General features: G+C 63.5%; 52 protein-coding genes, 2 tRNA genes and 3 pseudogenes (1 of these 57 cut by a window edge). 35 read left to right on the top strand and 22 right to left on the bottom strand.

The genetic code is table 11. The features are described 5' to 3' along the window. Positions 1–822, bottom strand: the 5' portion of a protein-coding gene (gene pncB, locus PQR54_RS31385) for a nicotinate phosphoribosyltransferase (RefSeq protein ID WP_408252583.1). It extends 375 nt beyond the left edge of the window; only the first 822 of its 1,197 coding nucleotides appear in the window; the start codon lies at positions 820–822; its stop codon lies beyond the left edge, outside the window. A 301-nt stretch (positions 823–1,123) separates the two neighbouring features. On the opposite strand from pncB, the gene fdxA reads away from it, so the two are divergent. From fdxA to PQR54_RS31345, 8 genes are all read left to right on the top strand, one after another. Next, positions 1,124–1,447 carry a ferredoxin FdxA gene (gene fdxA / locus PQR54_RS31380; RefSeq protein ID WP_064268471.1) on the top strand — a complete coding sequence of 108 codons (324 nt, stop codon included), beginning with the start codon at positions 1,124–1,126 and terminating at the stop codon, positions 1,445–1,447. Positions 1,448–1,564: 117 nt separating this feature from the next. Beyond that, positions 1,565–1,640, top strand: a tRNA-Asn gene (locus tag PQR54_RS31375). 62 nt (positions 1,641–1,702) lie between these two features. Continuing rightward, positions 1,703–1,778 (top strand) — tRNA-Asn (locus PQR54_RS31370). Between the two features lie 222 nt (positions 1,779–2,000). Continuing rightward, positions 2,001–2,477, top strand: a complete 477-nt coding sequence (locus PQR54_RS31365; RefSeq protein ID WP_168795850.1) for a CreA family protein — start codon at positions 2,001–2,003, stop codon at positions 2,475–2,477. Positions 2,478–2,574: 97 nt separating this feature from the next. Then, positions 2,575–3,405 (top strand): AraC family transcriptional regulator, encoded by an 831-nt coding sequence (locus tag PQR54_RS31360; RefSeq protein ID WP_408252581.1) that lies wholly within the window; start codon positions 2,575–2,577, stop codon positions 3,403–3,405. Between the two features lie 497 nt (positions 3,406–3,902). Beyond that, positions 3,903–4,664 (top strand): AzlC family ABC transporter permease, encoded by a 762-nt coding sequence (locus PQR54_RS31355; RefSeq protein WP_408252786.1) that lies wholly within the window; start codon positions 3,903–3,905, stop codon positions 4,662–4,664. Continuing rightward, positions 4,661–4,984: an AzlD domain-containing protein gene (locus PQR54_RS31350; RefSeq protein WP_408252580.1), complete on the top strand. Its 324-nt coding sequence runs from the start codon at positions 4,661–4,663 to the stop codon at positions 4,982–4,984. The genes PQR54_RS31355 and PQR54_RS31350 overlap by 4 nt, the downstream gene beginning before the upstream one ends. A 284-nt stretch (positions 4,985–5,268) precedes the next feature. Continuing rightward, complete coding sequence (locus PQR54_RS31345) at positions 5,269–6,045, top strand: DUF4088 family protein (protein ID WP_408252578.1); 777 nt, start codon at positions 5,269–5,271, stop codon at positions 6,043–6,045. A 251-nt stretch (positions 6,046–6,296) separates the two neighbouring features. On the opposite strand, the gene PQR54_RS31340 is transcribed toward PQR54_RS31345, so the two are convergent. From PQR54_RS31340 to PQR54_RS31330, 3 genes are all read right to left on the bottom strand, one after another. After that, positions 6,297–8,459 carry an ATP-dependent helicase gene (locus PQR54_RS31340; RefSeq protein ID WP_408252576.1) on the bottom strand — a complete coding sequence of 721 codons (2,163 nt, stop codon included), beginning with the start codon at positions 8,457–8,459 and terminating at the stop codon, positions 6,297–6,299. Between the two features lie 237 nt (positions 8,460–8,696). Beyond that, complete coding sequence (locus tag PQR54_RS31335; protein WP_408252574.1) at positions 8,697–8,960, bottom strand: hypothetical protein; 264 nt, start codon at positions 8,958–8,960, stop codon at positions 8,697–8,699. Between the two features lie 102 nt (positions 8,961–9,062). Then, positions 9,063–9,500, bottom strand: coding sequence for a hypothetical protein (locus PQR54_RS31330; protein ID WP_408252572.1), 438 nt, complete (start codon positions 9,498–9,500; stop codon positions 9,063–9,065). A gap of 301 nt (positions 9,501–9,801) precedes the next feature. On the opposite strand from PQR54_RS31330, the gene PQR54_RS31325 reads away from it, so the two are divergent. From PQR54_RS31325 to fumC, 5 genes and pseudogenes are all read left to right on the top strand, one after another. Further along, positions 9,802–10,020, top strand: a complete 219-nt coding sequence (locus PQR54_RS31325) for an RNA-binding S4 domain-containing protein (protein ID WP_011489423.1) — start codon at positions 9,802–9,804, stop codon at positions 10,018–10,020. A gap of 274 nt (positions 10,021–10,294) precedes the next feature. Further along, positions 10,295–11,677, top strand: a pseudogene (locus PQR54_RS31320) (MATE family efflux transporter); the annotation flags it as partial. A 308-nt stretch (positions 11,678–11,985) separates the two neighbouring features. Then, on the top strand, positions 11,986–12,945 hold the full coding sequence (panS, locus tag PQR54_RS31315) for a ketopantoate/pantoate/pantothenate transporter PanS (protein WP_408252570.1): 960 nt from the start codon (positions 11,986–11,988) through the stop codon (positions 12,943–12,945). A gap of 308 nt (positions 12,946–13,253) precedes the next feature. After that, positions 13,254–14,888 carry a phospholipase D family protein gene (locus tag PQR54_RS31310; RefSeq protein ID WP_408252784.1) on the top strand — a complete coding sequence of 545 codons (1,635 nt, stop codon included), beginning with the start codon at positions 13,254–13,256 and terminating at the stop codon, positions 14,886–14,888. A gap of 14 nt (positions 14,889–14,902) precedes the next feature. Next, positions 14,903–16,303 carry a class II fumarate hydratase gene (gene fumC, locus PQR54_RS31305; protein ID WP_408252568.1) on the top strand — a complete coding sequence of 467 codons (1,401 nt, stop codon included), beginning with the start codon at positions 14,903–14,905 and terminating at the stop codon, positions 16,301–16,303. Between the two features lie 147 nt (positions 16,304–16,450). On the opposite strand, the gene PQR54_RS31300 is transcribed toward fumC, so the two are convergent. From PQR54_RS31300 to PQR54_RS31285, 4 genes are all read right to left on the bottom strand, one after another. Beyond that, a complete protein-coding gene (locus tag PQR54_RS31300) occupies positions 16,451–16,957 on the bottom strand; it encodes an acyl-CoA thioesterase (protein WP_408252566.1) in 507 nt (168 codons plus the stop codon). Between the two features lie 145 nt (positions 16,958–17,102). Then, entirely contained in the window at positions 17,103–18,350 is a 1,248-nt protein-coding gene (locus PQR54_RS31295) for a GlxA family transcriptional regulator (protein ID WP_408252564.1), read from the bottom strand. Further along, on the bottom strand, positions 18,350–19,606 hold the full coding sequence (locus PQR54_RS31290; protein WP_408252562.1) for an MFS transporter: 1,257 nt from the start codon (positions 19,604–19,606) through the stop codon (positions 18,350–18,352). Before PQR54_RS31290 ends, PQR54_RS31295 begins: the two co-directional genes overlap by 1 nt. A 116-nt stretch (positions 19,607–19,722) precedes the next feature. Next, positions 19,723–19,866 carry a hypothetical protein gene (locus tag PQR54_RS31285; protein ID WP_012433925.1) on the bottom strand — a complete coding sequence of 48 codons (144 nt, stop codon included), beginning with the start codon at positions 19,864–19,866 and terminating at the stop codon, positions 19,723–19,725. Between the two features lie 306 nt (positions 19,867–20,172). On the opposite strand from PQR54_RS31285, the gene PQR54_RS31280 reads away from it, so the two are divergent. Continuing rightward, complete coding sequence (locus tag PQR54_RS31280) at positions 20,173–20,886, top strand: ArsR/SmtB family transcription factor (RefSeq protein WP_408252561.1); 714 nt, start codon at positions 20,173–20,175, stop codon at positions 20,884–20,886. 185 nt (positions 20,887–21,071) lie between these two features. Next, positions 21,072–23,735, top strand: coding sequence for a DUF6600 domain-containing protein (locus PQR54_RS31275; protein ID WP_408252559.1), 2,664 nt, complete (start codon positions 21,072–21,074; stop codon positions 23,733–23,735). Positions 23,736–23,854: 119 nt separating this feature from the next. Here the strand turns inward: PQR54_RS31275 and PQR54_RS31270 are convergent, their stop codons facing one another. Together PQR54_RS31270 and PQR54_RS31265 are read right to left on the bottom strand one after the other, a co-directional pair. Further along, complete coding sequence (locus PQR54_RS31270; RefSeq protein WP_408252557.1) at positions 23,855–24,826, bottom strand: thymidylate synthase; 972 nt, start codon at positions 24,824–24,826, stop codon at positions 23,855–23,857. A 261-nt stretch (positions 24,827–25,087) separates the two neighbouring features. Next, entirely contained in the window at positions 25,088–26,482 is a 1,395-nt protein-coding gene (locus tag PQR54_RS31265) for a sigma-54 dependent transcriptional regulator (RefSeq protein ID WP_106283797.1), read from the bottom strand. Positions 26,483–27,017: 535 nt separating this feature from the next. Here PQR54_RS31265 and PQR54_RS31260 point away from each other — a divergent pair. From PQR54_RS31260 to PQR54_RS31220, 9 genes are all read left to right on the top strand, one after another. Beyond that, positions 27,018–27,515, top strand: coding sequence for a hypothetical protein (locus tag PQR54_RS31260; RefSeq protein ID WP_408252555.1), 498 nt, complete (start codon positions 27,018–27,020; stop codon positions 27,513–27,515). Positions 27,516–27,616: 101 nt separating this feature from the next. Next, a complete protein-coding gene (locus tag PQR54_RS31255; RefSeq protein WP_408252554.1) occupies positions 27,617–28,144 on the top strand; it encodes a FapA family amyloid fibril periplasmic chaperone in 528 nt (175 codons plus the stop codon). Next, on the top strand, positions 28,141–28,776 hold the full coding sequence (locus PQR54_RS31250; RefSeq protein ID WP_408252552.1) for a FapB/FapC family functional amyloid domain-containing protein: 636 nt from the start codon (positions 28,141–28,143) through the stop codon (positions 28,774–28,776). Before PQR54_RS31255 ends, PQR54_RS31250 begins: the two co-directional genes overlap by 4 nt. Positions 28,777–28,802: 26 nt before the next feature. After that, positions 28,803–30,194: a FapB/FapC family functional amyloid domain-containing protein gene (locus PQR54_RS31245; RefSeq protein WP_408252550.1), complete on the top strand. Its 1,392-nt coding sequence runs from the start codon at positions 28,803–28,805 to the stop codon at positions 30,192–30,194. Between the two features lie 96 nt (positions 30,195–30,290). Beyond that, complete coding sequence (locus PQR54_RS31240) at positions 30,291–31,004, top strand: C39 family peptidase (protein WP_408252548.1); 714 nt, start codon at positions 30,291–30,293, stop codon at positions 31,002–31,004. A 7-nt stretch (positions 31,005–31,011) separates the two neighbouring features. Then, positions 31,012–31,839 (top strand): peptidase C39, encoded by an 828-nt coding sequence (locus tag PQR54_RS31235; protein WP_408252546.1) that lies wholly within the window; start codon positions 31,012–31,014, stop codon positions 31,837–31,839. A gap of 101 nt (positions 31,840–31,940) precedes the next feature. Beyond that, the gene (locus PQR54_RS31230; RefSeq protein ID WP_408252544.1) at positions 31,941–33,377 is read left to right on the top strand and encodes a hypothetical protein; all 1,437 of its coding nucleotides are present in this window, start codon (positions 31,941–31,943) and stop codon (positions 33,375–33,377) included. Between the two features lie 24 nt (positions 33,378–33,401). Next, positions 33,402–34,970: a sigma-54 dependent transcriptional regulator gene (locus tag PQR54_RS31225; protein ID WP_408252542.1), complete on the top strand. Its 1,569-nt coding sequence runs from the start codon at positions 33,402–33,404 to the stop codon at positions 34,968–34,970. 234 nt (positions 34,971–35,204) lie between these two features. Next, the gene (locus PQR54_RS31220; RefSeq protein WP_106309958.1) at positions 35,205–35,705 is read left to right on the top strand and encodes a dihydrofolate reductase; all 501 of its coding nucleotides are present in this window, start codon (positions 35,205–35,207) and stop codon (positions 35,703–35,705) included. Between the two features lie 155 nt (positions 35,706–35,860). Here PQR54_RS31220 and pmbA read toward each other — a convergent pair whose 3' ends face one another. Further along, positions 35,861–37,231 carry a metalloprotease PmbA gene (pmbA, locus tag PQR54_RS31215; protein ID WP_408252540.1) on the bottom strand — a complete coding sequence of 457 codons (1,371 nt, stop codon included), beginning with the start codon at positions 37,229–37,231 and terminating at the stop codon, positions 35,861–35,863. Positions 37,232–37,553: 322 nt separating this feature from the next. On the opposite strand from pmbA, the gene yjgA reads away from it, so the two are divergent. Beyond that, entirely contained in the window at positions 37,554–38,168 is a 615-nt protein-coding gene (yjgA, locus tag PQR54_RS31210) for a ribosome biogenesis factor YjgA (protein WP_408252538.1), read from the top strand. Continuing rightward, a complete protein-coding gene (gene mog / locus PQR54_RS31205; RefSeq protein WP_408252536.1) occupies positions 38,149–38,793 on the top strand; it encodes a molybdopterin adenylyltransferase in 645 nt (214 codons plus the stop codon). Before yjgA ends, mog begins: the two co-directional genes overlap by 20 nt. 19 nt (positions 38,794–38,812) lie before the next feature. On the opposite strand, the gene orn is transcribed toward mog, so the two are convergent. Beyond that, positions 38,813–39,424: an oligoribonuclease gene (gene orn, locus PQR54_RS31200; RefSeq protein ID WP_408252534.1), complete on the bottom strand. Its 612-nt coding sequence runs from the start codon at positions 39,422–39,424 to the stop codon at positions 38,813–38,815. A 145-nt stretch (positions 39,425–39,569) separates the two neighbouring features. Between orn and PQR54_RS31195 the strand changes: the two genes are divergently transcribed. The 3 genes from PQR54_RS31195 to PQR54_RS31185 are packed head-to-tail and all read left to right on the top strand — an operon-like array spanning position 39,570 to position 42,098. Beyond that, positions 39,570–40,829, top strand: coding sequence for a M48 family metallopeptidase (locus PQR54_RS31195; RefSeq protein ID WP_408252532.1), 1,260 nt, complete (start codon positions 39,570–39,572; stop codon positions 40,827–40,829). Further along, on the top strand, positions 40,826–41,776 hold the full coding sequence (rsgA, locus tag PQR54_RS31190) for a ribosome small subunit-dependent GTPase A (RefSeq protein ID WP_408252531.1): 951 nt from the start codon (positions 40,826–40,828) through the stop codon (positions 41,774–41,776). The genes PQR54_RS31195 and rsgA overlap by 4 nt, the downstream gene beginning before the upstream one ends. 1 nt (position 41,777) lies before the next feature. Continuing rightward, positions 41,778–42,098: a putative signal transducing protein gene (locus PQR54_RS31185; RefSeq protein WP_408252529.1), complete on the top strand. Its 321-nt coding sequence runs from the start codon at positions 41,778–41,780 to the stop codon at positions 42,096–42,098. 197 nt (positions 42,099–42,295) lie between these two features. On the opposite strand, the gene PQR54_RS31180 is transcribed toward PQR54_RS31185, so the two are convergent. The 6 genes from PQR54_RS31180 to rpsP form a co-directional block, all read right to left on the bottom strand. Continuing rightward, on the bottom strand, positions 42,296–43,234 hold the full coding sequence (locus tag PQR54_RS31180; protein ID WP_408252527.1) for a CobD/CbiB family protein: 939 nt from the start codon (positions 43,232–43,234) through the stop codon (positions 42,296–42,298). Between the two features lie 113 nt (positions 43,235–43,347). After that, positions 43,348–44,076 carry a CoA pyrophosphatase gene (locus PQR54_RS31175; protein ID WP_408252525.1) on the bottom strand — a complete coding sequence of 243 codons (729 nt, stop codon included), beginning with the start codon at positions 44,074–44,076 and terminating at the stop codon, positions 43,348–43,350. 93 nt (positions 44,077–44,169) lie between these two features. Further along, a complete protein-coding gene (gene rplS, locus PQR54_RS31170) occupies positions 44,170–44,559 on the bottom strand; it encodes a 50S ribosomal protein L19 (protein WP_012433948.1) in 390 nt (129 codons plus the stop codon). 145 nt (positions 44,560–44,704) lie between these two features. Continuing rightward, complete coding sequence (gene trmD / locus PQR54_RS31165) at positions 44,705–45,472, bottom strand: tRNA (guanosine(37)-N1)-methyltransferase TrmD (RefSeq protein WP_408252523.1); 768 nt, start codon at positions 45,470–45,472, stop codon at positions 44,705–44,707. A gap of 25 nt (positions 45,473–45,497) precedes the next feature. After that, positions 45,498–46,235, bottom strand: a complete 738-nt coding sequence (gene rimM, locus PQR54_RS31160; RefSeq protein WP_408252521.1) for a ribosome maturation factor RimM — start codon at positions 46,233–46,235, stop codon at positions 45,498–45,500. 132 nt (positions 46,236–46,367) lie between these two features. Beyond that, positions 46,368–46,622 carry a 30S ribosomal protein S16 gene (gene rpsP, locus PQR54_RS31155; RefSeq protein WP_007180912.1) on the bottom strand — a complete coding sequence of 85 codons (255 nt, stop codon included), beginning with the start codon at positions 46,620–46,622 and terminating at the stop codon, positions 46,368–46,370. Between the two features lie 172 nt (positions 46,623–46,794). Here rpsP and PQR54_RS31150 point away from each other — a divergent pair, with 172 nt between their 5' ends. After that, a complete protein-coding gene (locus tag PQR54_RS31150; protein ID WP_408252519.1) occupies positions 46,795–47,979 on the top strand; it encodes a PQQ-dependent sugar dehydrogenase in 1,185 nt (394 codons plus the stop codon). A gap of 308 nt (positions 47,980–48,287) precedes the next feature. Beyond that, positions 48,288–48,755 (top strand): NINE protein, encoded by a 468-nt coding sequence (locus tag PQR54_RS31145; protein ID WP_408252517.1) that lies wholly within the window; start codon positions 48,288–48,290, stop codon positions 48,753–48,755. Between the two features lie 16 nt (positions 48,756–48,771). Here the strand turns inward: PQR54_RS31145 and PQR54_RS31140 are convergent. Next, a pseudogene (locus PQR54_RS31140) lies at positions 48,772–49,638 on the bottom strand (PA0069 family radical SAM protein); the annotation flags it as partial. Positions 49,639–49,750: 112 nt separating this feature from the next. Between PQR54_RS31140 and PQR54_RS31135 the strand changes: the two are divergent. From PQR54_RS31135 to PQR54_RS31125, 3 genes are all read left to right on the top strand, one after another. After that, positions 49,751–50,833 (top strand): PA0069 family radical SAM protein, encoded by a 1,083-nt coding sequence (locus PQR54_RS31135; RefSeq protein ID WP_408252515.1) that lies wholly within the window; start codon positions 49,751–49,753, stop codon positions 50,831–50,833. A 293-nt stretch (positions 50,834–51,126) separates the two neighbouring features. After that, positions 51,127–52,989 carry a hypothetical protein gene (locus PQR54_RS31130; protein ID WP_408252513.1) on the top strand — a complete coding sequence of 621 codons (1,863 nt, stop codon included), beginning with the start codon at positions 51,127–51,129 and terminating at the stop codon, positions 52,987–52,989. Continuing rightward, positions 52,986–53,735, top strand: coding sequence for a hypothetical protein (locus PQR54_RS31125; protein WP_408252511.1), 750 nt, complete (start codon positions 52,986–52,988; stop codon positions 53,733–53,735). Before PQR54_RS31130 ends, PQR54_RS31125 begins: the two co-directional genes overlap by 4 nt. 111 nt (positions 53,736–53,846) lie before the next feature. On the opposite strand, the pseudogene PQR54_RS31120 reads toward PQR54_RS31125, so the two are convergent. After that, positions 53,847–54,197 (bottom strand): annotated as a pseudogene (locus tag PQR54_RS31120) (PA0069 family radical SAM protein); the annotation flags it as partial. A gap of 98 nt (positions 54,198–54,295) precedes the next feature. Then, a complete protein-coding gene (locus PQR54_RS31115; RefSeq protein ID WP_408252509.1) occupies positions 54,296–54,784 on the bottom strand; it encodes an Lrp/AsnC ligand binding domain-containing protein in 489 nt (162 codons plus the stop codon). A gap of 166 nt (positions 54,785–54,950) precedes the next feature. On the opposite strand from PQR54_RS31115, the gene PQR54_RS31110 reads away from it, so the two are divergent. Next, on the top strand, positions 54,951–56,237 hold the full coding sequence (locus PQR54_RS31110) for a D-amino acid dehydrogenase (RefSeq protein WP_408252507.1): 1,287 nt from the start codon (positions 54,951–54,953) through the stop codon (positions 56,235–56,237). 124 nt (positions 56,238–56,361) lie between these two features. Here PQR54_RS31110 and PQR54_RS31105 read toward each other — a convergent pair. After that, the coding region (locus tag PQR54_RS31105) for an acyl-CoA dehydrogenase C-terminal domain-containing protein (protein ID WP_408252505.1) at positions 56,362–56,830 on the bottom strand (469 nt) is incomplete at its 5' end.

The following is a 56,830-nucleotide window of genomic DNA, read 5'->3' as shown; positions in this document are numbered from 1 at the left end:
GAACAGTTTGCAGAAGTACATGTCGAAGTCGCGCAGGAACGCCTCCATGCCGTACACATCGGAGAGCGCGATACCCAGGTCGCCGCGGTATTCCTTGGCCCACATTTCGAAGCCGAAGATCTGCGAATCGCGCAGCCGCGGACCGAGCGCCTGACACGCCTGCAGGTACTCGTGCGCCATCGTGCCGAGCGGCGTGAGGCTGTGCTTCATCGCGTAGAACACGTTGCTGGTGCCTGCGAACTGCTCGCCGAGGCCTTCCTTGAGCTTGAGGATCACCTCCTCGTGCCATTGCTTCGAGAAGCGACGGCGTGTGCCGTAGTCGGCGATCTTGCAGTCGGCGAATTCCGGACGCGCGCCGAGCAGCTGGATCTTGTCGACAAGGCGCCCGCGCCCTTCGCTGTAGTCCGGCTTTTGCTGCGTATTGCGGAAGTAGACTTCGTTGACGATCGCGAGCATCGGAATCTCGAACAGGATCGTATGCAGCCACGGCCCCTTGATCTCGATGTCGATCTCGCCATTGCCCTTTGGCGACGGTTCGATCGAAATGTATTTTTCGTTCAGATGGAACAGCGCGAGAAACTCGATGAAGTCGCCCTTGATGAAGCGCATGCGCCGGAGGTAGTCGAGTTCGTCGTCGGTGAAGCGCAGTTGGCAGAGCTTGCGCACTTCGTCGCGAATCTCGCCGATGTAAGGTACGAGATCGACATTCGGCGTACGGCAGCGGAAGCGATACTCCACGTTCGCCGCGGGAAAGTGATGCAACACCACTTGCATCATCGTGAACTTGTACAGATCGGTGTCGAGCAGCGAAGTAATAATCATGATGGTGCGAACTAAACTGCGGAGAAACGGAAGGCCTGACACGAAGGCCCGACTCACCCATGCGCGACGGCACGCCCCGTGCGCACCGGCCTGACGCATGTTACCCGAATGCGCCCCCGTTCAGCGCGCCGGCAGACTCCCGCGCCGGGCGCTCGGGGGAGCCATGAGGCGGACGCCATAAACTAATCACGAAAACGTATAAACGGTCTTGCGCGATGCTGCATGCGCCTCTTGACGTTACGATACAATAGCGCTTTTGGCGTTTCCGCCTCCCCAGATACCGCATGCAGGAGCTGCCTGAATGACTCACGTTGTGACCGAAAGCTGCATCAAGTGCCGCTATACCGACTGTGTCGATGTGTGCCCGGTGGACTGCTTTCGCGAAGGTCCCAACTTCCTCGCGATCGACCCCGATGAATGCATCGACTGCGCCGTGTGCGTGGCTGAATGCCCGGTGAACGCCATTTATGCCGAAGAAGACGTGCCGGGCGACCAGCAGAACTTCATCGAGCTGAATGCCGATCTCGCGAAGAACTGGCCTAGCATCACCAAGACCAAGGCGCCGCTGCCGGAAGCCGACGAGTTCAAGGACGTGAAGGAAAAGCTCGAGCTGCTCGTACGTTGAGCCTCGCTGCCTGTCGCATGCGCAGCCGAATTCGAATGAAATTGAGATGAACGCAGGGTATTGACAGGCGCTTAAGCTGCTCCTACAATTTCGTTTCTCTGCTGTTTGTTGTTCTGTTCCTCGATAGCTCAGTCGGTAGAGCGCCGGACTGTTAATCCGTAGGTCCCTGGTTCGAGCCCAGGTCGAGGAGCCAAGAATTGCAAAAGCCCGTTAACCAAGACGGGCTTTTTTATGTAGGTTAAGTTGTATTGCTGTTCCTCGATAGCTCAGTCGGTAGAGCGCCGGACTGTTAATCCGTAGGTCCCTGGTTCGAGCCCAGGTCGAGGAGCCAAAAAATTTGAAAGGCCCGCATCCGTGCGGGCCTTTTTCTTTTTGCGCGCCGCACGCTGCCAAACCATGTCGCCCGCCCTCGTCGACGCCATGCTCGCGCCGCTACAACCGGCGCGTCGGCCGGATCGTCGGCCATCTGACCCGCCTGCCGTTATACGATGGCGATTTCCCGGCGCACGTCCCGCGCCCAACCCAGGCGCTCAATTTCCGGCAAGCTCATCCCATGAAACCCACTTTGTTGCGCATCTCGCTTGCGGCGGCTGCCGCCCTCCTGCTGCCCTCGGCGCACAGTGAAGAAGTCGGCAGCGTCAATACCAATTTCCGCGTCACGGGCTCCGACCGCGTGGTCGTCGAGGCCTATGACGATCCAGTGGTTCAAGGCGTGACTTGCTACGTGTCGCGGGCGCGTACCGGCGGTGTCAAAGGTACGCTCGGCATTGCTGAAGACCCGACTGAAGCGTCGATCGCCTGTCGGCAGGTTGGTGAAATCCACTTCACGGGTCCGGTGAAGAAACAGGCCGACGTGTTCTCGGTGAGCATGTCGTTCATCTTCAAGTCGCTGCATGTGGTGCGGGTGGTCGACGCGAAGCGCAACTCGCTCGTGTATCTCACCTACAGCGACCGCGTGGTCAGCGGCAGCGCGAAGAACAGCGTGAGCGCCGTGCCGATGCCGGCTGGAACAACGATCCCGGTCAAGTAGGCGCCGCCCTACGGCAAAACGCAGCCGGCCGACACATCAGCGCATGACGCGTCATGGTCGCGACGCGCTACACTGACCGGTCCAGCCGGACTTCATCATGACCGCCGCCCATCGTTTCCAGGATTCCGCCCGCTACTGGCGCACGCCGCTTCTGCCCGGCGCGGACCTGCTCACGGCCGAATATCACGATCACGAGTTCACGCCGCATTGGCACGATGCGTACACGATTCCGGTGATCGTGGCGGGCGCCGAGGGGTATCGGTATCTCGGTTCCGACTACGTCGCCGAAGCCGGCAGCGTACCGATCATCAATCCCGGCGAGTTGCACACCGGCTCGAAGGCGGTCGAGGCGGGCTGGCGGTATCGCGTGATGTATGCACCGGTGGATTTCATCCACGCCCTCGCCAGCGAGGTCAGCGGCAAGGCTCAGGCGTTGCCGTGGTTTGCGCCCGGTGTGATCCGCGATCCGGATCTGGCCGCGCGGCTGGCGCACGCGCATCGTCTGCTGGAGGCGAGCGGCGACGCGCTCGCCGCCGAAGCCGCCATGCTCGACGCCCTGTCCACGCTGCTGGTGCGCTACGCGCAAACGCAACCGGCGCGTTCGCGCCTCGCCACCGACGACGCCCGCGTGACGATCATGCAGGAACGCCTGACGGGCGACCTCGTCGAGCCCGTCACGCTCGCTGAAGTGGCCCAGGTAGCGGGACTCTCGCCGTTCCACGCGGCGCGTCTTTTCACCCAGACGACCGGTCTGCCGCCCCACGCATGGCGCAATCAGGTGCGCTTGCAGCGCGCGCTCGCGCCACTGCGCGCGGGCGTTTCCGTTACAGAAGTCGCCGCCGCCAGCGGCTTCACGGACCAAAGCCATTTCACGCGACACTTCCGGCGCATGTTCGGCGTGCCGCCCGGGCGCTGGCAGGGCGTTTGACGCGGCGCGTGCTTTGCGGGCGAGCTGCGCGTCCCGATACCCCAGACGTTCCGGCGGCACGACAGGATGCGAGTGCGTAGATCGCCCACAGCCTACCTGCCCCGCCGCCTCAAACACTTCAATTGCACGACACGGCACAAGTGGGTCCTCTGCCCAGAGCCTGCCTGCCCGGCCGCCTCAAACACTTCAGCCGCACGATACGGCACAAGTGCGTCCTTTGCCCACAGCCTACCTGCCCGGCGGCCTCAGCCGCCCCACGTTTTCGCACGTTCGCTGCCGGCTGCTTCCCGGGCGCTGCGGCCCTGACCAAACCAGCCACCAGACACGAAGCCGAACCTGCGTTGCCAGCGCCTTCTGCGCACCATCTTATTTGCTCGCGCCAGCCGCATGACATGGCCTCGCGCGCGCTCCGCCGCATCGAACCATTGCCCATCCGCAAGAACGTACAAGCCCCGCCCAGCCGCCGCCGCTATGCTTCCCGAATCAAGGAGGCTAGATTGACCCATTCCACCGCAGGCCGGCCCACGAGCCCAGGCCATTTCAAAGACTTCACCGCCGGCGCGCGCGACATCATCCCGATGATGGTCGGCGCGGCGCCTTTCGGCGTCATTTTCGGCACCCTCGTCGCATCCGGGCCGCTGCATCTTTGGCACGGCCAGTTGATGTCGCTCGTCGTGTTCGCCGGCTCCGCGCAGTTCATCGCGCTCGGCCTGATTGCCGGACACGCGAGCTTTGCCGTGATCTGGGCGACCACACTCGTCGTCAATCTGCGCCATGTGCTGTACAGCGCCACGCTCGCGCCGCACGTCGCGCATCTGCCGGCACGCTGGCGCTGGGTGCTCGGCGCGCTGCTCACCGACGAAGTCTTCGCCGTCGCGTGGGAACACTACCGTCATCGGGAGCCCGGCACGGTCGGGCCGCATTACTTCTTCGGCGCCGGCTTGGCCATGTATCTGAACTGGCAGCTCTGGACGGTCGCCGGCCTGCTGTTCGGCGCGGCTTTCCCGGGCCTGCAATCGCTCGGCCTCGATTTCGCGATGGTCGCCACGTTCATCGCGATCGTCGTGCCGCAACTCGTCGCGCTGCGCTATATCGCGGCGGCCGTCACCTCGGGCATGCTGGCCTTCTTCTGGCAGGCGTGGCCCTACAAGCTCGGTTTGCTTGGCGCGGTGTTCGCGGGTGTGGCGATCGGCGTTCTTCTGTCGACGTCGCGGCCCAACCTGCGCGGCAACGGCAAAACCGCGGAGGCATCGCGATGAACTACGTCGTCCTGATTCTCGGCATGGCGGCGATCACGTGGGTGATCCGCGCCGCCGTCTTCGTGCTCGGCGACCGGCTGGTGTTTCCGCCGCTGGTGCGCACCGCGCTAGGCTTCGTGCCGGTCACCGTGCTGACCGCGATCATCGTGCCCATGGCGGTCGCGCCGCACGGCGCCGATGCCGAGCTGACCTGGCGCAATCCCCAACTGGTCGGCGCACTGGCCGCGGTACTCGTCAGCGCGTTGACGCGGCGGCCACTGCTGACCATCGCTGTCGGGCTGACGGTGTTTTTTGTCTGGCAATGCGTCGTGCTGAAATAGACGCACGCCGCTTTCAAGGCAGCGACAGCGTCGCCCGGCTCGCGCCATGCCTGCGCAAGCCGGGCGACGCTTCCCTCTAAAGCGGGCACCCCCGCACCGCACTCCCTTAAGTTTCCCCCCGATCCGCCGTTATGCAGTCGAGGTCCGCTCGTCGGGATACGTCCCGCCGGTTATGCGGCATCAGGCAGGAATCAAGCGCGCCGGCATCGAACGCCGCATCTCCCAAGGCCCGCGCGGCCGGGCGGTGTGGCGAAGCCGCGCGGCAGGACCAAACGGGATAACACATGGGTCAAATCACCCTCACGCTCAAAGACGAGACCATCGCGACGCTGCGCAAGGATTTCGACGCTTTTCTGCGAGTCTCGCTGAAGCTCGATCCGCAGTTCGCGACGCCGTCGTTTGAGGATTTTTTGCGCGCCAAGCTGCTCGACAATATGGTGCCGCTGACCGAACACGCGGTTCAGCGGATGTTGCAGGGCGGCCAGTACGCGTGGGCCAAACGCACGCTGGACAAGGAGTTTCCGGATGTCGTCGCGATTCTGATGCGGCAGGCGGGCGAGTTCGGCTTCGGCTTCGCGGCCCGCTCGGAATGGACGCCGGAGGAACTCGCCAAGCAGTGCCGCGACTGGGCGGCGGCGATCGTCAAGGAAGCGGAAGGCGACGCCGCGCTGATCGACCCGCTTGCCGCGCAAATCAAGAGCGCGGCGCAGGACATTCAGGCGCTGGAGGAAGTCATGCAGACGCCGGCGTGGCGGCTGGTGGAATCACTGCGTCAGCGCGTCTACGAGGCCAAGGTGGCGTGCGAAACGAGCGTGGGCAGCACGGCGCGCGAGAAGCTCGGCGAATTGCGCGGGCTGCTGCGGCTGGGTATTTCGCACGGCTCGTTCCAGAAGCAGGAAGCGCAGCAGATCATGGAGTTCCTGCGCCTGCTCAAGCCGGAAATTTTTGTGGAAGAGCCGTACGATGTGTTTTCGCGGATGGCGGCCTGGCTGCGCAATTTCTTCGTGCCGCCGCGTCCGGTTCCGCAGCAACAGCAGCAGCGGCAGTCGCAGCCGCGCTGAGGCAAGAGGGGCTCGGAAATCACCACCGAGTTACTGTAGCCGGCAGCGGCAACCCTCCGCCGCGCGAAAAGAACGTAGCGTCGAACAACGGATCGGGCCAACGATCCAGCCGCGTCGTTTGCTCGGCGTGGATCGCGGCTCGGTTGTCACGCACGGGAGCGCACCGCAGCGCTCCGAATCCCACATCTTCCTGCGTCTCGCGCCGAACCCGATCTCCGCCTGAACGGCAGCGGGTCGGCGCCGCCGCACTCTCAATCCCACATCTTCCTGAGCTTCGCGCCGATCTCGATCTTCGCCTGCGCCGCCGCGGCCAGCCCGGCCGCCGTCGGTGCGCTCGGAACCGGGACGCGCGGCCATGCATAGGCATCGAACAACGGCATCAGATGCGCGGGAATGAAGCGCGTGCGCGATGCCCACACGTGACGATCGCCCATATGCGTCTGGTTGTGCACGTAAAAGCGCTGCGGCACGACGATATGCAAATCCTCTTTCGCGCGCGTCATCGCCACATAGAGCAGACGGCGCTCCTCGTCGATTTCCTCTTCGCTGCCGGTGCCGAGATCGGACGGAATACAGCCGTCCACGCCGTTCAGCACGAACACGTTGCGCCACTCCTGCCCCTTCGCCGAATGGATCGTGGACAGGATCAGGTAGTCCTCGTCGATCAGCGGCACGCCGGATTCGTCGCTGGTGGCGTCGGGCGGGTCGAGCGTCAATTCGGTCAGAAACCGTTCACGCGATGCGTACGTGCCCGCGATACTCTCCATCTGCAGCACGTCCGCGTGACGGATCGCCGCATCCTCGTGATTGCGCTCGAGATGCGGCTCATACCAGCGGCGCACCATTTCGAACTCGGCGGGCCACGGCGTCTGGCGCCCGTAGACGCTCGACATCAGCTTGACGAACGGATGCCAGTCTTCTTGCGCGCGGGCGGGCGCCGCGAAGGCGGCCAGCGCGCCGCCGGCGGTGTCGGCGGGGTTGCCGTTGCCCGCGCGCGCGACGACCTCGTCGAGCACCCTGGCCGCGGTGGCAGGTCCCACGCCCGGCAGCAACTGCACGACACGAAAGCCGGCCACGCGATCACGCGGATTTTCCGCCCAGCGCAACACGGCGAGCACGTCTTTCACGTGCACCGAGTCGAGAAACTTCAGGCCGCCAAACTTCACGAACGGAATGTTGCGCCGGGTCAGTTCGATCTCCAGCGCGGCGCTGTGGTGCGCGGCGCGGAACAGCACCGCCTGCGACTTGAGCTTCATGCCCTGCTCGCGCGCTTCCAGCACCTGTTCGACGATATAGCGCGCCTGATCCGCCTCATCGGCGACCGTCACGAGGCGCGGGCGCTGCGCCGACGCCTTGTCGGTCCACAGATTCTTCGTGTAGCGCTCGCTGGCCAGCTCGATCACCGCGTTCGACGCCGCCAGGATCGGCGCGGTCGAGCGGTAATTGCGCTCGAGCGTGACCTGTTTGGCCGGCGGGTCGAAATGCGCGGGGAAATCCAGAATGTTGCGCACGGTCGCGCCGCGAAACGAATAGATCGACTGGGCGTCGTCGCCGACCACGGTCAGGCCGCGGCCATCCGGCTTCAACGCGAGCAGGATCGACGCCTGCAGACGGTTGGTGTCCTGATATTCATCGACCAGCACATGATCGAAGCGTCCCGACAGGTCGGCGGCGATGCCTGGCTCGGCGGCCATGTGCGACCAGTAGAGCAGCAGGTCGTCGTAGTCGAGCACGCTCTGCTTCTGCTTCGCTTCAACGTAAGACGCGAACAGCATGCGCAGATCGGCCTCCCATTCACGGCACCACGGAAACGCCTTGTCGAGCACCTGGCCGAGCGACGCGCCGGTGTTCACGACGCGCGAGTAAATGGCAAAGCACGTGCCCTTGGCCGGGAAGCGCCGCTCTTTCGCCGACAAGCCGAGTTCGTGGCGCACGAGGTTCATGAGGTCGGCGGAATCTTCGCGGTCGTTGATCGTGAAGGCCGGCGCGAGGCCGATCAGATCCGCGTATTCGCGCAACAGCCGCGCGCCGACGCTATGGAACGTACCCGACCACGTCAGCCCTTGCGCCAGCGCGGCACGCGAACCGAGCGCCGCGCCGGCGATGCGCGTGACCCGCCGGGTCATCTCCAGCGCCGCACGGCGCGAAAAGGTCAGCAGCAGGATGCGGCGCGGATCGGCGCCCTTCACCACCAGATTGGCGACCCGGTGCGCGAGCGTATTGGTCTTGCCGGAGCCGGCACCTGCAATCACAAGCAGCGCGCCGGGCGGGGCGGTGGGCGAGTCGGCGCCGTAGTCGACGGCTTCGCGCTGGGCGTCGTTGAGCTTCGCCAGCCAGGCGGCGAGGTCGGGCGTCGGGGACGTCGGCGACGGCGAGGAAGGCGATGAAGGCGCGGATTCGGCGACGGAGAGCACGATTGATTTGGGCGTTGGATGGATTCAGAGCGGCGACGCATACTGTATATCCATACAACCTACGCCGACAAGAGACCCTTTTTTAGCAGGATGCGCTCTCCACGTTTTCACGCCTGCCGTGCGAGCGAACACGAGTACAAAAAAATGGCCCGTCGCACGAATGCACACGAGCCATTTTTCGCAGGCACAACCTCAAGACGCTTGCGCGCCTCGCGTCGGCCGCCGCCGCGAAGCCTGCTACTGCTTCTTCGCGTCCTTGACGTTTGCGTCGGCGTTGGCCTTGTCGGCGTCGGCCTGCGCATCGGTCTTTTTCTTGTCGGCCTTGGCCTGCGCGATCGAAGCCTTCTTGTCCGCTTTCGATTGTTCCTTCGCCGCCTTCTTGTCGGCATGCGTAACCGGCGCCGCAGCCGGATCGCTAGCCTGAGCGAATGCAGCCGTCGACAGGCAACCCGCGATCAACGCGGCGACAAGCGTGGTCCTGGTGGAATGGGCGATGCTCATACGATACCTCCTTTGATTCGAAATGCCCGGACCTGAAAGTCCGGTAAAGCGGCGGCCGCGGCGGCTAACCAAGCCGCCAAGCCGCCTGCTCAAAACTCAGCCTCAATGCTTGACGTCGGTACCGTCCGACTGGTCGCCCGTCTGGCCTTGCATGTTCATCTTCATTTCGTTGTTGGCGGTCTGCTTATCCGCCTTCTGATTGATCTTGGCGTCGCGCACCTGCTCCTTGTACCGGACCTTGGCGGCCTTCTGCTGGTCCTTCAACTCCGCCTTGGATGCCTTCTTCGACGCCCGATATTCGGCGTTAGCCTTCGCGTTGGCGTCGCGCTTCTGCACCAGCGGATCGGTCGAGCCCGACGCCGTCAGACGCGTCGGCGCCGGCGTCACCGGTTGCACGCCCTGCGCGGCGTCGTTGCCTTGCACCTGAACCTGCGGCTGGCCTTCCGCACCCGCTGCCGGTTGCGCGGTCTGGGCGAACGCGGCTGTCGAAGCAAGTGCCGTAAGGGCGGTACCGATCAGAAGCGTACGAATCTGGGTCATGGCTAATCCTCTCTAAAGTTGTTGTGACGTGGGCGACCTGTCCGGCGCTGCATGTGAACCGCTGCGTCCCTCGCCCGGTCTGCTCGCTGCCAGATAAAAATCCAGCAGGCTTTCCCTACTGACCAGAACTCTACGAGTGAAGTTTGTGTTTTACGACCGTCGTTACGGAACGTTTCACTTTCTGACATTCACATAACATCTGCTTGCAGATGCTCACACGACGGCGGCGCACACCGCGAACTTCATCCAGGGCAAGCTTCTGGCTTATGATGCGAACCCTTTGCCTGAAGGTGCAAACGCCATGCCCAACCTCGATTTCACGCTCACCGGCGACTACGTCGAACTGCACAATCTCCTGAAGATAACGGGGCTGGCGGACAGCGGCGGGTCGGCAAAAATGATGGTGGCGGACGGCGCGGTGACCGTCGACGGCCGGGTCGAGACGCGTAAAACCTGCAAGATCCGCGCGGGTCAGGTCGTACTGCTCGGCGATACGCGGATTGCGGTCCACGAGGCCTGACACACGGGCTAAGCACGGGCCTGACGCACGGGCCTATCTACCGCAGTCCGAAAACTCGGAGGACCGGGCGCACCAAAATCGTGCCTATTCCATCGACATCGTCGCGCCTAAGCAATAAGCTGTCAGTTTCGACAAACCAACAATCGGCTGACACACCCGGCCGGCGGCTGCCTCCAGCGTTCGCCGAGGCTCATCTAGCCGCTGCCCTCGCCACCGCTCGCGCGCTCGTCGCGCCCGCCGTCGCGCTGTCGCCACTTCCGCCGCCAGGCGCTCCATGACTCAATCCGGCATCACCCGGGTGGCCGCCCGGCCGCCGACCCTGACCCGCCACGCGGCCGACACCGCGCGGCTCGCCGCGCCGCTCGCCATCGCGCAACTCTCGCAGATGGCGATGGGCGTCACCGACACGATCCTGCTCGGCTCGCTCGGCCCCGACGCGCTCGCGGCCGGCGGCCTCGGCGCTAATCTGTTTTTCGTGGTGGTCACGCTGCTGCAAGGCGTGCTGACCTCGGTCAGCGTGAGCGTGTCGCACGCGCGCGGCGCCCAGGACGAAGGCCGCGTGCCGCATATCTACTGGACCGGCTTGGTGCTGTCGGTGCTGCTGTCGGTGCCGGCGTTCTTCCTCCTGTCGTTCGCCACGCCGATCCTGCTCGCTTTCGGCGAACCCGCGCTGCTTGCGCACAACGTCGGCGAATACTCAGCGGTGCTGCGGTGGGGCTCGCTCGGCAGCCTGATCGGCGTCGGCCTGATGCGTTCGTTTCTGCCGGCGATCGGCGCGGCCAAACGGCTTTTGTGGGTATCGCTGGCGAGCGTCGGCGTGAACGGTTTTCTCAATTACGGCCTGATCCACGGCGCCTATGGTCTGCCGCGGCTCGGCTTCCTCGGCTCGGCGGCCGCGACCTCGATCACTGTCTGGCTGAGCGCGCTCGTGTTGATGGCGCTGTTGCACCTGCGGCCGCGTTATCGCCATTTCGTCGTCGCCACCCGGCCGAACGTGCCGCTGATGGGCGAACTGTTCGGCATCGGCTGGCCGGTCGCGATCACCTACGGCGTCGAGTCGACGCTCTTTCTGGCCACCGGCCTGATGGTCGGTCTGCTGGGCGAGTCGCAACTGGCCGCGCATCAGATCGCGCTGAATGTGGCCTCGGTGGCCTTCATGGTGCCGCTGGCGATCGGCCAGGCGGCCAACGTCCGCGTCGGCTTCTGGTCCGGCGCCGGCCAGCCGCTTGCCGCGCGCCACGCCGGTTTCGTCGCGCTCGCGCTCGGCGTCGCCTTCATGACACTGTCGGGCGTCGTGCTGATCGCCGCGCCGCACTGGATCGTCGGCCTCTATCTGCATCTCGACGATCCGGCCAACGCGGCCACGGTCAAACTCGCGAGTTCGCTGCTCGGCGTGGCGGCAATCTTCCAGATCGTCGATGGCATGCAGACGGTCGGCTCCGGCTGTCTGCGCGGCCTGAAAGACACACGTGTACCGATGATCGCCGCCGCCTTCGGCTACTGGGTGATCGGTTTTCCGACCGGCTACACGCTGGCGTTTCACTTCGGCCTCGGCGCGCGCGGGTTGTGGTGGGGGCTCGCGGCTGGCCTCGCCAGCGTCGCGCTGCTGATGACGCTGCGCTTTCACAAACTGAGCCTGCGGCGCGTGCCGGCCGCGCCCGGCGGTTCGCGGATCAATCACGCGCGAGATGCGCGCCTGGTTGCACGCGCAACCATAGACGCACGAGCAATTCGCCGCGAACGGTAAAATACCGTGTTCCGGCGTAGAGACGCGCACCCGCACCCCTACGCGAAAACCCGCTCGCGCGCCTCAAAAAGGCCAGCGCCGCCCGAAGGCCCATCACCCGCCAACAAGGCTTGCCGCGTTCACGCGGCAGACTCCCGCAAGCGCGCCACCACCGCCGGTGGCGCGCCGCCCGACCGACCCTGCTTCTCGCGATAAAACATAATCAAGGACCACCCGTCATGCTTGCCCGCGTCACCCGTCTTTTCCCGCTCTGGGCCGTGCTCGTTTCGATTGCCGCTTACTTCTCGCCCGCCTCGTTCGCAGGCGTCGCACCGCACGTCACCACGCTGCTGACGATCATCATGCTGGCGATGGGCGTCACGCTCTCCGTGGCCGATTTCCAGCGCGTCTTCACACGGCCCGCGCCGGTGATCGCCGGCATCGTGCTGCACTATCTCGTCATGCCGCTCGCCGCCTGGGTGATCGCCAAGGCGCTGCGCATGCCGCCGGATCTCACCGCCGGCATGGTGCTGGTGGGCAGCGTGGCAAGCGGCACGGCGTCGAACGTGATGATCTATCTGGCGCGCGGCGACGTCGCGTTGTCGGTGACGATCAGCGCACTGTCGACGCTCGTCGGCGTCTTCGCGACGCCGCTGCTCACGCGTCTTTATGTGGACGCGTCGATCGCCGTCGACGTGCACGGCATGCTGATGAGCATTCTGCAAATCGTCGCGTTGCCGATCGTGGTCGGCCTGATCGTCAATCACCTGTTCGGCAAGGTCGTGCGCAAGATCGAACCGGTCCTGCCGTTGATCTCGATGGTCGCGATCGTGCTGATTATCGGCGCGGTGGTGGGCGGCACGCAGAAGAGCATCGCGTCGGTCGGCCTCGTGGTGATGCTGGGCGTGGTGCTGCATAACGGCATCGGTTTGCTCGGCGGCTATTGGGGCGGCCGTCTGCTCGGTTTCGACGAAGCCGTGTGCCGCACGCTCGCGATCGAAGTCGGCATGCAGAACTCGGGCCTCGCCGTGACGCTCGGCAAGCTCTACTTCACGCCGATCGCGGCCTTGCCCGGCGCGCTGTTTTCGGTGTGGCACAACCTGTCGGGCTCGCTGCTCGCCGGGTACTGGGCAGGACGTCCCGCGAAAGGTTCGACGCATGTGGATGGCGAACAAGTGTTGAACGCCGAACGCGGTTAACAAACAGGCCGCGCGCGGTGCGCGTGTTTCAAGTTCTCGATGCGCATGGCCTGCACGATCGTGCATTCGACAACTGCTTGTGCCGTTGCGTCCACGACGTAACGGCAGAGCCCGCAACGCGCGTCGTCCAACGCGAAAGTCCCGTCGCCGCGACCATCTGCAAGAACGAAAGCCCGTCAGCCTGATTGCCCTTAGAATGCATTTCTCGACAGCGTGAGCCACTCACCCGCTGCCGCCATGAGAAGCCTGCAAACTAGGGGAAACGCGTGCCGTCGCATCAAGATCAAAGCTGGGCCGCACTGCAACGCATGTGCGCGTCCGGCATACCCAGAAGGAAGTCCGCCTGGGAGACAACGAGACATTTCTTCCTGCTGTGTTGCGCAACGGCATTTTTGACTGCCTGTGCGACAAGGCCTCCCGCCACTGCATTCGATCGTCAAGTCACCCACGCACTCCCCGCCACGGAATCGACACCGCTGCATACGGCGCTCGCGCCGCTCGAAGCCGCGCATCCGGATCAATCCGGTTTCCGTGTGCTCGCCAGCGGCACCGACGCCTTGCAGATGCGCATCGCGCTCGCGCGCGCCGCGACCAAAACCCTCGACATGCAGTACTACATCGCCAACGAGGACACCACCGGCAAGCTGCTGCTCGGCGCCGCGCTTTATGCGGCCGACCACGGCGTGCGGGTGCGCATGCTGGTCGACGACCTGAACTTCAAGGACATCGACCAGGTGATGGCGGGCTTGAACTCGCACGACAACATCGAGATTCGCGTCTTCAATCCGTTCGGCAGCGCTCAGGAAGGCGTCTTCGAACGCACCACCAACGTGTTCACGCAGCTCGGCCATTTCACGCGCCGCATGCATAACAAGGCGATGATCGCGGACAACCAGATCGCGATCGTGGGCGGGCGCAATCTCGGCGACGAATATTTCAGCGCGAGCGAAACGCTGCAGTTCCGCGATCTCGACGTGCTGGCCGCCGGCCCGATCACCGCCGACGTCTCCGCGAGTTTCGACGACTACTGGAACAGCAGCATCGCCTATCCGTTGCGCGTGCTGAACAAGCAGAAGTTCGACGCGAAAGAACTGGACCAGACGCGCGACGACTTGCGTCAGCACTGGCGCACCAACGCCGATCCGTACAACGCCAAGCCGCTGAACGCAACGCCGCTCGCTACGCAGATCGCCAACGATCAGCTCGGCCTGACCTGGGCGCCGGCAGAATTCAAAGCGGACTTGCCGGAGAAGATCGTGCATCCGTCGCCGGATTATGTGAGTCCGCCGATGCAGCGGCTCGGCGAATTGATGCGCGACGCGCAGAAGGACTTCCTGATCATTTCGCCCTACTTCGTGCCGCACGATTCGGGTGTCAAGGCGGCCGGCGAACTGACGCATCGCGGCGTTCGCATCGCTGTGCTGACCAATTCGCTCGCCGCCACGGACGCGGTCGCCGTGCAGGCGGGCTACAGTCCGTTTCGCGTGCCGCTGCTGCAACAGGGTGTCGAGTTATACGAATTCAAGCCGCAGCAGAACACGCCGACCGCAGGCGTCGCCGGCTCGCGTTCGCGCGCCAGCCTGCATGCGAAAACCTATGTGATCGATCGCAAGATTCTGGTGATCGGCTCGATGAACCTCGACCCGCGTTCGGCCAATCTGAACACTGAACTGGCGCTGGTGATCCACAGTCCGCCGCTCGCCGAACAGGTCGCGGGAATCTTCGAGCGCGCCACGGGGCCCGAGGAAAGCTATCGCGTCACGCTCGCGGACGACGCGCAACTCGCCTACCTGCGTTCGATCGGCGCGCCGCTCTCGCCGCTCGTGTGGACCGACGTCGAAAACGGCGCGCGCCGCACCTACATTTTCGATCCGCAGGCCGGTTTGTACCGGAATGCGCTAACAGGTCTATTCTCCCTATTGCCCGTCAACGCAGAACTTTGAAAGCGGAGTTGAACATGACTGAAGACGTACGAATGGAGCGCGACACGTTCGGCGAAATCGCCGTGCCGAACGCTCGTCTATGGGGCGCGCAGACTCAGCGCTCACTGCAGAATTTCCGCATTTCTACCGAGAAGCAATCGCCCGAATTGATCACTGCGCTGGCGGTGATCAAGCGCTCCGCCGCTGAAGTCAACCTCGGCCTCGGCGTGCTCGACGAAAGCAAAGCGAAGGCAATCATGCAGGCAGCCGACGAGATCATCGACGGCAAGCATCCGGATGAATTTCCGCTCGCCGTCTGGCAGACCGGCTCCGGCACGCAGACCAACATGAACCTCAACGAGGTGATCGCGAATCGGGCGAGCGAGCTGCTCGGCGGCGTGCGCGGCGAAGAACGCAAAGTGCATCCGAACGACGACGTGAATCGCGGGCAATCGTCGAACGACGTGTTTCCGACCGCCATGCACGTGGCCGCGGCGGATGCGATCGTCAAGCATCTGCTGTCGGCGCTGAAGACGCTGCGCGATACGCTCGACGGCAAGGCGAAGGCATTCGCCGGCATCGTCAAGATCGGCCGCACGCATTTGCAGGATGCCACGCCGCTCACGCTCGGCCAGGAGTTTTCGGGCTACGTCGCGCAACTGGATCATGGCATTCGTCACGTGGAAACGGCGCTGCCGCATCTGTACGAACTGGCGCAGGGCGGCACCGCGGTCGGCACCGGTTTGAACGCGCATCCGCAGTTCGCGGACAAGGTGGCGGCCGCTATCGGCAAGCAAACCGGTTTGCCGTTCGTGTCGGCGCCGAACAAATTCGAAGTGATGGCCGCGGCCGATGCGCTGGTATTCGCGCACGGCGCGCTGAAGACGGTGGCGGCGAGTCTGAACAAGATCGCCAACGACGTTCGCTGGCTCGCAAGCGGCCCGCGTTGCGGCCTCGGCGAACTGTCGATTCCCGAGAACGAACCGGGCAGCTCGATCATGCCGGGTAAGGTCAATCCGACCCAATCCGAAGCATTGACGATGCTGTGCTCGCAAGTGTTCGGCAACGACGTCGCGGTGAATATCGGCGGCGCGAGCGGCAATTTCGAGCTGAACGTGTTCCGGCCGATGATCGCGCATAACGTGCTGCAATCGGTCCGCCTGCTCGCCGACGGCGCGCGCAGTTTCAACGACAATTGCGCGGTCGGCATCGAACCGAATCACGAACGCATCGATACTTTGCTCAACGAATCGCTGATGCTGGTGACGGCGCTCAATCCGCACATCGGCTACGACAAGGCCGCCAAGATCGCGAAGAAGGCGCACAAGGAAGGCACCACGCTGAAGGCCGCGGCGCTGGCGCTCGGATTCGTCACCGAGCAGCAGTTCGATGAGTGGGTGCAGCCGAAGGATATGGTCGGCAATTCGGCGAGTTAAGCAACTGCGCGATCACGCTCGGGCGGCCTGGCTGACTTGGCTGCCTTGGCTGACTTGCAGGCCGCGAGCCCAGCGTGATTCAAAACAACAGCAGGCCGCGCGGATTTCAACTTCGCGCGGCCCGCGAGCGGCGCCTTCAGGCGTCGCTCAAACCTTCCCCTGCGCCACCTCCTCCGGCTTCAGTTCGACGATCGCGTCGAGCGCTTCCTTTACGTCCATCGCGTACCTGGCGAGGCGTTTCTGTTCGTCCGTCTCCGGCACGAAGGCCGGCACGGGCACTGGTTGACCGTTCTCGTTGACGGCGACCATCACGATCAGGCAATCCGTGGTTTGCAGCAGTTCGCCGCCTTTCGGATCGCCCGCCTGCACCGAAACATGAATGTGCATGCTGGTGCGGCCCGTGGCCACGACGCGGGCGCGCAGCTCGACCAGGTTACCGACCAGAATCGGCCGGCGAAAGCGGATATTGCCCACGCTGACCGTCACGCAATAGCGACCGGACCACACCGCCGAGCACGCATACGCGGTCTCGTCGATCCACTTCATCAACGCGCCGCCGTGCACCTTGCCGCCGAAGTTGACCGAGCTCGGCTCGGCCAGAAAACGGAAAGTGGTTTCGGAACGGTCCAGCGGCGCTACGGAAGGGTTGCTCATGTTGACTCCGGTCAATCGGATGCATTGAAAGGAGGCGATTATACGAGCGCCATATTGACACGTCGTGGCCGGGATGCGGCGCGCGGGAGAAGTCCGGTCGGAGCGCGGGTTTGGCTTGCGGGGAGCTTTCGCTGTAGATGCGCGTTCAACCCGCCTCGGCAACCTCTGAGGCGGCTCTGGAAACGGCCCCGTTCTGCGGCGCGGCCGCCGACATGAAGCGCTCGCGATAATCGAGCGGCAGCACGCCGAAGCGCCGCAGAAAAGCCCGCCGCAGGTTCTGTTCGCTGCCGAATCCGCAGTCGAGCGCGATCCGCTTGAGCGGCCGGCGCGATTCGGCGAGCGCGCGCGAAGCCGCTTCCAGACGCAGCGCCGAGACGGTTTTAGCCGGCGTGCGGCCGACCTCGTCGACGTAGCGCCGCGCGAACGTGCGCGGGCTCATCCGGGTTCGCTCGGCGAGCCGCTCGACCGACAGGTCATCGCGCAAATGCGCCGTCATCCAGCTATGCAGCGCCTCGAACGGCCCGTTCGCCGAGGCCTGCGCCGCCAGCGCCGCGCTGTACTGCGACTGCCCGCCCGGCCGCTTCATGAAAACCACCAGCCGCCGCGCCGCCTGCATCGCGACCGCGTGACCGACGTCCTCCTCGATCAGCGCCAGCGCCAGATCGATGCCCGCCGTCACGCCCGCCGACGTCCAGACGACGCCATCGCCTTCGTGATGCCCGGCATCGCGGATAAAGATCGGATCGGCGTCCACGTGGACCTTGGGAAACCGCTGCGCGAGGCGCGGCGCGTCGCGCCAATGCGTGGTCGCGCGGCGGCCGTCGAGCAGGCCCGCCGCCGCCAGATAGAACGCGCCGGTGCACACCGAGCACACGCGCCGCGCCCGCGGCGCATGGCGGCGGATCCAAGCGACGAGTTCCGGTTGCAGCGTGCAATGTTCGTCGACGGGGACGCCGGGAACGATCAGGGTGTCGATCGGCTGATCGTCGAGTGAATCGAGCCGTTCGGTGACGATCGGCAAGCCTGGGAAAGTCTGCAAGATGCCGCCGTCGATCGAGGCCACTGTCGTGCGGTAGGCCACGGGTTGCGGTACGCGGCCACCCGGGCTGGGCGAACTGGCGGAACTGGCCGCACTAGCCGCACTGCACGGATTAGCCGCGTCGTCCGAACTCGCCGGCTTAGCAGCACCAGTCGAATTCGCCGCACTACCCGATACGCCTGATAGGCCCGGATCGCGCGCGACTCCCGCGTCGCTGTCCACAGCTTGGGCGACTCCCGCCCCCGCCGTCGCGGCGACCGTCAACTCCGCGCGCCAGAACGCCTCCAGCGGTCCGCAGGCGTCGAGCAGCACCAGATCCGGTGCGACCGCGAAAACGATATGACGCGCCGCCATCAGGACACCTCCGCCATTAACTGCCGCTTGCGCGACCACGCGTACCCGAGCGTGGCCAGCGCCGCCGCCGCGAGCAGCGGAAATATCGCGGCATTGATCGTCGCCCAGCCGAAACGGGCCAGCAATTGACCTGCGAACAGCGAACCCAGCGCGGAAAACGCGAAGGTCGTGAACTCGCTGGTGGCCTGCGTCTTGGCCCGCTCCGACGGCCGGTACGATTGCGCGAGCAGCGTCGAGCCGCCGACGAACATGAAATTCCAGCCCACGCCGAGACAGGCGAGCGCGGCGTAGAAATGCGGCAGATCGGTCGAACGCAACGCGAGCACGCCGCACAGCGCCGACAGCACAATGCCCGCGCCGATCACCCGCAGCACGCCGAAGTGTTTGATGAGCCGCGCGGAAAACAGTGACGGCGCGAACATGCCGACAAGGTGCCACTGGATGATCTGCGCGCCGTCGCCGATCGTGTGGCCGCAGGCGACCGCGGCGATCGGCGTCGCGGTCATCACAAACATCATCACGGCGTAGCCGAGCGCGTTGTTGGCGAGCGCCGCCGCGAAGATCGGCTGCCGCACGATCTCGCCGAGCGGCCGTGCCGCCTCGTGAGTCGACGTCGTGCTCGCGATGGGCGCCGCGTCGCGATACAGCAGCGCCAGCAAGGCAATCGACAAAAGCCCGAAGCCCGTTACCAGCGCATACGAACCCGCAAATGCGACCGGCGCCAGCCAGTCCTTGCTCCATGCGGCAAGCAGCGGCCCGCAGACGGCGGCCACCACGCCGCCCGCCAGCACGGTCGAAATCGCGCGGCTTTTGTCTTCGATGCCGACCGCGTCGGCGGCGGCCAGCCGGTAATACTGCGCGAACGCCTGGAATACGCCGACCGTCGCCGTGCCGGCGCAGAAGGCCCAGAAGCTGTGATGAAAGATCGCCCACACCGAAATCGCGCCACCTAACGCGCCGACGCCCGCGCCGAGCACGAAGCCCGCGCGGCGGCCGATGCGCGCCATCAGGAACGACGCGAAGATCGTCGTCAGCGCGGCGGCGACGGTGATCAGCGAGAACGGCAGCGTGGCGAGCGCTTTGTCGTCGGCAAGCGTGTAGCCGACCAGGCCGGTGAGCGTCAGATCGATCGATACCGATGAGGTGTACAGCGCCTGACACACGGCCAGCACGCGCGCGGCGCGCCGGTCGTGTGGATCGGTGTCGCGCAGGCCGGTTGAATGGGCGGGGACGGTGGAAGCGGCGGACGGTGGCATCGATAGGTCTCAGGGCGGCGGAAGTGAGTTGACCCGATCGTCACATGAGCGCCGATGGCAGAGATGCCAATGATGCATCAATTTCTGCCATGAGTGATTAATCGCCGACAGCTCGCCTATTTGCGGACCGAGATGCCTTCGTCGATGGTGCCGTACATCGTGATGCTGCCGGTGCCCGCGCCCGATCCCGACGCCGCGCCGCCCTGCGCGCATGCACCGAGCAGCAAGGCTGCAGCAAGAACGGCAAGAAGAGTTTTCATGGCTGCGTGTTTCCTGCTAGGACAGGCTTCGATTCTAGCCTGGCGGTCTTGGGCGCCACCGAAGCGCGACATGTGTGACCAGCTCAACCCAGCGCGACCAAAGGGCAGCCTTGGCTCCCGGCAGCGGTCCCGCGCCACCAAAGCGCGCCTCGGGGGCCAACGCCCAACCCGCGACACGCTCCCCACCTGCCAGGTTTTCGTAGCTGCCGCATTCGACACTTCACGCTAAGCTGAAACATCGAATCGCGCAGCCCGATACAGTGGACTACATGGCGCGACAAAAGCGCCGCTCTCCGGAGACATCAGATGCCCGCCACCCTCGCAGACGAACAGAACCATTTCCCCGGCTTGAGCCGCATCGGCGCACTGCTCGCCGATCCCGGCCGCGCCGCCATGTTGTGGGCGCTGATGGACGGCAGCGCTCGCCCGGCCGGTGAGCTGACGATGATCGCCGGGCTCTCGCCATCGGCGGCCAGCGCCCATCTCGCGCGCCTGACCGACGGCGGCCTGCTCGCGCTTGAAGTGCGCGGCCGGCATCGCTATTTCAGGATCGCGTCGCCAGATATCGCCGCGTCGATCGAAGCGCTCGCCAACGTCGCTCAAGTCAGCGCGCCGCAGCGTCCCGTGCCGCGCCCGGTGCGCACCGTGCCGCTCGACATGCGTTACGCGCGCACCTGTTACGACCATATGGCCGGCGAATTGTCGGTGCGCGTGTTCGAGCAGCTGGTCGAACGCGGCCTGCTGACGCTGCACGGCACGTCGCTGGAAGCCACCGCCGACGGCTTCGCCCGCCTCGCCGACTGGGGCATCGACATGTCGGCCCAGAAAACCCGGCGCCGCCGCTTTGCGTGCACTTGCCCCGACTGGAGCGAGCGCCGTCCGCACCTGGGCGGCGCCCTCGGCGCGGCGCTGCTCGATTCTTGGACGTCGCACGGCTGGGTAGAGCGCACCGAGCGGCCACGAATTCTGCGCGTCACGCCGGCCGGGCATCGTCATTTCGACGCGTTTCTCGCTGCGTGACGCGCGCCTGGCTTTTGCCTGACGCGGTGCCAGGAAATCGGCGACCTGCTTACGAATCGCCTTATCGAGACCTTTTGTTACACGGTGGTGAGGCGGCCTTACAAAAGTGGGGGTCTTGAAACAAACGCCACGGGTACAGTGACTGCACGGATGCCGCACGATGCCGCGTCCGTCGGAGCTAAATCATGAGAACAGTCACCCCACACCGCTATTCGAACCGCCGGGTTATCGGCTATACGCTGATCGCAGCCGCCACCTTCCTGCTGGCAGGCCAGGCCACCTTCGCTCAGGAGATCCAGGAGCAGGAGGCGCCGCAGAGCGCCGCCGCCACGCAGAACACCGATCCGCCCGGCCGCGTCGCGCGCCTGAACTACACGGCGGGCGCCGTGACCACCGAACCGGCCGGCGCCACCGACTGGTCGTACGCGCAGATCAACCGCCCGCTCACAACCGGCGACCAGTTGTGGAACGATCAGAACGCCCGCTCCGAACTCCACATCGGTTCGACCGCGGTGCGCCTCGGGCCGTCCACCAGTCTCGATCTGCTCAATCTCGACGACAACAGCGCCCAGCTCAAAGTCGCGCAAGGCACTTTGTCGGCACGCGTGCGCGAGCTCGCGCCGGGCTCGTCCTATGAGATCGATACGCCGAATCTCGCGCTCAGCCTGGACGGTCCCGGCGACTACCGCGTCGATGTCGCGCCGGACGGCAGCAGCACCACCGTCACCGTGCGCAGCGGCGGCGCGACGGTATACGGCGACAGCGGCCAGGTGCCGGTCGCGGCCGGCCAGCAGATCCGCTTTGGCGGCACCAACCTGCAACAGGTCGCCGACAACGGCGCGCCCGGCCTCGACGCCTTCGATCAGTGGGCCGCCGACCGCGACGCAGCGGAAGACCGCTCGGTGTCGGCGCGCTACGTGTCGCGCGACATTCCCGGCTACCAGGACCTCGATGCCAACGGCACGTGGCAAAGCTCGCCGCAATACGGCGAAGTGTGGGTGCCGCGCGGCACGCCCGCCGGCTGGGCGCCCTATCACGACGGCCACTGGGTCTGGCAGGCGCCGTGGGGCTGGACCTGGGTCGACGACGCGCCGTGGGGCTTCGCGCCCTACCACTACGGCCGCTGGGCGCAGGTCGACGACACGTGGGCATGGGTGCCGGGACCGGTCGCGGTCAGCGAGCCGCCCGTCTACGCGCCGGCGCTCGTCGCTTTCGTGGGCGGCGGTGGCGGCGGCGTGAACTGGGGTGTGGATCTGGCGATCGGCGGAGCGATCGCAGCCGGCGTCGCGTGGTTCCCGCTCGGGCCAGGCGAGCCGTGGCATCCGCATTGGGGCGGTCACGATCACTGGAGTCCCGGCTATTACAACCGCGTCAACCGGACGACGATCGTCAACAACTACAACCGCAACGTGAATGTGACCAACATTCACAACACGTACATCAACTACCGCGCGCCGGGCGCCGTGACCGCAGTGCCGGCGACGGCCTTCGTGCACGGACAGCCGGTCGGGCGTTTTGCCCAGAAGGTCGATCCGCGGCAATGGCGCAACGCGCAGATCAACCCGGGCGGCCCGGGCATCGCGCCGGTGCGGGAGAGTTTCGGGCCGGGCCAGCGCAATGCGAATTACCGGCCGCCGGCGGCGGTGATGGCGCGTCCGGTGGTGGCGACGCGTAGTCCGGCGATGCCGGCGGCCTACCACGACAGCCTCGCGCAGCGTTTCGCGCAAAGCGGCGGACGGGTGCCGGGCGGCGGTCAGCCGATCGTGCGGACCTCGGTGCCGGCGCACATGGCGGGTGGACCGAGTGCGCTGCCGGTGCAGAACGTGCGGGTCGTGCAATCGCATATCGCCGGACGTGCGCCGGGCATGGCTGCGGGCGCGCCGGGTGGTCCGAATGGGATGCAGCAGCGGCCGGGCGAAGCACCTCGCGGTGGAGAGCAGCAAGCGCGTCCGGGGATGCCGCCGGGTGCGCCGGGTGGAGGTGGCGCTATGCAACAGCAAGCCGCTCAGCGGCCGGGTGAAGCAGCGCATGGCGGCGAACCGCAAGCGCGGCCGGGCATGCCGCCGCAGATGGCCAACCAGCGGCCGCAGCTTGGCGAGTCGGGACATCCGTCGAACGGTGTGCCGCGTCCGCCGCAAGCGATCGGCGGCAATCAGGCGGGGTTTGCACAGCAGCAGCAGCGGGGATTGCCGCAGCAGGCGGGTCAGCAGCCGGGCGTGAACCCGGCTTTTAACGGGCGTCGCGAGCCCGCCTGGACTCAGCCGCATACGCCGATGGCGCAGCAAGCCCAACAGCATGGCGCTCCGCAGCCGCAGGCCGGACGACTGGCGTTCGCGCAACAGCCCGGCGTGCAGCAAAACGGCGCGGCGCGTCCCGGGGAGAATCCGGCGGCCCAGCAGCAACAGCAGCAGGTGCGTCAGCCGGAAAATCGGCCGCAACCGCAACCGCAACCACAGCCGCCGCAGCAGCAGGCCCAACTGCAGCGTCAGCCCGAGCCGCAGGCGCCGCGTCCGGCAGAAACCCAGGCGCAGCAACAGCCGCGTCAGGAATATCATCCGCAGCCCGTGCAGCAGCCTCGCCAGGAACCGCGTCCGGAGCCGCGTCAGCAGCAGGCGCAGCAGCAACCTCGGCCGGAGTTTCATCCGCAGCCGCAGCCTCAACCTCAACAGCAGCCGCGCCAGCAGCAGGTGCAACAACAGCCCCGGCCGGAGTTTCATCCGCAGCCGCAACAGCAGCCGCACCAGGAACCGCGTCCGCAGCAGGCGCAGCAGCCGCGTCCTCAGGCACAGCCACAGCACGGCGACCAGCATTCGGGCGGCGGCAACCACGACGAGCATCGCAAAGGCTGAACGCCTCCCGCCTGCGAGTCGGCAGAGAGCGTAAAAAAACCGCCGCGATTCGCATCGCGGCGGTTTTTCTTTATGCGAATGGGCCGCTTATCGACCCCGCTTACCGAACCGGCAGACGATCAAACGGCCATCGGCGCCGTAAGCGGCTCGTGATGCCGGTAGCCGACCAGCGAGAAATCCGACGGCTCGATCTTTTCAAGCCATTCCGGCTCGTACACACCGGTTTTCGCATACTCCGGCACGCGCTCCGAGATCGCGAAGGCCGGGCTTTCGTACGGCTCGCGCTTGAGCTGCTGCTGCAACATGTCGAGCTGGTTCTCGTAGATGTGCGCGTCGCCGATGAAATAGGTGAACCAGCGCGGCGTGTAACCCGTCAGCCGACCGACCAGATGCAGCAATGCCGCGCCTTCGGTCAGATTGAACGGCGTGCCGAGCCCGATGTCGTTACTGCGAATGTACAGGCACAGCGAAATCTCCCTGGTCACGACATTCGGCAGAAACTGATACAGCAGATGGCAAGCCGGCAAGGCGATCTGATCCAGCACCGCCGGGTTCCACGCATGAAACAAAATGCGCCGGTCCGCGGGGTTCTGCATGATCGTGTCGAGACACTGGCGCAGCTGGTCGATCGCCTTGTACAGCAGGATTTTGTTGCGGCCGTCTTCCTCGAATTCGGTCACCACCTGGAAACCGCGCGCGGTCGCGTCGGCCAGCTGCGCGCCCGCGTCCGCATCCAGCACCTTGTAGGCCGGCCACTGGCGCCACTGCACGCCGTACACGTCGCCGAGATCGTCCGGACCCTGCCGATAGGGATTGGCGAGCCATTGCGGATTCTGGTTGGCATTCGCGTCCCACACCTTGCAGCCGAGATCGCGGAAATCCGCCGCGCTGCGCGAAGCGCGCAGGAACCCGACCAGTTCGCCCACTGCCGATTTGAACGCCAGCTTTTTCGTGGTGACCGCGGGAAAACCTTGCTGAAGGTCGAAGCGCAACATTGCGCCCGGCATGCTGATGGTGCGGATGCCAGTGCGGTTCTCCTGCCACGTGCCGGTATCGAGAATCGTGCGGACGAGGTCGAGGTATTGTTTCATTCGGGTTCCTTCGACGAGACGCTGACCGGGTCGATCCGGGCGTCACGGAGATTGAGCGGAAAACCCGATTTTAACAAGCGCGGCCGGACGACGCCCGGGCGTGACGCGCGGCATCGAAAATATCGAGAGAAAGGTGAGCCGAGGTGGTGCGAGATTGGCGCGAGCGCACGGCGTGAAACCGGTCGCAGAATCGCTCGATATGCTGAAGATTCTGCTGAAATCGTTACCGGCCCACGAGACCCGCGAGGCCCGTCAAACGATTTACAGATGCGGCACCGAAGCCGGCAATTCGCCGTGCGGCGTAGCGAGCGGCTCGCCTTCCATATGGCGCATGCCATGCGAGCACAACAGCCGGTATAACGTGACGCGCGAAATGCCGAGTTCCTGGGCGGCGTCGCCGAGACGCCCGCGGTGACGCAACAGCGCCAGCTCGATCGCCTGACGTTCGGCCGCTTCACGCGCCTGCGCGAGCGACACCGGCACGATCTCGACGTATTCGGCGAGCTCGAGATCACGCGCCGTGATCGCGCGCCCTTCCGACATCACGATCGCGCGCCGCACGCGGTTGATCAGCTCGCGCACATTGCCCGGCCAGCCGTAGTTATGCAGCGCCGCGATCGCGTCCGGCGCGAAGCCGCGCAAGCGGCGGCTTGCATCTTTCTTGAAACGTTCCAGCATGTGACGCGCGAGCAGTTCGATATCCTTACCGCGCGCGCGCAGCGGCGGTTCATCGATCTGCAATACGCACAAACGGTGGTAGAGGTCGGAGCGGAACCGACCTTCGATCATCGCCGCGGTCATATCCACGTGCGTGGCCGAGATGATGCGCACGTCGACGTCGATCGCGCCGTGCCCACCGAGGCGCTCCACCTTGCGCTCCTGCAGGAAGCGCAGCAGGCTCGCCTGGCTTTCGAGCGGCAGGTCGCCGATTTCGTCGAGAAAGAGGGTGCCGCCGTTCGCCGCTTCCACCCGGCCGATCTTGCGCTGATTGGCGCCGGTGAACGCGCCGCGTTCATAGCCGAATAGTTCGGATTGCAATAGATGCGGCGGTATCGCGCCGCAATTGATCGGCACGAAAGGCGCATTGCGCCGCGCCGAGCGTTCGTGAATGGCGACCGCCGTCAGTTCCTTGCCCGTGCCCGATTCGCCCGAGATGAAAACCGGCGCGTCGGTCATCGCCACTTTGCGGATCGAACGGAACAGCGCGAGCATGGCGTCGCACGAGCCGACCATCTCGCCTTCGGCGCCTTGCGATGCATCGTTGGAAGCCGTTTCGCCGAGCGAAATCATGCCGTACGCATGACCTACGGAATCGACGATCCTGTCGCCCGAATACGGCACCGTGACGTAGTCGAAACAGTAGTCGCGCACGAGCCGGCGCAACGCGGCGTCTTGCAGTTGTCCCGGCATGGTGGCCGCGACCCAGCCGACGTTCGGCATGGTCAGGCAGGATTCGAAGGCGGCGATTTCGTGTGGCTGAAATTCGCTAGACAGATCCAGCAGGCCGCCAGCCGCCATTCCGGCGCGAACGGCCCGACGCACGTCGCGCGCCGACCCCACGACTTCGACATGCCAGCCGCGCTGGTGAAACCGAGTATTCAGCTCCGCGCTCGGATCGCGCGAAACGTAAATCAGTTGCCGCGTTGCGGGTTCCATTATTCAGATCCTCTCGTCAACGAACGTTAAGGATGACGCACGCACCTGAAACAAGTTCAGACACGCTGACTCATTCGGGATTCGCGATATAGCAAAAACCGAACGGCCATTCCATTCCGTGCGGACAGCTGATCCCCAAGAAAGCGGCGTGTGTGTTTGAGACGGCCCGTTAGCGGGCTTTTTTAAATCTGAAGCTCTTTTTCGAGAGCTTACTATACGCGCGCCGCTTGGAAAACAATTATGCGAATTTAATCGCTAACACCTTACCCAGCGCGGTTCCGCGGGCGATAAACAGTTATTCAGCCGACGAATAAAACATTAGTGGAAGCGCTTTTCCTGGGTGTAGACCCAAGGTAGTTCGTACCGCCCGAATTAACGAATTACAGGTATTTCCTGCTCGCCGTTTCAGCATTGAAACGTTTTTGTCCGATTTCTCAATTGCAACTCCCACGTTTTGACTCGCATCCTGATCCATCAATGGATTGCGAGCGATGGCACACGTTTCGCTAAATGCCGTGCACCAAGGAGACACATCATGCGACTCGCTTTCCGCATCGATCTGGGCAGCATTGCACCATGCGCGGCACTTTGCACCGCAATCGCGCTGATCATGCTGCCCATTGGCGCCAACGCACAGGCGGCCGGACAGGCTCCGTCCGCCACGCTGACGGAATCCGCCGATGCAGACTCCGCCACCTTCCCGAACGCCTCGCTCGCCACACTCGCCCCATCCGATACGACGACGCGCGCCGCCACCCTGTTCTCCCAGCTTGCCGCCAACGTGCTGAGCATTCCGGCCGATGGTGCATCCGTGAACGATTTTTCGCTCGACGACCAGGTGCTCTCGCGGCAACGCGGCGGCGCGGTGGGCATGGTGATGGTGGCCGCGACGCCGCAACTCATGCGCGGCAACGGCGGCAGCGGCAACAACGTGACGCTGTGGGACGAGATCGCCCCGCCCTCGCCTTTACCGATTCCGATCGACGCGGCACGCGCCGCCCAGGGCAACGTCGCCAACTACCAAAGAAAGTAGCCAAAGAAATTAGCCGAGCAGATTAGCAAAGCAAACAGGGGTGGCGGTGCGGCGAATGCACCGCCCGCAGGCAAGACAACAAGACATAAGCAAGGACCGACATGACTGCCTCAAACCGGACGCCGCGCGCACGCTGGTCGCGGGCGTCCTCGCTCACCTCGTTGCCGGCGGCGCTGGCAAGCGTCCTGGTTCTGCTCAGCGCCTCGTTTGCCATCGACGCCATGGCGCAGCAGGCCGTCAATCCTGGCGACATCATCGTCGAGCGCACGGTCACCCCGCGCGACGCCTTCGTGCCGGTGCCGAGAAGTCAGGACCCGGTCGCTGTGCGCGCCACCACTTTCCCGGCTAACTCGTTCAATCCGGCCGTCGCCCAGATCGTGGGCGATACCGATCTGACGAATGCGCACGGGTCGAGCGGCGTGGCGGACGGCGGCGTGCTCGGCGGCACCGGGATGCAGGCGGTCACCCAGATCCTCAGCGGCAAGGCGACCGGCAACAACGTGGCGCTCAATTCCGGCGGCATCGGTCTGCCGGCGCCTGGCATCGGCGGGACCATCACCTCCACGGTGACGGGCTCGCTGGCGCCGCTGTCGAATGCGCTCACCGGCGCGCTTGGAGGAATGAAATGAGCCCGCTCGTGCATCCCCTCAAGCTTCGGACGCTGCAGGCGGCGCTGTTCGCCTGCCTGGGCGCCGCTCTCGTGGCGAACCACGCCCACGCGCAATCGGTGCCGACGATCGGCGCCACCTCGACCATTGCGAACGGCGCGGCGGCCGGCGTGACGGGCGCGTTCGCCGTCAACGAAACGGCGGGCCTGAACAACGCGCAAGCCAATCAGATCACGGTGTCGAACGGCGGCGTGGCCGGCAACGACAACGCCAGCGTGCAAAGCGCCGCCGTGGCCGCGAAGGTCACGAACGCGCGGGCGTCGATCGAAGCCAATGCTTTTTCGAATTCATCCGGTGCGGTGCTGGTGAACCAGTCCGCCGGAGCAGGAAATCTGCAGCGCAACAGCACCCAATTGGGCACTGCTGCGCTCAGAGTCGAGACCGTCGCGGATGGGGAGCTATCCGCGACGGCCGCGAAAAACGGAGGTCTGGGGCAATCAGTGGGGATTCACAGCGTACGCGAAGCAACGATTTCAGATGGTGCCTTCAAGAACATCAGCGGGATCGTGCAGATCAACCAGACGGCCGGCGCCGGTAATGCCACGGCGAACAGTTTTGTGCTCCGTCCCCCGGCGGGCACTTTTTTTAACTGACCAAACTTAAAGTATCGGAGCGAATCATGAAGCGCACTCTTATTGCCGCAGCCGTTCTCGTTGCCGCATCCGGCAGCGCGTTTGCCGCACCGCAAAAGGCCTATCTGTTCAATGCGACGCTGGTCGGCGAAGCGGTCGGCATCGAAGGTCTGGTCGGCCTGTATGGTTGCGTCCACGTGTCCAGCACGGCCGGCGCGGTCGTCAACAACAACCAGTCGGTCAACGTCAACGCGACGCTCAACCCGCAATCGCAGAGCTACACGACCGGCCGTGTGACGACCACGTACAACAACAATAGCTCGTCGATCAAGGGCGGCGGTTCGGTGTTCGCCGTGGCATCGCAAAGCCACTCGACTTCGTCATCGGGCGCGCAGGGCTATCAGGCATCGGGCGGCTACGTGTATGGCAGCCAGAGCAGCTCGGTCGCGGGCGGCGGCTATCAGACCAGCCAGCAGGCAGCGGCGATCACCGGCGGCTTCACGCACACCAGCCAGAATTCCGGCGGCCATATCGCAGCCGGCGGCTCGATCGGCGGCAACTACAACTATTCGGGCATCAACACGCCGTTCGGCGGCGGCGGCCAGTTCCACGCGGCCGGCGGCCTGCAGGCCGGCTACCGGGAATCGAGCTACGCCAACACGTCGGGCGTGGCCGGCGGCTTCGAAGCATCGGAAGCATCCGGACAGGGCAAGGTGTGGGGCTACAAGGCCAGCGAAGGTTCGGGCTTCGCGGCGGTCGGCGAACAATCGTCCGGCTACACGAGGAGCCGGACCTCGTCCACCGACGCTTATGCCGCCGCATTCGGCGTCGACGCAAGCCTCACCACGACCGACGTGACGACCCGTGGCTCGGTGACGCAGCACATCAACACGCAAGCGGCCGGCACGCTGAACGCCACCACCGGCACCAACGCGGCGAACGGCGTCTCGGGCAACCTCGGCATCAACATCGCGGAAGGTATCGGCAACGCCCAAAGCAATGACGTGTCGCTCGCCTCAGTCGACATCGGCAACGTGTTCGGCAATGCGCAGATCTTCAGCACGCAATCGTCGAGCGGCAACGCCCGGATCAACAACTTCAATCTGAATGCGTCGATCGGGGACGGCTCGCTGTCGAATGTGACGGGCAACGTCGGGGTGAACGTCGCCTCGGGTATCGGCAACGTGCAGAACAACAGCCTCGCCGGCGCCGTGACGACGACCAAGCCGGGCAACGCGCTGACCACGGCGATGGTCGCCACGGACGACAACTCGCAAACCGCCGGCATGACGGTCACGGGTCAATTCCAGGGCACCGCGATGCTGGGTTCCAACGCGCTCGCCAACGCGTCCGGCAACATCGGCGTGAATATCGCCGGCGGCGCGGGCAACCTGCAGCACAACGGCCTCGCGATCGCTGCGCTGAACAGCGGCCACTAAGCCGGCGACAGGCACAAGAAAGAAGCCAGCAAGTAGTTGGGGGGACGCGCCGGCAGCCATCGCAGCGGCCGGCGCGTATAGAAGGGGGAGACCAGCATGTTGGGGTTCCGGAGGTACCCGGCGCTACGGTTCGCCGTAGCGCTGGCCAGCTGCACCCTGTGCGTGGGCCAGAGTTACGCGCAGGCGAGCATCGACACGTCCACGCTGGCGGGCGTTCCGTTGAAAAAGACGGTGCGCTCGATGAAGGACATCCGCTACAGCCACATCGTCAATCAGCAGTTCGACTACAGCTGCGGTGCGGCGGCGCTGGCTACGCTCCTCAAATACGGCTATGGCATCGATATTCCGGAAACCGAACTGATCCGCCGGATGATGGTGTTCTCCACGCCCGAAGTCGTTGTCAAGAATGGCTTCTCCATGCTCGACATGAAGAAATTCGTCGAGACCATCGGTTTGCGCGGCCGCGGCTTCCGGGTCAACGCCGACGCGCTCCAGCATTTGCAGATTCCCGTGATGGTTCTGATGAACATCGACGGGTACGAGCATTTCGTGATCGTCAAGCATGCGCAGGATGGCCGCGTGTTCATCGCGGATCCTGCCCTCGGCAATCGCATCGTGCTCGAAGAGGACTTCATGCGGACCTGGAACGGTCTGGTATTCGCGGTCCTCGGCAAACCCTTCAGGGAGGATTCCCCGCTCTTGCAGGACAACGAGTCGCTCGCGCTCAAGCTGCGCGCCAGCGCGCTGGCCAACGGCACCGCTGCGACTCCCTTCGTCGAGTACGGCTTGATCAAGGCAGACCTGTTCTGAACCAACCATGAAGCAACACCTCACCCAGCTCGGGCTCGCGATCTGCACCATGATGTGCGGCCTGAGCGGAACCAGCGGCAGCGCCCAGGCGGCATCGGGCTCCGGCTCGCCGCAGTTGCCTGAATTTATCGCTTCTCATGACAGCGGTTCCGCCGCCGTCAAGGTGCAGATGGTGGACGACGACGTCCTCGCCGGACAGACCGGCAAATATGCCGGCGCTACGATGATCTCCGGCTTCGTTCTGAACATCATCTCGCAATGGCAACTGCCCAACGGCGTGACCGCCGTCGCCCAGGGCACGCTCGGCGCGGCCCAGAACGCGCTCGGCCAGGTGACGACGTCCGTCAGCACGCTCGCGAGCGTGACCGGCGGCGGCCCCGGCAGCCACACCAATGCCGCCAACTCCGGGGCCAATCCCAACGCTTACGTCAACGGCGGCCAGAGCATCACGGTCAACGGTGTTTCACAAGTGACACAGGTGGCGGGCGACCGTAACAGCGGCGCCAATTCCGCTCTCATCGATTTCAACAACAACGCCGCGGCGCTCGCGGGCACCGCCAATGCCCCGTCAGCCGCGGCCAGCAATTCGACCGGCTCCGTCAAAGCCGGCATCTCGTTCGGCAGCAACGGCATCAGTGTCGCGCTGCAGACGCCGGCTGGGCTCGCCACCCAGACGGTCACACCGGGCAACGGGCAAATCGCCCAGTTGCTGCAGATTGCAGGCAATAACCAGCAAGTCGTCAACGCATTGCAGCTGCATTTGCAAACTCAGCCAATGTCGGCCTCGATGATCCGCCAGTTAGGCGTACTACAAGCGCTGCAAAACAGGAGGTGAGCACGCGGGCCGCCACCCGCCGACCGTAGCAAGGCAGTACACGTCAGGCCGCGCATCGTCAGGACCGGGGGTACGCGGCCCGAACACCGGGGGAACACAAAATGAACAGTCTTTCGTCGAAGAAGGTGCCGCGCATGGCACTGGCGGCCATTCCGGCCGCCGTCATGCTATTCGCACTTTCGCAAGGGGCGGGCGCCCAGGCGCTCGCTGGACAATCGGTCGAAGAACGTTTGAATACGTTGATGCGGGTCGTCGACGAGCAACAGCGGCAAATTCATTCACTCGAGCGCCAGGTGACCAATCTGGAGATGGCGCAACGCGGCCGCGGCGTACCGGGCGCCGGCGCGCCGGCCGGCAGCGACACCGTGGCTGAACAGCCCGGCGCCGACGGCTTGCCGGTGCCGCTGCCGCCGCTCGCCCAGGTCAGCCCCGGCGCCCCCGCGACCGGCGGCAACACGGGCACGGCGACCGGCGTGCCCGTCTATCCGCCGACGCCCGCAGGCAGCAGCGCAGGCGGCCTGCCGCCGGCGAGCGACGGCAGCGGCGCCATCGGCCAGACGCAGAAAGCGGCCGAGCCTGTGCGCACGCAGGCCGAAGAAGCGGTCGTGCAGCGCGAGCACGCCCCACTCTTCGACCACAAGCTGACGATGGACTGGGGCATCAGCGACACCTACTACGATCGCCGTCAGCTGCAGCTGTCGGGCTTCCTCGCGCTCGACGCGATTTTCCTCGGCAACATCAATCTGGGCGAGACCAAGTCGCACCAGCTGATGGCGGATCTCGATACGCGCTACGGCCTGACCGACCGCATGAGTGTCGACGTCGACGTGCCGTACATCTACCGGCATAGCAACTTCATTGTGGGCGGCGCGGGCGGCGCGGCGAGCACGATGTCGGATGCATCGGTGAATAGCAGCAATATCGGCGACGTCAACTTCGGCATCTACTACCAGTTTCTGAAGGAGACCAACAGCCTGCCGGACGTGGTCGGCAGCCTGCGCATCAAGGCGCCGACCGGCACCTCGCCGTTCGGCGAGAAGCTGGTGCAGCTGGACGCCAACAACACCAATCTGGTGGCGCCGGGCAAGCTGCCCACCGGCACGGGCTTCTGGAACATCACGGCGGGCGTCTCGCTGTTGAAGACCTACGACCCGGTGGTGCTGTTCGGCAGCCTCTCTTACACCTACAACGTCGCGCGCTCGTTCGCGGACATCTCGTCGGTGCAGGGGCAAACCCAGCCGGCGACGGTCAAGCTCGGCGACATCGTGCAGTTCGGCGGCGGCGTGGCGCTCGCATTCTCCGACAAGGACTCGGCCAGCATCTCGTACACGATGGCGCTCGCACCCGAATCGAAGACGCGCGCCCCCGGCGGCTCATACGAAAAAGTGCCGGGCAGCGAGACGACGGCCGCGGCGCTGAATTTTGGCCTGAACCACGTCGTGAACAAGCACCTGACCATCAACGGCTCGGTCTCGGTCGGCTTGACGCCCGACGCGCCGAACTTCGTGGTCGGCATGCGGTTTCCCTACACATTCTGACGTGTCAACGAAACGAGGTCGAACGTGCGTGAATCACCTCAACTGACCAGTGTTGCTCCGGCCGCCGGAGCGGGATCGGGCGCGCAGCGGGCACGGGCGCTGCCGAACGAGATGGCGGCGCGCTGTCCCGTCGATGTCGCGACAGGCCGGCCTGCGGCGGTGGTGGCGACGATCGGCGGCGCGGCGCCGTTGGCCGCGGTGGCCAACGCCGGCGTCGAGCGCCTGCTGCTGTACGTGGCGCGCACGCCGGACGACACGCTGATCGCGCATCTGAAAAGCCGCGGTTGGCACGTCCTGGCGGCGCGTTCGGCGCATGAGCTCGGCCGGCTGGTGAAACCCGATGTGGCTTGCGCCGGCATCGTCGATCTGGCGAGCTTTCCGCCGCGCGACCTCGCCGGACTCGAAGCGAGCCTGCGCCAGCAGCAGGTCGGCTGGATCGCGCTCGCCACCAGTGAACGGCTCAACGATCCGGTGGTACGGCGCCTCGTGCGCCACTACTGTTTCGACTTCGTCAAGGTGCCGGTGGCCAACGCCACGGTCGACTATCTGGTCGGCCACGCATACGGCATGGTGACGCTGTGCGATCCCGAAGCCGCGCCGCCCGTGAGCGAGTCGGGCGACGAAGAAATGGTCGGCACCTGCGAAGCCATGCAGCAGCTCTTTCGTACCATCCGTAAAGTGGCGAACACCGACGCGAGCGTGTTCATCTCGGGCGAGTCGGGCACCGGCAAGGAGCTGACCGCGCTCGCTATTCACGAGCGTTCGCCGCGCCGCAAAGCGCCGTTCATCGCGATCAATTGCGGCGCGATTCCGCACCATCTGCTGCAATCCGAACTGTTCGGCTATGAGCGCGGCGCATTTACCGGCGCGAATCAGCGCAAGATCGGCCGCGTCGAGGCTGCAGACGGCGGCACGCTGCTGCTCGACGAAATCGGCGACCTGCCGCTCGAAAGCCAGGCGAGCCTGCTGCGCTTTTTGCAGGAAGGCAAGATCGAGCGGCTCGGCGGACGCGAATCGATTCCGGTCGACGTGCGGATCATTTCCGCCACCCACGTCGACCTGGAAGGCGCGATGCGCGACGGCCAGTTCCGCGCCGACCTGTTTCACCGGCTCTGCGTGCTGCGGGTGGACGAACCGCCGCTGCGCGCGCGCGGCAAGGACATCGAAATTCTCGCGCAGCACATCCTGCACAAGTTCAAGACCGACAGCGCGCGCAAGATCCGCGGCTTCACGCCGTCGGCGATCGAGGCGCTCTACAACTACAACTGGCCCGGCAACGTCCGCGAGCTGATCAACCGGGTGCGGCGCGCGATCGTGATGGCGGAGAACAAGCTGATTTCCGCCGACGACCTCGATCTCGCGCACTTCACCGAGCAGCAGACCATGACGCTCACGCAAGCGCGCGAGGCTGCCGAGAAGCGCGCGATCGAAGCGGCGCTGCTGCGGCATCGTCATCGGCTGAACGAGGCGGCGGTGGATCTGAATATTTCGCGTGTGACGCTGTATCGGCTGATGGGTCAGCATGGGTTGCGCGAATTGAGCGCTAGCGACGAGAAAGCGGCGCTCGGCGCGGATGATGGCGCTCAGGAATGAGGTGGCGCGGGCTGGATCCGGTCGGTGGCGTTTCGTGAAGCTGCATGACACCGCGTGAAGTTGCGTGAAGCTGCGTCGCCGCGTGGTCAGGCAGCCGCATCCCCCTTGCGGCGAGCGCGTGGCTTGCCGGGCGCGTCCCGGCCGACTGCACGGCCGCCGTGCCGAAACCCGCCGCCGCGGCCCGGACCCGCACGTCAGGTAGAATCAGTCCGGTTACGTTCCCCTTTCCATTCGATGACGACGCTCACCCTGATCGTCGCTCGCGCCAATAATGGCGTGATCGGCCGCGACAACCAGTTGCCCTGGCGACTTCCTGAAGACCTCGCGTTCTTCAAGCGCACCACCATGGGCGCGCCCATCATCATGGGACGCAAGACGCACGAGTCGATCGGCCGGCCGTTGCCGGGACGCCGCAACATCGTCGTGACACGGGACGCCACGCGGCGTTTCCAGGGCTGCGACGCGGCCACCACGCTCGAAGACGCGCTCAAGCTCGCCGCTCAGGATCAGGCGCCGGAAGCGTTTCTGATCGGCGGCGCGCAGTTGTACGCGGAAGGTTTGCGGCAGGCGGACAAGCTGATCATCACCGAGATTTCCGCCGACTTCGAAGGCGACGCCACTTTTCCCGCGCTCGATGAAAACGAGTGGGAAGAAGTCGCGCATGAAACGCATCGCGCGGATGCGCCGAACGATTTCGACTACGCGTTCGTGACGTATAAGCGCAAAGGCGCTTGAAGGTTTTTTTGGCTTGAGACGTTAGCGCCGCGCGCAAAGCAAACGGTCGGCGCTGGCGCCCGATCATGCATAAAAAAACGCCACGCAGTGACTTGCGTGGCGTTCTGCTTTTTACGGGCCAACTGAAAACGCGGCCCGGCAGCGGCTAAACCCGCTTACTGCCCCGCGATCGTCATCCGTTCGATCAGCACCGAGCCGGTCTGCTTGGTGCCGCGCGTGATCGTATCCGCGCCGATCGCAACGATGTGGTGGAACATCTCCTGCAGCGTGCTCGCCACCGTGATCTCCTCGACCGGATACTGGATCTTGCCGTTCTCGACCCAGAAGCCCGACGCGCCGCGCGAGTAGTCGCCCGTCACGTAGTTCACGCCCTGCCCCATCAGTTCGGTCAGCAGCAGACCCGTGCCGAGCTTGCGCAGCATCTCTTCGAAGTCGTCTTCGGGACGCGTGTTCGAGCTGCGCAGCGACAGGTTGTGCGAGCCGCCGGCATTGCCGGTGGTCTGCATGCCGAGCTTGCGCGCCGAGTACGTGGACAGGAAATAGCCTTCCACCACGCCGTCTTTCACCACCGAACGCTGTTTGGTGCGCACGCCCTCTTCGTCGAACGGCGCGCTGCCCATGGCGCGAGGGACATGCGGGTCCTCGACCACTTGCACGTGCGGCGCGAACACCGGCTTGCCGAGGCTGTCGACGAGGAACGAGGTCTTGCGATACAGCGCGCCGCCGCTCGTGGCCTGCACGAACGCGCCGAGGATGCCCGCGGCGAGCGGCGCTTCGAACAGCACCGGCACCTTGCGCGTATCCAGACCGCGCGCGCCGATACGCGCCAGCGCGCGTTGCGCCGCGTAACGGCCGACTGCTTCCGGATCGGCCAGTTCTTCCGCGCTGCGGGTGGACGTGTACCAGTCGTCGCGCTGCATGTTGCGGGCGCTGCCGGCGATCGGCGCGCACGCGATGTAGTGACGCGAGTACGGATAGCCCGCCAGGAAGCCGCGCGAGGTGGCCAGCACGAACTGCGAGTGCTGCGCCGAGACGCTCGCGCCTTCCGAATTCTTGATCTGCGGATCGGTCGCGAATGCGGCGTCTTCCGCGCGGCGGGCGATTTCCACCGCTTCGTCGGCGGACAGATTCCACGGGTGATAGAGATCGAGGTCGCGCGGCGCCGTTTCCAGCAGCTCGGCTTCGGCGAGGCCCGCGCAATCGTCTTCCGCCGTGAAGCGGGCGATGTTATAGGCCGCCGCGACCGTATCCTTCAAAGCCTGCGAAGAAAAGTCCGAAGTGCTCGCATTGCCGCGCTTGTTGCCGATGAACACCGTCACGCCGACCATCTTGTCGCGGTTGTGCTCGATCGTCTCGACTTCGCCGCGCCGCACGGAGACGGACAAGCCGTCGCCTTCGGAAATCTCGGTCGCCGCGTCGGTTCCGCCGAGCGACTTCGCGTGACGAAGGATGTCCGAGGCGATTTCCTTCAGCTCATCCTGGGTATGCGGAAAAAAGCGCTGCTTGACGTCCATGTCTGCTGCCATTGTCGTTGCCGTCCTGTTCGGGGCCGAGCGGCCCTGGGTGGGTTCGCTATGTTCGCTGTATTCGCTGAGTTCGCACCGGTCACGCGCATGCCTGACGCCTGCGTGCACGAGCGCGTCTGCGCGTGTGTCCGGCGCGTGTGTCGGGTGACGTATCCCGCGATCATAGCAAGGTACGCGACGCCGTACCTGGCATTCGCTGCGCCTCGCGTCACGTCGACCGGGCGCCGCCTGAGGCGCCGCATTGTCATCGCTTCGCAATGCGCGAGATCTTGCGCGCGGCAGCACCGCGGGTTCGGTGGACGCGGCACGTTACAATATCGGCATGACACGCAAAACCCGCATTCAACCCATCGAATCCGCCGAGCCGGAAGTCGACGAGAACGGCTACGACCGTCCCAGCAAGTCCCAGCTCAAGCGCGAAATGCACGAGCTGCAGGAGCTGGGCTCGGCGCTGATCGCGCTGCCCAAAGACGCGCTCAAGCGCATGCCGATGCCCGAAAAGCTCGACGACGCCGTGCGCGAAGCGCGCCGCATCACCGATCACGAAGGCAAGCGCCGCCAGGTGCAATACGTGGGCCGCGTGATGCGCTCGCTGCTGGACGAGGAAACCGCCGCGCTGCGCACCGCGCTCGACACCTATAACGGCGTCAACAAGGCGGAAACGGCCAAGCTTCACTGGATCGAGCGCACCCGCGAAAAACTGCTCGCCGACGACGCCGCGCTGACCGATTTCATCCGCCAGCACCCGAACGCCGACCCGCAGCAAGGCCGCACGCTGATCCGCAACGCCCGCAAGGAAGCGCTGCAGAGCAAGCCGCCGCGCTACTTCCGCGAATTGTTCCAGTGGATCAAGAACGCGGACGGACCGTCCGCGCAGACGGATTCCGACGCCGACGACACCCTGGACGAAGACGACGATGACGACCGCGACGCCTAAAGCGGCACGCAAGCACCCCGACGAAATCGTGATCGGCCTCGTGTCGATCAGCGACCGCGCGTCCACCGGCGTGTACGAGGACAAGGGCATTCCGGCCTTGCAGGAGTGGCTCGGCGCGGCGCTGACTTCGCCGTGGCAAGTGGTCACGCGCCTGATTCAGGACGACGCGCCGACCATTTCCGCCACGCTGACCGAACTGGTCGACGAAGTCGGCTGCGATCTGGTGCTGACCACCGGCGGCACCGGCCCGTCTCGCCGCGACGTAACGCCCGAGGCGACGCTTGCCGTCGCCACCAGGGAAATGCCGGGTTTCGGCGAGCAGATGCGGCAGATCAGCCTGAATTTCGTGCCGACCGCGATTCTGTCGCGCCAGGTCGCCGTGATCCGCGAAACGGCGGAGCACGCGGCGCTGATCATCAATCTGCCGGGTCAGCCGAAGTCGATCAAGGAAACGCTGGAAGGTTTGCGCGACGCCGAAGCAGGCGGCGCGGTGAAGGTGCCGGGCATTTTCGCCGCGGTGCCGTACTGTATCGACCTGATCGGCGGACCGTACGTGGAAACCAACGCCGATCTGGTGAAGGCGTTCCGGCCGAAGAACGCGCAGCGCGCGCCCCGGCCGGCTTAGGCGATTTTATTCGCCAGTGTTATTGCGCGCCGTCGGCGGCGTCCGGCGCAGACGGAATCAGAAAGTGCTCGCGGTAGTACTTCAGTTCGTCGATCGACTCGTGGATATCGGCCAGCGCCGTGTGCATCGCGCGCTTCTGGAAGCCCTTGTAGATGGTCGGCTGCCAGCGGCGGCACAGTTCCTTCAACGTGCTGACGTCGAGATTGCGGTAATGGAAGAAGCGCTCCAGATCCGGCATCCAGCGCGCCATGAAGCGGCGGTCCTGGCAGATCGAGTTGCCGCACATCGGCGATTTGCCCGGCGGCACGTAAATGCTCAGGAAATCGCGAATCTGTTCGGTGGCGTCGGCCTCGCTGACTGTGGACGCCTTTACACGGTCGATCAGGCCCGAACGGCCATGCGTGTTCTGATTCCACTGATCCATTTTGGCGAGCGTCTCGTCGCTCTGATGAATCGCCAGAACCGGACCTTCGACCAGCCTGTCGAGCGTCGAATTCGTCACCACCACCGCGATTTCGATGATGCGGTCGGAATCGGGCTCGAGCCCGGTCATTTCCATGTCCAGCCAGACGAGATTCATGTCGCTGCGCACGAGCGGCGGCTGTTCGGTGGATGCGAGGATGTCAGTCATGAAGGCAACCCTGAGGGCCGCGCAAACGGCTTTGTGCAAGCCCGTCTGCCACGGCGATTGTTCGTTTGAGATTGGTTTGAGCGTGTTCCCGCCGCGCGGCGGGAAGAAACATATAATTCTCGCATAGATACCACGGAATCCCCGGATGCCTACCCTGTACTTCACCGTTCTGTTCGTCGTCGCCGTCGTGGCGATGGTCGGCACCAAACTGTGGCTCGCGTCGCGGCAAATCCGCTTCGTGGCCGGCCATCGCGAGCAGGTGCCGAGCCAGTTCGCCGGCACCATCGCGCTCACCGCGCACCAGCGCGCCGCTGACTACACCGTCGAGCGCACCCGCCTCACCATGATCGAAATCGTCGTCAGCGCGGCCGTGCTGATCGGACTCACGTTGCTCGGCGGCGTGCAGGCGCTGGATCTTGGGATATCCGACTGGCTCGGCCGCGGTTACATCGGCCAGATCGCGCTGGTCGCCGCGGTAATCGCGATCACCAGCGTGATCGATCTGCCGTTCGATTACTACCGCCAGTTCGTGGTCGAGCAGCGCTTCGGCTTCAACCGCATGAGCAAGGGCATTTTCTTCATCGACCGGATCAAGGGTGTGCTGCTCGGCGCCGCGTTCGGTCTGCCGTTGCTGTTCGTCGTGCTGTGGCTGATGAACCAGGCCGGCAGTCTGTGGTGGCTGTGGACGTGGATCGTGTGGGTCGCGTTCCAGATGCTCGTGCTGGTGCTGTATCCGTCGTTTATCGCGCCGCTCTTCAACAAGTTCGAACCGCTCAAGGACGAAGCGCTGAAAAGCCGCATCGAAGCGCTGATGCAGCGCTGCGGTTTCGCTGCCAAGGGTCTGTTCGTGATGGACGGCAGCCGCCGTTCGGCGCACGGCAATGCCTACTTCACCGGCTTCGGCGCGGCCAAGCGGATCGTGTTCTTCGACACGCTGCTCGCGCGTCTGTCGGGCAGCGAGATCGAAGCCGTGCTCGCGCATGAACTCGGCCACTTCAAGCGCCGTCACGTGATCAAGCGGATGCTCGTCACCTTCGCAATCTCTCTCGCGATGCTCGCCCTGCTCGGCTGGCTCACGCAGTGCGTGTGGTTTTATGAAGGGCTGGGCGTGCGGCCATCGCTGATCGGCGGCAATAGTGGCCTCGCGCTGGTGCTGTTCTTCCTCGCGCTGCCGGTGTTCCTGTTCTTCGTGACGCCGCTCGGCAGCCTCAGCTCGCGCAAGCACGAGTTCGAGGCCGACGCGTTCGCCGCGACGCAGACCGACGCACAAGACCTCGTCAACGCGCTCGTCAAGCTGTACGAGGACAACGCATCGACTCTGACGCCCGACCCGCTCTACACCGCGTTCTACTACTCGCATCCGCCGGCGTCGCAGCGGATCGACCGCCTGCTGCGGCACGCATGAGCGGCCGCTCCCCGAAAGCGCCGCGCGCGCCGTCCAGCACGCGCGTAGGCGGCCTCGTGGTGGCCGCGCATGGCCGCCACTATCTGGTCGCGCCGGATGACGGCGGCCCCATGCTCCAGTGCTTCCCACGCGGTAAGCGCAGCGAGGTGGCCGTTGGCGATCGCGTGGTTTATGAGTTGGCTTCGGCGGATCAAGGCGTGATCGTCGAGATCGGCGAGCGGCGTAATCTGCTGTATCGCTCGGATCAGTACAAGTCGAAGCTGTTCGCTGCCAACCTCGATCAGCTGCTGGTCGTGTTGGCCACCGAACCGCATTTTAGCGAAGATCTGCTCGGGCGCGCGCTCGTCGCGGCAGAGGCGAACGAGTTGAAGCCGCTGATCGTGCTGAACAAGACCGACGTGACTGCTGAACTCGAAGGTGCGCGTAAACGGCTCGAACCGTATCGCGCGCTGGGTTATACGGTTGTCGAAGTGTCGATCAAGACACAGCCCGAAGCCGCGCGGGCTGCGTTGATCTTGCATTTGCAAGGGCATTCGACGCTGCTGCTCGGCCAGTCCGGCATGGGCAAATCGACGCTTGTGAATCTGCTGATTCCCGATGCCGAAGTCGCCACGCGCGAAATTTCGACCGCACTGAACAGCGGACGCCATACGACGACCTTCACGCGTCTCTATCCGCTGCCCGACAGCGCGGACGGCGAAGGCGGCGCATTGATCGACTCGCCGGGCTTCCAGGAATTCGGCCTGCATCATTTGACTGAAGGCCGGCTCGAGCGCGCGTTTCCGGAGTTCCGGCCGCTGTTGCCGAACTGCCGGTTCTACAACTGCCATCATTTGCAGGAACCCGGTTGCGCGATTCTCGAGGCGGTCGCGGATGGCCGCATCCGCCGCGAACGGCATGCGCTGTATGCGCAACTCGTGCACGAAGCCAGCCAGATCGTCCGCTGACATGAGACTCATGCGCGCGCCGAATCTGATCATCGGCCAGCATTGGGTCAATGTGCTGGCCACTGCGGGCATTGCTTGCGAGTTGCACAACCGTTATCTGAACGGCGCGCTCGGCGATATTCCGGCGGATCAGTGCTCGCCGGAGCTTTGGCTCGTCGATGAACGCGACGAAGCGATGGCGCGGAGGTTGATCGACGCAGCTTCGCATGGACCGGCGGCGGGGTCGCCTGGGTGGAAGTGCCGTCAGTGTGGCGAGGCGCTCGAGGCGCAGTTTACGGTCTGCTGGCAGTGTGGGACGGCACGCGATCCGCTGGACGGATGAAGCGGCTCATCGCTGACCGGCGCGTGCGTACGGTGTCACGGCATGAATGGAAAATGCCGTGACGATGCGCTCCACGATACGATTTCTCGCCCTTAAAAACAAAACCCTACGTTTCTTCAAAGCGTAGGGTTTGTCGGCAGACTGATACCGAAGTGCGGCTTTCTTTCTCTACAGCGAATAGCGCTAGCTTGATAGCGTCAAGCCAGCCACACCGCAATCGTCAGCATCAGCAACAAAATCATCCACAGCACCACCGCGCGCCACACCAGGCCCACGGCCGATTGCAGCGTGCGCGGCGTGCAGTCGTCGCCGACCTGCATCGGGCCGCCGTCGCCGGTGGCGAGCGCGTCGAGACTCGACGGTTCAGCCAGCGGCCCGCTCAGACGTGCGCCCAAGGCGCCGCTGCCCGCGGCCAGCAACACGCCGTCGTTCGCGTCCGGCCATTGGCGCGCATGGTTGCGCCATGCATAAATCGCGTCTTCAAAATTGCCGACGATCGCAAAGCCCAGCGACGTCAGCCGCGCCGGCACCCAGTCGATCACGAAGAACGCACGCTGAGCAAAGCTCGAAAACGCGACGGTACGATCGTCGACCGGCCGCGCCCACGTGCGCGCCAGATATTCGGCAATCCGATATAGCACCGCGCCCGCCGGTCCGGCCGGAATCAGGAACCAGAAGAACACACCGAACACGTGCCGATGCGAAGCGACCACCGCGTGAATCAGCGTGTGACGCACGATCTCGCTGACAGGCATGTCGACGGTATCGAGCCCGGTCCATTCGTTCAGGATCTCACGCGCGCGCGGCACGTCGTCGTTATTCAACGCGAGGTGGATGTCCGTGAAATAGTGGCTGAACTGGCGGAAGCCCAGCGTGAAATACAGCACCGCGACGTTCCACAGGAACGCCAGCGCAAAGTGAATGTGATACAGCACGTAGTAGACGAGCGCGACGACCAGCGTCCACGGCACCACCACCACGAGCCAGGCGAGCAAGCCGTGCTTCGGCTTGCCTGCATCGAATCCGTGCGCCGCCGACTCCGCATGGTATTGAAGCAACGCGGACACCGGATTGTTCGGCGACAGCGCGCGTACCTGTTCAATGATCAGAGCCAGCAATACGGAGAAAAAAGTCATGCGGTGCGCCGTGCTTTTCGAGTTTTACGATTGTTTTATAACGATAGCACAGGGTCGGATGCCACTGAGCGCGGACCTCGACAAACAGCCGACAACTGCACAGTCCATGCGGCTCATGCCGCGAGGAAGCGATAGAAGTTGCGCAGCATGGCGGCCGTCGCGCCCCAGATGAAATAGTGGCTGCCGACTTCGCTGCTGCTCTCGTCAACTTCCGCATCGGCACCAGCCGATGCGGTGCGCGGATACGGCATCGCGAAAAAGCGCCGTTCGCCGCCTTCATAACGGAACACACGCACCTCGTGATGCGCGGGGTTCATTAGGAACGCGAGCGGCACTTCGAAGACTTCGGCCACCTCCAGCGCGTCCGCCTTTACCGTGAACGGCGGATGCACGAGGCCGATCACCGGCGTCACGCGAAAACCGGTGCCCGTCAGATAGTCGGGCAATGCGCCGAGAATTTCCACACGCGATGGATCGAGACCGACCTCCTCCTCCGCTTCGCGCAGCGCGGTGGCGGTAGCGTCGGCGTCAAAGGGTTCATGACGGCCGCCAGGAAAACTCACCTGGCCTGCATGATCGTTCAGATGGTCGGCACGCTGAGTCAGCAGCACGCTCAGGCCGTGTTCGCGGACCACCAGCGGCACCAGCACCGCCGCGACTCGCGGATCGGCATGCGTATCGCGCCAGGGCGCATCGACGACGAGCTCCGGGGTCCAGGCAAGGCGTTGCTCGAAGCGTGCGCGCAGGCCGTCTGGCGTGAGACGGTCGCCGGCCACCGGCGGCAGATCGGTGCCTGTTGCTTCGACAGGCAAGGTTTCAGGCTCAAAGACGGGGCGGGTCAACGGGTCTCTCGAAATGAGCGGATAGGGGACATGCCGCTATTTTGACCTGGCAAACAAAAAAGCACCCGCGAGGGGTGCTTTTTCTTACAGCTTTTACGCTTCCGGAGCAGCGCGGTCTTTCTTCGCGACCAGCTTTTCCTTGATCCGGGCCGACTTGCCCGAACGGTCGCGCAGGTAGTACAGCTTCGCACGACGCACATCGCCACGACGCTTCACGACGATGCTTGCCAGCAGCGGCGAGTACGTCTGGAACGTACGCTCGACGCCTTCGCCCGACGAAATCTTGCGGACGATGAACGACGAATTCAGACCACGGTTACGCTTGGCGATCACGACGCCTTCGTAAGCCTGAACACGCTTACGCGTACCTTCAACCACGTTCACGCTGACGATCACCGTATCGCCGGGGGCGAATTCGGGGATGGTTTTCTCGCCGAGAGCGCGGCCGATTTCTTCCTGCTCGAGAATTGCAATCAGATTCATCACTGACTCCTAAGTCCATCTTGTCGACGTTCGTACCTGCCTCGTGAAAACACTTGGCTACGGCCCCGATAGAGGATGGGTTCACATCTGGCGCCGTGCACGCATGCGCGGCGCCGCCTAATGTCCGCTTGAAAGACCCAAGGCTTTACGCCTTCGACTCTTCCTTCGCGAGACTCGCAAGCCATGCCTCGTCGGCACGGCTCAACATCTTGTTCTTTCTGGCCTTCACGATCAGATCGGGCCGCTTGTTCCACGTGTTGCGCAAGGCTTCACGCCGACGCCACGCAACGATTTCCGCATGATGGCCGCCGAGCAGCACATCGGGCACACGCACGCCGTCGTATTCCTCGGGGCGCGTGTAATGCGGACAATCCAGCAGCACGTCGACAAAACTGTCCTGCACCGCCGACTGCGAGTCGTTGAGCACACCGGGCAATTGACGCACCACGGCGTCCATCAAGGCCATGGCCGGCAATTCGCCGCCCGACAGCACGAAGTCGCCAAGGCTGACTTCTTCGTCGACGACACGGTCGAGCAAACGCTGATCGATCGCTTCATAGCGACCGCACAACAGGATCAGGCCGGGTTCGGCAGCAAACTGCATGACGCGGTCGTGATTCAGCGTGGCACCTTGCGGCGACATCATCACGACACGCGACGCGCTGATGCCCTGCTCCGCCTGCGCCGCTTTCGCCGCGCCGATCGCGTCTTCCAGCGGTTTGGCCAGCATTACCATGCCGGGGCCGCCGCCATATGGGCGATCGTCGATCGTGCGGTAGTTGTCGGTTGTGAAATCGCGCGGATTCCACGTACGCAACCCGTAGCGCTCCTGCTTCGCCGCACGGCTGGTGATACCCCAGTCGGTCAGCGCGCGAAACATGTCAGGAAAGAGCGTAACGACATCGAACTGCATCGCTCTCTCCATTCAGCGAAATTATTTAGTAATCGGCTTCCCAGTCGACAGTGATCTGCTTCGCCGCCTGGTCCACCGTTTTTACAAAGACGCCGACGAACGGGATCAAACGCTCGCCGGTGACCGGCTTGCCGCTTTTGTCGGTATCCGGATATTCGATGCGCAACACCGAGTGCGCACCGTTGTCGATCATGTCTGCAACCTTGCCGAGATTGACCCCGGCAACGTTCACCACGTCCAGGCCGAGCAGGTCGACCCAGTAGAATTCGTCGGCTTCGAGAGCCGGAAATTCGCTGCGGCTGATATAGACGCGGGAGCCGCGCAGTGCCAGCGCGACATCGCGGTCAGTGACGCCGCCCAGATGGGCAACCACACTATCGCTATGCATTTTCGCCTGCAACGACGGCGCCGATTTGCGCTCCGGGCCTTTGATCAGCCACCAGCGCTTCGCGCTCAGCAGCGCATCGCCACCGTGACCGGCATCCGCGTGCGCGGCCACCTTGACCCAGCCTTTGAGGCCGTAAGCGTCGACGATGGCGCCGACCTCGACCGCATCGGCCGGCCAGCTTTCCGCCGTTTCCGTGTGCATTTCTGCCGCACCGGAACCGGCGTTTGCAACTTGGGCTTTCGCCTTGCCTTCAGCTTTTTCGACCGGCTTGCGGACGAATGCACCGAACGGCGCCTGACCAGACGTCTTCGCGCGCGGGGCTGCTGCCGCTGTGGCCTTTGCGCGACCTGAACTGCCGGAATCACGCTCAGACATAAGGACACCTCGAAGAGAACCTCGCTGCCAGCTTCGACGCCTGCTTCAGCAAAACAACTCGCGCATCGGACTGCTCACGCACACCGCGCGAGCCGCCGGTCGAACCGACGACGACACGCATGCTAGCTACCATTAAGCAGCCGGCTGCGCCTTTGCAGCTTCCTTCACGAGGCGCTCGACGGTCGGCGACAGTTGTGCGCCAACGCCTTGCCAGTACGTCAGGCGGTCCTGAGCGATACGGAGGGACTCACCCTTCGTAGCGACCGGGTTGTAGAAGCCAACGCGCTCGATGAAGCGGCCGTCACGACGGTTACGCGAATCGGTTGCGACGATGTTGTAGAACGGGCGCTTCTTGGAGCCGCCACGAGCCAAGCGGATGATGACCATACTAGAATCCTTGAAAACCGGGGTTCGGAACGACTGAAACACGCGATTATAGCGGGAAACCAACGCCATAACAAACACTTACCCGGATAAACTGAGCGACGGGGTTGCGCCGGCCATACAGGCGGGAGCCCGGAACCACGTCGAAACGCCCGAATTACCTGACGGAGCGCCAGTGAAACTCCTGCCGCCAATTGTGTTTTTACGCGCTTTCCGTACCGCCGCCATACGGTTCGCCTCCTCGGCGCGTGATTTGCAAAGCCGGGCCCTTCGCATAGGCACGGCCGTGCTGCTCGCCGCAACTGCCCTGCCAGCGCTCGCCGCGCTGCCGGTGGACCGGATCAAACTTCCGCCGGGCTTCCATATCGAGGTCTTGTCGAGCGCCGTCCCGAGCGCGCGAGCCATGGCGCTCTCGCCGGAAGGCGTTCTTTATATAGGCAGCCTCGACGGCCACGTCTACGCGCTCGAATTGCAAAACGGACGCGTGACGGCCCGCCACGTGATCGCTTCCGGCCTCGAAACGCCCGCAGGCGTGGCCTGGCACAATGGCGCGCTCTACGTATCCGCGGTGTCGAAAATTGTACGCTTCGATGCGATCGACACTCACCTGAACGATCCGCCCAAACCCGTCGTCGTGATCGACACATTGCCCACGGAGACGCACCACGGCTGGAAATTCATCGCGTTCGGCCCGGACGGCAAGCTCTACGTGCCGCAGGGCGCGCCCTGCAACGTCTGCCTGAAAGATCGCAACCGCTTCGCGTTGATCGGCCGCATGGACCCGGACGGCAGTCATTACGAGGTCGTGGCGCGCGGCATCCGCAATTCGGTCGGCTTCGCCTGGCATCCCGTGACGCATGATCTATGGTTCACGGATAACGGCCGCGACCTGCTTGGCGACGACGTGCCGGACGACAAGCTCAACCGCGCGCCGCGCGCCGGAATGGATTTCGGCTTTCCGTACTGCCATGGCGGTGACACGCCAGATCCCGAGTTCGGCAAGGACCATCCGTGCAACACGTTTACGCCGCCCGCGGTCAAACTCGGCGCGCATGTCGCGGCGCTCGGCATGCGCTTTTACGACGGCCCGATGTTTCCGGCCGCGTACCGGAACAGTATTTTTGTCGCCGAGCACGGTTCGTGGAATCGCAGCAAGAAGGTCGGCTATCGCGTCGTGCACGTGACTACGAACCCGGATGGCAGCAATGCCCGCCAAGAAGTGTTTGCCGAAGGCTGGCTCCAATCCGGCGAAACCGAGTGGGGACGCCCGGCCGACGTGCTGCCGCTGCCCGACGGCTCGCTGCTGATCAGCGACGACTACGCCGGCGCTGTTTATCGCGTGACCTATTCGGCGCCGTAGGCGCCTCGCGTGGCAAGCGGCATCGAACTCCGTGCGCTCCAAAAGCTTGGCCAGTCAATCGAGCGCCGGTACCCGCGCCGCCGATCCAGCCGGATCCAGCGCTCCTCGCACCACTCGCCAAGCTGCCATGATCACCCTCTGCACCGCTGCCGCAACCACCCACCCTTCGCCCCGCGACTGAGAGCGCTCCTAACGATGCCGCGACCACCCATCACGTGACCGGCGGCCCGTGGCGGGCGTAGAATGCGCGTCGGTCCGCGCGCCGCGCGCTGCTCCTTTCGACCGCCTGTCACTCTGCTCTGGCCTACATGTCCACCCTTGTCTCGACTTCCTCGCGTTTCAGATCCAAGACGATTACGGCCGCACTGGCGTTCTTCTTCGGCAGCCTCGGCGCTCACCGGTTCTATCTGTACGGCATGCGCGACATCTACGGATGGGCACACGTGATCGGCACGCTGATCGGTATTCCGGGCGCCATGCTGCTGGTGGCGAGCGAACGGTCCTCGATGCTCGGCTGGGTGCTGGCCTTTCCCGGCGCGGTTTCGCTGCTCGCCGCGTTTCTCGCCGCGATCGTCTACGGGTTGCGTCCGGACGAAAAGTGGGACGCGCAGTTCAACGCTCAGACCCAGCGCAAAAGCCGCTCCGGCTGGACGGTCATTTTCGTCGTGATCTTTTCGCTGCTGATCGGCGCCTTCCTGCTGATGACAGGTCTCGCCATTTCGTTCCAGACGTACTTCGAAAGCCAGGTGCAGGCGGCCAAAGCGCTCTCGCAATGAGCCGCTGCGCGTCGCGCTAGAAAAGATTCAGTTGAGGATCGTCGCGTGCCGGTTTATCGGCACGCGGCACGTCTACCGGGCGAAAGTGCGACATATCCAGAATGCCGCGGTCCCGCCGATTCAGGCCCAGACGGCGCACCGCGTTGTGGAATCGCTGCTTGAGCAGATCGGCCCACAAGCCTTCGCCCTTCATGCGCGTGGAGAACGACGAGTCGTAGTCCTTCCCGCCCCGCATGTCCCGCACGCGACTCATCACCCGATCGGCACGATCCGGAAAGTGCGCCGCGAGCCAGTCCTTGAACAGCGGCGCGACTTCCCACGGCAGCCGCAGCACGATATAGCTCGCGTTGCTCGCGCCGGCCTCCGCACAGGCTTCCAGCACGCGCTCCATGTCCGGTTCGGTGACGAACGGAATCACCGGCGCGATGCTGACGCCGACCGGAATGCCCGCCTCGCTCAACGTGCGGATGGCGCGCAGCCGCCGTGACGGCGTGGCCGCACGCGGTTCCAGCGTACGAGCGATCTCGGCGTCCAGCGTGGTGATCGTAATGGCCGCCATGAATTGCCCCCGCGCCGCCATGGGCGCCAGCAGATCGAGATCGCGTTCGATCAGCGACGACTTGGTGATCGCCGCAAACGGATGCTGACGTTCGCTGAGCACTTCGATCACCCTGCGCGTGAGCCGCAAGTCACGCTCGACAGGCTGCCAGGCGTCCGTATTGACGCCCAGCGCGATCGGCTCCGGCACATAGGACTTCTTCGACAATTCCCGCTCGAGCAATTCCGGCGCATTCATCTTGGCGTAGATCCGGCTTTCGAAGTCGAGCCCCGGCGACAGCCCCAGATAAGCGTGCGTGGGCCGCGCGAAACAATAAATGCAGCCCGGCTTTATACGACATGAACTCTGTTCACTAGTACGAGAGTGTGCGAACAGTTGAGAAGAGGCGCGAACTACTGTATATATATACAGGGTAGCCGACGCAGGAGGGTCCGTTGTGAAAATCCAACACATTCACCTAATCAAGGGTCGAGGCACCTCGACCAATGCCAACTGCCGCTTCGACGAGTGGAGCAGGTCGCCCGACGACGAAAGGCACGCAGCTGACTTCGTGCATGAGTCATTGTCAGAATGGAAAACTGAAACCACAGATGTGTCAGCAAAGACCATCATCACTCGGAATCAGTCTCCCGACGTCCCGTTTGACCAATCCATCAATCCCTACAGAGGGTGCGAGCATGGATGTTCCTACTGTTTTGCTCGGCCAACCCATGCGTACCTTGGTTTATCGCCCGGCCTCGACTTCGAGAGAAAACTGTTCGCCAAAACGAACGCGGCTGAGCAACTTAGACGTGAACTAGACAAACCGAGCTATAAACCGTCAGTAATTGCGATGGGAACGAACACAGACCCCTATCAACCCATAGAGCACGACCGCAAGCTCACAAGAGAAATCCTTCAAGTACTGGAAGCGTATGGACACCCAGTAGCAATCACGACGAAGTCCGCGCTGGTTGTGCGAGATTCAGACATTCTTGCTCGAATGGCGACCAGAGGACTTGCGCGTGTTTTCCTTTCAGTTACAACTCTTGACGCAGAACTCGCTCGGAAGCTGGAGCCACGAGCCAATGCTCCAAGACGGCGGCTTGACGCGATACGAAAACTGGCCGAGCAAGGAATTCCCACGGGCGTCTTAGTCGCACCAATCATTCCAGCGCTGAATGACTCAGACATAGAGCGCATCCTAGAAGAGGCTTCGGGCGCTGGCGCCGAAGCTGCTGGGTACGTGATGCTCCGGTTACCCCTCGAGGTGCGGGACATATTTATAGAGTGGCTGGCAATACACTATCCCGACAGACAAAAGCACGTCCTGAGCCTCATTGAACAAATACGAGAGGGAAACCTCTACCAATCAGGCTTTGGCACGCGGATGCGCGGAACGGGGCTATTCGCGGAACTCGTCCAGAAGAGGTTTTCCTTGGCGTGTCGCAGGCTCGCTTTGAATACTTCGAGGCGCCAGTTGAATGTAAACGTATTCCGGCGACCGTGCGATACCACAGGCCAGATGCAGCTTTTCTAGCCCATTTCTTCTCTCATCACCGAGTCCCCGGCGATAATGCCCGATGCCTGTTCCTCGCCACCGCAACCTCCCACTGTCGTACATTTAGTAGCAGGGCGAGGGACCGACAACTACAATCGTGTTTGCAGCGTACGGCATTTACGGGCACAAACTGGAAAGCATCGTGCCATCTAATAAACTGAAACAGTATGCTGACGGGTATCGGCAAATTGCCGTCAGTTCGATTGATTATCGACTACACGACGTCGTGTAGCTCGTACATTCACGTTTGATGGATGATTTTCCGAGGTCTTGTGTCTTTCGGTCAACTAACACCATCAAAACTCGACGAGTTTGTCGATGACTTACCGCTTCTTCTGGTTGACCGCTCGAAGTTTTATGGGGAGCGGCCAATTTCTTCTCGCTCTCTGGATGAGAGCATTGCGGAAGACGTATCGGAGGAAACGCAGTTCGAGTTAACCGACGAAGAAACCGATTCGACGCTGAACTCGAAAGCAATCGGCGCAGAAGACAAGTTCACGCACGGGCAACTCGCCATGCGTATCGTCATCGTCTACTTCATTTATGCGCAATCCAAGAGGCTCATCGACCGAGGGTTGGAGCCGATGCCAGAGGTTCCGTTCAACGGAAAGAAAGCTGAAAAGGTAACTGGCGCGATTCTTCCGACGGTAATTCGCCGCATTCCACCGTTGCCCGACGAGGTCGCATTGCCCTTGTTAGCGGCAGCAATAAAATGGGTTGAGCATATCTCTGAGGACGTCATAGTACTTCAGAGACGCTATCTGCGGGTCCGGCACCGTTGCCAGACCGAAAATCTACAGCCTCCAGTGCAGTTACAAAAATGCAATGAGATAATCTGTCGCTTCAGATTTCGCTGCCTGCCTGGGGAGGGCAATCCTTGGCGTGAGGCAATCTCTTGGGAGACAGCCGAAAATCCCGTTTGGGGAGGTGTAAAACTCGCTCCGACGCAGGTGTTACGCAATCTAATTTTTTTTACGCGAGAAGCGGCGGCACTTCTTCTTTGGTTCCTGGTTGGAATTCGCACAAGCGAAATTTGTAGCTTAGAAGGGTCAGCGCAAGACAACACAAACCTCCCGCCCTGCGTTCTTAGCCGCCCCTCCAAGAGCGGCCTGCTTGAAATATTTTATCTGAAGGGATTGGTATCGAAAGGCAGAAAGAAACCGGAACAACACGAATGGGTTCTCGGCTCTCGACCCTATGGAGCAGCATGGGAACCGCTTCCTGTCAAAGCGATTCGGGTGCTTCAGCGGCTCTTCCAACCCTGGCGTGAGTTCAGCGGCCAGACTCGCTTGGTATTGACGTTCACGCAGGCCAAATCGCTTCCGTGGACCAAAAGCACTGTCAAGCCAATTCGGGCAAGCCGGCTCCTTCGCGGCACAAAGCATTTTATGTACAGCGAAGTCGACCTGTCGAACCTTCCTGACACAAGTCTCCGAGGAGAAAATTTAAAGCAATATCGTGACAGCAGTGGGTTGTTCATCCGACCGCAGCAAGGAAGGAAAACTTTCGCAGCATACATTCTCGATACACGCAGGTCGCTTTTGCCGGCTGTTTCGGACCATTTCGCTCATTTCGACGAAGAGGTCACCGAACGCGCATATTATCCGTCTCACGCGAAGCAACGAAACGAATTCGACTCAGTGCTCTTTTCGGAGACGGTAGCTTTTTTCGTCGAGGCCGTACGAGGCCGGAAAATCGCGGGAAAAATGGCCGAATCGATAAAAGATTATTTTAGTGGGTCCGAGTTTACTGAAGCTCCCAACCTCGCGGATTTGGAGCACAGGGTTGCACGTATCGTCGTCGCGCACGATTTGAGAATTTTCTTCGCCGACCATGGGAAATGCTGTATTCGAGCAAATCCAAAAGCCTCGTTGTGCAGGAAAGCTACAAACGCCGCGAGTTGGAATACCATCACGCCCGACTTTGCCGCACGGTCGCCTGGGATGTGCGCGGGATGTGGGTGCTTTGCCATTGATAGCGACCATTTGCCATTCTGGCAAAATAGATTGGCGAGCCAAATCGTTTTCTACGAGCAGGCTAAAGAAAGAGGATACGAAAGGGAGTATCGCGTGCACCTCGCGCGAGCAGAGCAAGCGCGAAACTTCCTTAAATATCTCCAAGGAGAAGTCGTATGAAGGAGTTTGACCGAGACGAAGGTCCATCGGACACATCGCGAGGGCTCGAACAAGAGTTCGTCGACGCGTTCGTTCGACTCGTGGAAAACGTTCCAAGAAGCGAAAAGCTAAAGCCTCTCGCTTCAGCCGGGAATCTTGTAGTCAACATTTCATCAGTCTCGATTGAGGCAGGCCATTCTCGGACGTTAATCGGACATGAAAAATGCAGATTTCCCAAAGTTAGGCGAACAATTCAGGATTATCAGGAGCAAGAAAAGGGAAGCTTTCTCGAAAAAGAAATCACACGACTCATGGAGGAGCAAAACGAGTTGGGCGTTAAGCTCGGCGCGCGTATACTTTCTATAGAGCAGCTAATCGAACGCACCCGGGCCGTTGAGCGAGGAATCCTACGACAACGATTCAGACCGGGAAGCATCGCACATCTGCGTGGCAAAGACACGAGAACAAGAGAAACGGAACTCGGACAATCTAGTTCCCTCTCGCGGCCGACAGGCGAGATAAGAGAATCGGACGCGAATCCGGTCGAAGAGACGCTGAAGCAAAAGGTGAATCGTCTCCGAAAGGAAAATCGGGAAAAACAAGCAAAGATTGCTCAGTATGATACTAGTTATGCGGAACTGATTCTGCGCATTCGGGCAGACGACCACGGAAAGCGCAGTGATGGAACTAGAAAAACCCGCCCATCGATTTCTGACCATCTGGCTAGCCTGTCAATAGTCGGAAAAACACTACCGAGCTCAGATTAAGTACCTGTTTGGAACGATATTGTTCAGGTGAGCTCGGACCCTCGCGCCAACACCCCATTATTCGTCGTGTGCGAACAATTTTTTTCGCGACGCCGAGTCTGTATTCTTTCAGAATACAGAACAATCAAAGTCAAAACCAGCAGACCTAGTTACCCTTGTGAACACTTTTTCGTGACGGATAACGTGCTCGCAGCCACGATACGGGTTCAGCGACACGCTGAACGGAATATCCGGCGACGCGTTGCGCGTAAGAATGGTCTTGGCCCGCTCTTGGAAGACCTGCGTGCGCAAGACCTTGGGCTCGTCATCGTCTTCCGGCGCCGACAGCCAGCCGTCGTCCACCGCTTCCCGCTGGTCGACTTCGTAGCGCCCTTGCAGGTTCGTCACCGCGCCACGGCCCTTGCGAGGCGCGGGCGGCGCGATCGGAAATTCGTTGACGAAGTGGGAGTCGGAGTCGGTCACGGCTGGAACAAGTAAAAACAGAAAACGGCGCAAAACACCTGTACAAATATACAGTGTTTACGCCGTTTGTCGAGCCCTGCCGAGCGCCGTCGTGCCGTTCAATCCCCTACCGGAATGATCAGCGTTTCCTTGATCTCCTCCATCACGACATAGCTTTTCGACTGAACCGCGCCGGGCAGTTGCAACAGGATATCGCCCAGCAGCTTCCGGTAATCGGCCATTTCGCCGATGCGCGCCTTGATCAGATAGTCGAAATCGCCCGATATCAGATGGCACTCCAGCACCTCGGGGATCTTCTGCACCTCGCGGCGGAACTGGTCGAACATGTTGCCGCTCTTGTGATCCAGCGTGATCTCGACGAACACCAGCAGCGCCGCGCCCAACTCCGCCGGATTCACGCGCGCGTGGTAGCCGGTGATCACGCCGTCGCGCTCCATCCGCTTGACGCGCTCGATGCACGGCGTGACCGACAGTCCAACCTGTTCGGCCAGGTCCTTCATGGCCATGCGGCCGTCCTGCTGCAGCAGCCGCAGGATCTTGCGATCGAGTTTGTCGAGGGTCCGGACCGGTTGGCGCTGTGTACGCATGGTGTTTTTGCTGAAAATCTTGAAAATACAATAACAAAACCTGCCTGACTGTTAATAGTATAGCGGTTAACACTGGACGATCCGCGAAACACCTCGTTAATCGAACGAATTCCAACGAATCGACAAGCGCACCGTCCTCAGACCTTATTGAATACCTGGAGCATCTATGCGAGTCGTCGTTTTGGGCAGTGGCGTTGTCGGCGTGACCAGCGCGTATTACCTGGCTCGCGCGGGGCACGAAGTGACCGTTATCGATCGCGAGGCCGGCCCGGCGCTCGAAACCAGTTTCGCCAACGCCGGCCAGATCTCGCCGGGCTACGCGTCGCCGTGGGCTGCACCGGGCGTGCCGCTGAAAGCAGTCAAGTGGATGTTCCAGAAACACGCGCCGCTGGCGATCCGCCTTGACGGCACCCAATTCCAGTTGCAGTGGATGTGGCAGATGCTGCAGAACTGCACGTCGTCGCGTTATGCGGTGAACAAGGGCCGCATGGTTCGCCTCGCCGAATACAGCCGCGATTGCCTGCAAGCGCTGCGCGCCGAAACCGGCATCCAGTACGAAGGCCGCACGGGCGGCACGCTTCAGGTGTTCCGCACGCAGCAGCAATTCGATGGCGCCGCGAAAGACATCGCCGTGCTGCAGGAAGCCAATGTGCCGTATGAACTGCTGTCGCCGGCCGAGCTCGCGCGGGCCGAACCGGCGCTCGCCGCGGTGTCGCACAAGCTGACCGGCGGTCTGCGCCTGCCGGGCGACGAAACCGGCGACTGCCAGATGTTCACCACGCGCCTCGCCGCGCTGGCTGAAGAACTGGGCGTCAAGTTCCGCTACAACACGCCGATCGACGCACTCGCGATGGCCGGCGACCGCATCGCCGGCGTGAAGTGCGGCGAAGAAATGGTGCGCGCGGATTCGTTCGTCGTCGCGCTGGGTTCGTACTCGACGCAGTTCCTGTCCGGTCTGGTGAAGATTCCGGTCTATCCGCTCAAGGGTTATTCGATCACCGCGCCGATCGTCAACGAAGCGTCGGCGCCGGTGTCGACCGTGCTCGACGAAACGTACAAGATCGCGATCACGCGTTTCGACGACCGGATTCGTGTGGGCGGCATGGCGGAGATCGTCGGCTTCGACAAATCGTTGCGTCAGGCGCGCCGCGAAACGCTGGAACTGTGCGTGAACGATCTGTTCCCGGGCGGCGGCGATACGTCGAAGGCCACCTTCTGGACCGGTCTGCGCCCGATGACGCCGGACGGCACGCCGATCGTCGGCCGCACTCCCGTACCGAACCTGTTCCTGAACACGGGCCACGGCACGCTCGGCTGGACGATGTCGTGCGGCTCGGGCCAACTGCTCGCCGACGTGATGTCGGGCAAGCAGCCGGCCATCAAGGCGGACGATCTGTCGGTGCATCGCTATCTCGGCGAGATTGGCGGAGCGCATCGCCCGGCTTATGCCTAAGCTTTAACGACGACGCTTCGCGAGAGCGGTAGCGCTGGTTCGTGATCTCACGGACCAGCGCCACAAAAACAAACGGCGCCTGACAAGGCGCCGTTTGTTTTTTAAAGCGAAGTAAAAAGCCGCGTTAGAACTGATCTTCCGACAAAGCCAGCACACTCTCCCCACCCTTTGCGCTGACAATCGACGCTTCGAGCGCCGACGCCAGCGGCAGCACATGCTCCGCGTAGAACTGCGCGGTCGCGATCTTGGCGCCGTAGAACGAAGGATCTTCGTCGCGCTTTTGCGCCGCCACCAGCAACGCGCGCGCCATCTGCCAGCCGCCCAGCACGATGCCCGCGAGTTTCAGATACGGCACGCTGCCGGCGAACACCGCGTTCGGATCGCCCTTCGTATTCGCCACGACGAAATCCACCGCCGCGCCCAACGATTGATGGCCCTGCGCGAGATACTTCTTCATCGACGCGAACGCCGGGCCCTGCTGCGCGCCCAGTGCCTCGATCGTCGCAGCCACGTCGGCGAGCAGCGACTTCGCCACCTTGCCGCCATCGCGCACCGTCTTGCGGCCAATCAGGTCGTTCGCCTGAATCGCGGTT

It is taken from the genome of Paraburkholderia phytofirmans, from assembly GCF_046028095.1.
Taxonomy (GTDB): domain Bacteria; phylum Pseudomonadota; class Gammaproteobacteria; order Burkholderiales; family Burkholderiaceae; genus Paraburkholderia; species Paraburkholderia phytofirmans_A.
This window is presented reverse-complemented; position numbering and strand designations above follow the sequence as displayed.

Bases quoted from the DNA above. Each gene is read 5' to 3' on its own strand.
- PQR54_RS31145 (WP_408252517.1), top strand. From the start codon at position 48,288: ATGTCCACCCTTGTCTCGACTTCCTCGCGTTTCAGATCCAAGACGATT.
- PQR54_RS31345 (WP_408252578.1), top strand. From the start codon at position 5,269: ATGGGTCAAATCACCCTCACGCTCAAAGACGAGACCATCGCGACGCTG.
- PQR54_RS31195 (WP_408252532.1), top strand. From the start codon at position 39,570: ATGCCTACCCTGTACTTCACCGTTCTGTTCGTCGTCGCCGTCGTGGCG.
- PQR54_RS31185 (WP_408252529.1), top strand. From the start codon at position 41,778: ATGAGACTCATGCGCGCGCCGAATCTGATCATCGGCCAGCATTGGGTC.
- PQR54_RS31350 (WP_408252580.1), top strand. From the start codon at position 4,661: ATGAACTACGTCGTCCTGATTCTCGGCATGGCGGCGATCACGTGGGTG.
- PQR54_RS31360 (WP_408252581.1), top strand. From the start codon at position 2,575: ATGACCGCCGCCCATCGTTTCCAGGATTCCGCCCGCTACTGGCGCACG.
- PQR54_RS31230 (WP_408252544.1), top strand. From the start codon at position 31,941: ATGAACAGTCTTTCGTCGAAGAAGGTGCCGCGCATGGCACTGGCGGCC.
- PQR54_RS31300 (WP_408252566.1), bottom strand. From the start codon at position 16,957: ATGAGCAACCCTTCCGTAGCGCCGCTGGACCGTTCCGAAACCACTTTC.
- PQR54_RS31280 (WP_408252561.1), top strand. From the start codon at position 20,173: ATGCCCGCCACCCTCGCAGACGAACAGAACCATTTCCCCGGCTTGAGC.
- fumC (WP_408252568.1), top strand. From the start codon at position 14,903: ATGACTGAAGACGTACGAATGGAGCGCGACACGTTCGGCGAAATCGCC.
- PQR54_RS31240 (WP_408252548.1), top strand. From the start codon at position 30,291: ATGTTGGGGTTCCGGAGGTACCCGGCGCTACGGTTCGCCGTAGCGCTG.
- orn (WP_408252534.1), bottom strand. From the start codon at position 39,424: ATGACTGACATCCTCGCATCCACCGAACAGCCGCCGCTCGTGCGCAGC.
- PQR54_RS31265 (WP_106283797.1), bottom strand. From the start codon at position 26,482: ATGGAACCCGCAACGCGGCAACTGATTTACGTTTCGCGCGATCCGAGC.
- PQR54_RS31290 (WP_408252562.1), bottom strand. From the start codon at position 19,606: ATGCCACCGTCCGCCGCTTCCACCGTCCCCGCCCATTCAACCGGCCTG.
- yjgA (WP_408252538.1), top strand. From the start codon at position 37,554: ATGACACGCAAAACCCGCATTCAACCCATCGAATCCGCCGAGCCGGAA.
- mog (WP_408252536.1), top strand. From the start codon at position 38,149: ATGACGACCGCGACGCCTAAAGCGGCACGCAAGCACCCCGACGAAATC.
- PQR54_RS31110 (WP_408252507.1), top strand. From the start codon at position 54,951: ATGCGAGTCGTCGTTTTGGGCAGTGGCGTTGTCGGCGTGACCAGCGCG.
- rplS (WP_012433948.1), bottom strand. From the start codon at position 44,559: ATGAATCTGATTGCAATTCTCGAGCAGGAAGAAATCGGCCGCGCTCTC.
- PQR54_RS31235 (WP_408252546.1), top strand. From the start codon at position 31,012: ATGAAGCAACACCTCACCCAGCTCGGGCTCGCGATCTGCACCATGATG.
- pmbA (WP_408252540.1), bottom strand. From the start codon at position 37,231: ATGGCAGCAGACATGGACGTCAAGCAGCGCTTTTTTCCGCATACCCAG.
- PQR54_RS31310 (WP_408252784.1), top strand. From the start codon at position 13,254: ATGTGCGCGTCCGGCATACCCAGAAGGAAGTCCGCCTGGGAGACAACG.
- PQR54_RS31330 (WP_408252572.1), bottom strand. From the start codon at position 9,500: ATGACCCAGATTCGTACGCTTCTGATCGGTACCGCCCTTACGGCACTT.
- PQR54_RS31180 (WP_408252527.1), bottom strand. From the start codon at position 43,234: ATGACTTTTTTCTCCGTATTGCTGGCTCTGATCATTGAACAGGTACGC.
- PQR54_RS31295 (WP_408252564.1), bottom strand. From the start codon at position 18,350: ATGGCGGCGCGTCATATCGTTTTCGCGGTCGCACCGGATCTGGTGCTG.
- PQR54_RS31285 (WP_012433925.1), bottom strand. From the start codon at position 19,866: ATGAAAACTCTTCTTGCCGTTCTTGCTGCAGCCTTGCTGCTCGGTGCA.
- PQR54_RS31220 (WP_106309958.1), top strand. From the start codon at position 35,205: ATGACGACGCTCACCCTGATCGTCGCTCGCGCCAATAATGGCGTGATC.
- rimM (WP_408252521.1), bottom strand. From the start codon at position 46,235: ATGTCTGAGCGTGATTCCGGCAGTTCAGGTCGCGCAAAGGCCACAGCG.
- PQR54_RS31335 (WP_408252574.1), bottom strand. From the start codon at position 8,960: ATGAGCATCGCCCATTCCACCAGGACCACGCTTGTCGCCGCGTTGATC.
- PQR54_RS31125 (WP_408252511.1), top strand. From the start codon at position 52,986: ATGAAGGAGTTTGACCGAGACGAAGGTCCATCGGACACATCGCGAGGG.
- PQR54_RS31325 (WP_011489423.1), top strand. From the start codon at position 9,802: ATGCCCAACCTCGATTTCACGCTCACCGGCGACTACGTCGAACTGCAC.
- PQR54_RS31270 (WP_408252557.1), bottom strand. From the start codon at position 24,826: ATGAAACAATACCTCGACCTCGTCCGCACGATTCTCGATACCGGCACG.
- panS (WP_408252570.1), top strand. From the start codon at position 11,986: ATGCTTGCCCGCGTCACCCGTCTTTTCCCGCTCTGGGCCGTGCTCGTT.
- PQR54_RS31250 (WP_408252552.1), top strand. From the start codon at position 28,141: ATGAGCCCGCTCGTGCATCCCCTCAAGCTTCGGACGCTGCAGGCGGCG.
- PQR54_RS31245 (WP_408252550.1), top strand. From the start codon at position 28,803: ATGAAGCGCACTCTTATTGCCGCAGCCGTTCTCGTTGCCGCATCCGGC.
- PQR54_RS31115 (WP_408252509.1), bottom strand. From the start codon at position 54,784: ATGCGTACACAGCGCCAACCGGTCCGGACCCTCGACAAACTCGATCGC.
- PQR54_RS31365 (WP_168795850.1), top strand. From the start codon at position 2,001: ATGAAACCCACTTTGTTGCGCATCTCGCTTGCGGCGGCTGCCGCCCTC.
- rpsP (WP_007180912.1), bottom strand. From the start codon at position 46,622: ATGGTCATCATCCGCTTGGCTCGTGGCGGCTCCAAGAAGCGCCCGTTC.
- rsgA (WP_408252531.1), top strand. From the start codon at position 40,826: ATGAGCGGCCGCTCCCCGAAAGCGCCGCGCGCGCCGTCCAGCACGCGC.
- fdxA (WP_064268471.1), top strand. From the start codon at position 1,124: ATGACTCACGTTGTGACCGAAAGCTGCATCAAGTGCCGCTATACCGAC.
- PQR54_RS31275 (WP_408252559.1), top strand. From the start codon at position 21,072: ATGAGAACAGTCACCCCACACCGCTATTCGAACCGCCGGGTTATCGGC.
- PQR54_RS31255 (WP_408252554.1), top strand. From the start codon at position 27,617: ATGACTGCCTCAAACCGGACGCCGCGCGCACGCTGGTCGCGGGCGTCC.
- trmD (WP_408252523.1), bottom strand. From the start codon at position 45,472: ATGCAGTTCGATGTCGTTACGCTCTTTCCTGACATGTTTCGCGCGCTG.
- PQR54_RS31260 (WP_408252555.1), top strand. From the start codon at position 27,018: ATGCGACTCGCTTTCCGCATCGATCTGGGCAGCATTGCACCATGCGCG.